Genomic DNA, 40,998 nt, shown 5'->3' on the forward strand with positions numbered 1-40,998 from the left:
GCTGCGCGGCCTCGCGATCGCTGTCGCGAGCGTCCACCCAACGATCGCCCTGGCCGGTCGCTTCGCGCTTCCAGAACGGCGCGCGGGTCTTCAGGTAGTCCATGATGAACTCGCTGGCGGCGAACGCCATGCCGCGGTGCGCGCCGGTCACGCCGACGAACACGATCTCGTCGCCGGGATACAGCGCGCCGACGCGGTGGATCACCGTCACGCGCTGCAGCGGCCAACGGCTGCGCGCCTCGGCCACGATCTCCGCCAGCGCCTTCTCGGTCATGCCGGGGTAGTGTTCCAGCGTCAGCGCGCTGACGTCGTCCCCGAGGTTATGGTTGCGCACCTTGCCGGTGAAGGTCACCACCGCGCCGTCGGCGTCGCACTGCGCCAGCCACTGATACTCGTCGCCGACGTTGAACGGCGCTTCGCCCACGCGAATGCGGGTGTTTTCCATGCTTACCCCCCGGTAACCGGCGGGAAGAAGGCCACTTCATCGCCGGCGCGCAGCGGGTGATCCGCCGCCACCAGCGACTGATTGACCGCCGCCAGCAGTTTGCCGGACTCCAGCGCCAGCGCCCAGCGATCGCCGCGCGCGCACAGCGCCTGACGCAGCGCCTCGACGGTCGGGTAATCCGCCGGCATCGACAGCGCGCCGGTGCCCACCAGTTCGCGCACCTGCGCGAAGAAAAGAATATCGATCATGCGTTCACCTTAAAATCACCGGATTTGCCGCCGCTTTTCGCCAGCAGGCGCACCGGGCCGATCACCATGTCTTTCTGTACCGCTTTGCACATGTCATAGATGGTCAATGCCGCCACCGAGGCGGCGGTCAGCGCTTCCATCTCGACGCCGGTTTTGCCGGTCAGCCGGCAGCAGGTTTCAATGCGCACCCGGCTGTGCTCCGTTTGCGCCTCCAGCTGCACTTCGACCTTGCTCAGCATCAGCGGGTGGCACAGCGGGATCAGCTCCCAGGTGCGTTTGGCCGCCTGAATGCCGGCGATACGCGCCGTGGCGAACACGTCGCCCTTGTGGTGGCTGCCATCGACGATCATCGCCAGCGTGGCGGGCAGCATCTCGACGAAGGCTTCGGCGCGCGCCTCGCGCGCCGTTTCGGCCTTGGCGGAAACGTCAACCATATGGGCTTCGCCGGCGGCGTTAATGTGGGTTAGCTGTGTCATGACTCAGGGCTTCTTCAAATGGGGCTGGAAGTTGCACGGGCGATGGCGCGCGTCCAACTGCTCTTCGATAATCCGCTCCCAGGCGGTGCGGCAGGCGCGGGTGGAGCCCGGCATGGCGAAAATCACCGTGCGGTTGGCCAGACCGGCCAGCGCGCGCGACTGGATCGTCGCGGTGCCGATCTCTTCGTACGACACCATGCGGAACAGTTCGCCGAACCCTTCCACCTCTCTGTCAAACAGCGGCAACAGCGCTTCCGGCGTGTTGTCGCGCGCGGTAAAACCGGTGCCGCCGGTGATCAGCACCGCCTGCACGTTGTCATCGGCGATCCACGCGGAAACCCGTGCGCGGATCTGGTAAATGTCATCTTTGACGATGGCGCGATCCACCACCTGATGGCCGGCTTCCTGCGCCGCTTCCTGCAGATATTGGCCGGAGGTGTCTTCCGCCGCGCCGCGGCTGTCGGACACGGTCAGGATGGCGATATGCGCCGGAATAAACTCGCTGCTCGCATGGCTCATGGTTCAATAAGCTCCTATTGGCTGTCAGCCGCCGATAAACGACAGGTTCTGGGTGATCCCGCTGTTGCCCTGATGCAGGAAATGGGTCTGCTTCTTGCTCAGCAGCCCGCTCTGAATGCGCGCCTTCAGCGCGTCGAGCTGGCCGTCATCCGCCAGCAGATCGCGCAGGGGCACCCCCTGCTCGCCGAACAGGCACAGATGCAGATTGCCGATGGAAGAAACGCGCAGCCGGTTGCAGCTGGCGCAGAAGTCTTTTTCATACGGCATGATAAGACCCACCTCACCCTGGTAGTCCGGGTGGCTGAACACCTGCGCCGGGCCGTCGCTGCGGCCACGCGCCTGGCGCTGCCAACCCTGCTGCTCCAGCTGCAGGCGAATCACTTCGCCGGAAACGTGGTGTTTGCGAAACAGTTCGCCCCCCTCGCCGGTTTCCATCAGTTCGATAAAGCGCAGCTGGATCGGCCGATCCTTGATCCAGGCGAGAAACGCGCCGAGTTGCTGGTGATTGACGTCGCGCATCAGCACGGCGTTGACCTTGACCTTGCTGAAACCGGCGCTGAAGGCGGCGTCTATGCCGTCCATCACCTGGCGGAACTTGTCCTGACCGGTAATGGCGTGAAACTGGCGGGGATCCAGACTGTCGATGCTGACGTTGATCGCCGTCAGACCGGCGTCACGCCAGGCGGCGACGTCGCGCGCCAGACGGTAGCCGTTGGTGGTGACCGCCAACGTGCGGATGGCCGGATTTTCCCGCACGGCGGCGATGATCTCGGTAAAGTCGCGGCGCAGCGAAGGCTCGCCGCCGGTCAGGCGCACCTTTTCGGTGCCCAGTTCGGCGAACGCGCGGCTGACGCGGCGGATTTCATCCAGCGACAGGAAGCTTTTCGGGCTGCCGCTCGGCTTGTAGCCGTCGGGCAGACAGTAGGTGCAACGAAAGTTGCACACGTCGGTGATCGACAAGCGCAGGTAATAGAACTTGCGCTCATAAGCATCAATGAGTTGCGGTACCATAACACCTTTCCAAAGTCGGGAGATGCGAGCGTTTCCCCTCTGCACCCTGGTGGCTGACTTCGCCACGGCCCAGGCGCCATATCGTTCCGGATGAACAACGTAGGCGCAGGGGCTAGGAGTTTGATTTCTCTTCCCGCTACCTTGAGTAGCCGGAATGAAACCGTGGTTTTCAGCAGAATTCTAGCGCTAATCGGCAACGATAGCCAACGCGTTAATTCGCTATATAACTGTATATACAGCGCTTTTAGACGCCGCGTAATCGGGTAAACCATGATAAACATCGCTTACGAGGGCGAATTGACCAGAATCACGCAAATGGCACTCTTTATCCCCTAAATAATGGGCGTCGCCTCCCGACGGCAAGCGCGTTCCCCCCAGAGGCAACGTCAAGGATAACGGGTATATCGCGTTTTTACGCCGGATCCGCTACCTTATGCGGGCAGTTCAGCCCCTTTGTAAGGAAATTTATGCGTAATCGTACCCTGGCCGATCTCGACCGCGTGGTGGCGTTGGGCGGCGGACACGGTCTGGGCCGTGTGATGTCGGCCCTGTCGTCCTTAGGCTCCCGCCTGACCGGCATCGTTACCACCACCGACAACGGCGGTTCCACCGGCCGCATCCGCCGTTCGGAAGGCGGCATTGCCTGGGGCGATACCCGCAACTGTCTCAACCAGCTGATCACCGAGCCGAGCGTCGCATCGGCGATGTTCGAATACCGCTTCAGCGGCAACGGCGAACTGGCCGGCCATAACCTCGGCAACCTGATGTTGAAAGCGCTGGATCACTTGAGCGTGCGCCCGCTGGAAGCGATCAACCTGGTGCGCAGCCTGTTGAAGGTGGACGCGGCGTTGATTCCGATGTCGGAACAGCCGGTGGATTTGATGGCGCACGATCACGAAGGCAACCATGTTTACGGTGAAGTGAATGTTGACCAACTGACTCATATGCCGCAGGAGCTGATGCTGTCTCCCCCGGTCAACGCCACGCGCGAAGCGCTGGACGCCATCGCGCAGGCCGACGTGATCCTGATTGGGCCGGGCAGTTTTCTCACCAGCCTGATGCCGCTGCTGCTGCTCGACGATCTCACCCAGGCGCTGCGCCGCAGCAGCGCCAGCATGATCTATATCGGCAACCTCGGCCGCGAGCTGAGCGTGGCCGCCGCGGCGCTGTCGTTAAAGGATAAGCTGACGCTGATGGAAGAGAAGATCGGCCGCCGGATGATCGATGCGCTGATCGTCGGCCCGGCGGTGGACGCCCGTGAAGTGCAGGATCGGGTGGTGATTCAACAGCCGCTGGAAGCGAGCGACATCCCCTACCGCCACGATCGCCAACTGCTGCGCCAGGCGCTGGATCACGCGCTGGTGGAGCTGGCCGCCCGCCGCTGACCGAATTTAACCGTCTCGCCCGCGCAGCCAGGGATTATCGCTGGCCGGGGCGGGATGGCTGACCATATCGATATACAGATCTTCCACCTCTTTGCGCGCCCAGGGCGTGCGACGCAAAAACTTCAGGCTGGACTTGATGCTCGGATCGCTGCGGAAGCAGTTGATGCGAATGCGCGCGCCCAGTTCGGACCAACCGTAGTGATCCACCAGTTTATTCAGCAGTTGCTCCAGCGTCACGCCGTGCAGCGGGTCTTTAGACTGGTGTTGGCTCATGTTCGGTACTCTTCGTGGTCAAATCGGGCCGCACACCATAACAGCTTTGGCGCGACCGACAAGGAATTTTGACGCCCACGGCGCGGGCGCCGTCCAACGGTCAGGAAATCGCGATGAACTGCTCGCGCAGCTGGTGGATCTCGTCGCGCAGCGCAGCCGCCTGCTCGAACTCCAGATTTTGCGCATGGGTATACATCTGCGCTTCCAGATCGCGGATTTTCTGATCCAGCGCTTTCGGCGTGAGGTTCTGCAGCTGAGCGCCGCTGTCTGCCGCCTTGCCCCTGCCTTTACCCTTGGCGCGGTTGACCGGCTGGCCAATCTGCAGAATGTCGCCGATCTTCTTGTTCAGCCCCTGCGGCACGATGCCGTTGGCTTCGTTGTAAGCCTGCTGCTTGGCGCGCCGCCGCTCGGTTTCACCGATCGCTTTGGCCATCGAATCGGTGATGCGATCGCCATACAGGATCGCCTTGCCGTTCAGGTTACGCGCCGCGCGGCCGATGGTCTGGATCAGCGAACGTTCGGAACGCAGGAAGCCTTCCTTGTCGGCGTCCAGAATCGCCACCAGCGACACCTCAGGCATGTCGAGCCCCTCACGCAGCAGGTTGATGCCCACCAGCACGTCAAACTCGCCCAGACGCAGGTCACGAATGATTTCGACGCGTTCCACGGTGTCGATATCCGAGTGCAGGTAGCGCACGCGCTCGCCATGCTCTTCCAGGTATTCGGTCAGGTCTTCCGCCATGCGTTTGGTCAGGGTGGTCACCAGCACGCGCTCGTTGATCGCCGCGCGCTTGCGGATCTCGGAGAGCAGATCGTCCACCTGAGTAGCGACTGGCCGCACTTCCACGATCGGATCCAGCAGCCCTGTCGGGCGCACCACCTGGTCGATCAGATCGCCGCCGGATTTCTCCAGCTCATATTTGCCCGGCGTGGCGGAAACATAGATGGTCTGCGGCGCCAGCGCCTCGAACTCCTCGAAGCGCAGCGGGCGGTTGTCCAGCGCCGACGGCAGGCGGAAACCGTACTCCACCAGCGTTTCCTTGCGCGCGCGGTCGCCCTTGAACATCGCGCCGATTTGCGGAATGGTGACGTGGGATTCGTCGACCACCAGCAGGCCGTCCGCCGGCAGGTAATCGAACAGCGTCGGCGGCGGCTCGCCCTCGGCGCGCCCGGAAAGGTAGCGCGAGTAGTTTTCGATGCCCGAGCAGTAACCCAGCTCGTTCATCATCTCCAGATCGAACTGGGTGCGCTGCGTCAGGCGCTGCTCTTCCAGCAGCTTGTTGTTGGCCAACAGCACCTTGCGACGGTCCGCCAGATCGACCTTGATCTCTTCCATCGCCTGCATGATCCGCTCGCGCGGCGTCACGTAGTGCGACTTCGGGTAGATGGTAAAACGCGGCACCACCTGCTCAATCTGCCCGGTCAGCGGATCGAACAGCGACAGCCGCTCCACTTCGTCGTCGAACAGCTCGACGCGCAGCGCCAGCTCGTCCGACTCTGCCGGAAAGATGTCGATCACCTCGCCGCGCACGCGGAAGGTGGCGCGCTGGAAAGCCTGATCGTTGCGGGAATACTGCAGCTCCGCCAGCCGGCGCAAAATGGAGCGCTGATCGATGATCATGCCCTTGGTCAGATGCAGCATCATCTTCAGGTAAAGATCCGGATCGCCCAGGCCGTAGATCGCCGACACCGACGCCACCACCACCACGTCGCGCCGCTCGAGCAGCGCCTTGGTGGCGGAAAGGCGCATCTGCTCGATGTGCTCATTCACCGAAGCGTCTTTTTCAATGAAGGTGTCGGAGCTGGGCACGTAGGCTTCCGGCTGGTAGTAGTCGTAGTAAGAGACGAAGTACTCCACCGCATTCTCCGGGAAAAACTCTTTCATCTCGCCATACAGCTGCGCCGCCAACGTCTTGTTCGGCGCCAGCACCATGGTCGGCCGATTCAGATCGGCTATCACGTTGGCGATGGTGAACGTTTTGCCCGAGCCGGTTACCCCCAGCAGCGTCTGGTGCGCCAGGCCGTCTTCCAACCCCTCTTCCAGTTTGCGGATGGCTTCCGGCTGATCGCCGGCCGGTTTGAAATCAGAATGCAGTTTGAAAAGTTTACTCATTGCTCGGCTACCCTGTGGAGATGCGCGCGCTCAGGCGGCCAGCCGGCTCTGCGCCGGACGTAGCCCCTAATTATGGAAAGTGTCGGCGATTTGCGCCAGTGCCCATGATACTGGATATAAAACCAGCTTCAAGCGGATTCGTCGCTGCGCCCGGCAGCGCGGCAACGCCGTTGCACCGTGAGGTTACAGCGGGGTGACATTTTTATTGTCAATAACAGATTTATCCCCAGAACTTGCCGAAAATTAACTTATTGATAGCACCGCGGCGAAAAATTACACATAGAAACCCGATCAATGCCCTGGCGTCTTGATTTTAGTTAATTTATTGATAATTAATAGTTTTAATAAAAAGACGAGATTGCGGACAAAGCGAACAGAACCCGCGTCGGCTCTCGCTTTACAGCGTTTTTCTAAATCTAATGCACAAGGTTATCCACAGGAATAGTGGATAACTCTCACCGCCCCGCCCGTGGCGGGAGTTACAGAAAGAAAGCTTTTCGCCCTTTACACTCGCCAAAATGGCTTTTTTAGTTATTTTTTCATAAAAATATCGCTTTGTTTATGCCGATTAATACTAAAAATCCCCATTGCCAAAATCGCATTGCCCCCTTTCACGCCGATCGCGCTTGACGGCGGCGCAACGCCTTGCACCACGCCCACGCCGGAGAGCACCACAAGAGTGCAAAAAACGTCCGGGTTAACTTCCCGGCGTATTTTCAGGCCGCCGCGGCAGAGCGCGTCGGGCCTGACAGGCGGTTAACAAAGCGATAACACTCCCCCTTTTCGGCCAGTGGCAAAACTGGCCTGGGAGTTGCTTTATCTTCCCGCGTGCGAACGAGGCGCGACAGCATAATGCGCTGCCGAATGCGGCGTGCAACCGCCGCCTGGCTATGCCTCGTAAAAGCGCGAGAACGACACCAAGTCGTCATAAACGTCGTTTTTCACGACATATTGACTGTCTTTCCGTCCACCGCAGACATTGCTCAGGTGAATCGGAGGGACGGCATTTTGTTCCGGACATTGCCACACTCGGGAAATCAACCGCCAATGCGGCCTTTGCAGCACCCCACCAACGAGTGGAACGGGCGCCTATGTCTATGAGGAGAATGCCACATGCTGAGTCTGAGATCGGTCAATCAATTTTACGGGCAAAATCATACCCTGTGGGACATCAACCTGGAGCTGCCGCGCGGCCAGTGCACCGTGCTGCTCGGGCGCAACGGCGTGGGCAAGACCACGCTGGTCAACTGCATCATGGGGCATTTGCCGGTGGTGAGCGGCAGCATGACCTGGCAGCCGGCGGATCAGCCGCCGCAAAACCTGCTGCTGCAACCGATGGAGCGCCGCGCCGCACTCGGCATCAGCCACGTCCCGCAAGGGCGGCAACTCTTCTCGCAGCTGAGCGTGGAAGAGAATCTGCAAGTGGCGCAGATGGCCGTGCGCGGCGCCCCTTACCGCATTCCGTTGCTGATCTACAGCCTGTTTCCCAATTTGCGCCAGATGCGCACCCGCCGCGCCGGCGATCTGTGCGAAGGCGCTCAGCGCCAGTTGGCGATTGGTCGTGCTCTGGCGCAGGAGCCGGCGCTGCTGATCCTCGACGAACCGACAACGGGCGTACCGCCCTCGATCGCCGCCGACATCGGCAACGTGATCCGTAGGCTCAACTATGAGTTGGGCATGACCATTTTGCTGGTAGAGCATCAGCTGCCGTTCGTGCGCCGGGTGGCGGATCGTTTTTGTCTGCTCGATAGCGGGCGCACCGTGGCGCACGGCGCGCTGGCGCAGCTGGATGAGGCGCTGATCGGCGCCGGGCTGGCGGGATCGGAAGGAGAATGAGGGAGAGGCCCCCCTCATGGGAATTTATAGCAGGCTGATATCCAGATACTGCCCCAGCGGCGCCCGTTCGGCCTGCGGCAGGTGCGGGATTTCGCCCAGCAGCGGCGCGGGCAGCATACGGCGCAGCGTAGCCAGGTATTCCTGATGCCGCCGCCCCGGCGGCACCACGTCGTTGGCGATCCAACCGGCCAGCGTCAGCCCGGCCTGTTGCACCGCCTGGGCCGTCAGCACCGCGTGGTTGATGCAGCCCAGCTTGATGCCCACCACCAGGATCACCGGCAGTTGCTCTTGCCGCACCCAGTCGGCGAAGGTGTACTCCGCCGACAACGGGGTAAACCACCCGCCGGCCCCCTCGACCAGCACCCAGTCGGCGCGCTGCTCCAGCCGGCGCAGGCCGTCGGACAGCCGCGCCGCGTCGATCGGCCGGCCTTCATCGGCGCTGACGATATGCGGCGAGGTCGGTTCGGCAAATACGTAAGGGTTCACTTCGTCGTAATCCAGCGCCACACCGCTGTTGGCCTGCAGCGCCAGCGCGTCGCCGTTGCGCAGCCCCTCGGCGGTCATCTCGCTGCCGGAGGCCACCGGCTTATAGCCGGCGCTGCGGTAGCCCGCCCGGTTGGCGGCCTGCAGCAAGGCGCTGCTGGCGACGGTTTTCCCCACTTCGGTGTCGGTGCCGGTCACGAACCAACGTTTACTCACGATAAATCACTCCATAAGCCAGATGATAGCTGAGCGGGAACTGCCCCTGCCGGCACGGGTAAGCCGCCTGCAGCGCGGCGAGGCGGCCGCGCGACATCAGGCCGCCCTCGCGCCCCTGATGCAAATGCGTCGCCCCGATGCCCTTGAGGGAACGCATCAGCGTCATCACGTCCGGGTAGTTCAGGATGCGCAACTCCGTCACCAGCTCGTGTCGATAGGCGGCGCAGGCGGTGCGGATCTGCGTCAACGGCAAAAAGGCGTTCACGTGACGTTCGCCGTCCACCTGTTGCCAGGCGTCCCCCAATTCCTGCAGCGAGCCCGCCGCCAGCGTGGAAAACAGGATCACGCCGCCGGGACGGGTCACGCGATACAGCTCCGCCAGCGCGGCAGGCAGATCGCTGCACCACTGCACCACCAGGCTGCTGAAACAGATGTCCATCGCCGCATCGGGCAGCGGCACCTGTTCGATATCGCCCAGCAGATAATGATGCGCCGCCTGCCGTTGGCGGGCGACGTCCAGCATGCCCGGCGCCAAATCGAGCGCGGTCACCCGTTTGCCGCGCTCACGCCACATACGGCTGAAATAGCCGGTGCCGCAGCCGGCGTCCAGCAGCTGTTCGCCCGGGTGGGAACTCCCCATCCCCAGTAAGCGCTCGCCAACGTCACGCTGCAGCTCGGCGGCGGCATCGTAGCTGCCGGCCGCGCGGCTGAAGGCCGAGGCGACCGCCTGTTTGTTCACTGTGTCATTGGCTGACGTCATTCAGCACCTCCAGCAGGCGATCGATATCCTGCGGCTGATGCGCCGCCGTCAGGGTAATGCGCAGCCGCGCGCCGCCCGAGGGCACCGTCGGCGGACGGATGGCGCTCACCCACAGGCCGCACTCGCGCAGGCGGGTCGCCAGATCGAGCGCGCGTTGATTGTCCCCCACCAGCAGCGGCTGGATGGCGGTGTCGGAATCCGTCAGGGTCAGCGCCAGCGGCGCCGCGCCCTGACGGAAACGCCGAATGTTGTCCTGCAGCCGGGTGCGCAGATCATCGCCCTCGCGAATGCAGACCAGCGCCGCCTGCAGCGCGCAGGCCTGCGCCGGCGGCATCGCGGTGCTGTAGATCAGATGGCGGGCGAACTGCAGCAGATACTCGGCGGTCGCCTCATCGCACAGCACCGCCGCGCCGCTGACGCCGAACGCCTTGCCGAAGGTCGCCACCAGCAGTTCAGGCCGCACGCCCTGCTGCCAGCAGCTGCCGCGGCCTTGCTCACCGCGCACGCCGATGCCGTGGGCGTCATCCACCATCAGCCAGGCGCCCGCCGCACGGGTTAAGCGATGCAGCTCCGCCAACGGCGCGCCGTCGCCATCCATGCTGAACACCCCTTCGGTCACCGCCAGCCGCTGCCCGTCGCAGGGTTTGGCCAGCAGATCCGCCAAGGCCTGCGGTTGATTGTGCTGGAACCGGCGCAGCTCGGCCGGCGACTGCGCCGCCGCCTCCAGCAGCGAGGCATGGCTGAGACGATCGGCCAAAATGCGATCGCCCTTTTGCATCAACGCCGCCAGCACCGCCTGGTTGGCGGCGTAGCCGGAGATGAACAGCAGCGCGCGCGGATAGCCGAGCCACGCCGCCAGTTGCTCTTCCAGCGCCTGATGCGCTGCGCTAAAACCGGTCACGTGGCCCGAACCGCCGCTGCCGACGCCGTAACGCTGCGCGCCCTGCTGCCAGGCGGCGATCACCCGCGTATCCTGGCTCAAGCCCAGGTAGTCGTTGCCCGAGAAGTTCAGATAGAGACGATCGCCGAGCCGGATCTGGCGGCCATTGCCGCCCTCGGTGGTCTGTCGCCGGCGGTAGGCGGCGTTCAGGCGCCGCTCAGCCAGCGCCTGCTCGATGCGTTGCTGCCAGCTCATCACGGCGCCGCGTTGTAAAACTCGGCGGTATCGGCGTTCAGCAGTTGCTTGGCCAGCACCTGCTGTTGCTGGTTGTCGCCGTGTTCGGTGGCGGTCTGCTGCGGGTTGAGCCCCAGCTTGCGGAACAGCTGCAGGTCTTTGTCTTCTTCCGGATTCGGCGTGGTCAGCAGCTTGCAACCGTAGAAGATCGAGTTGGCGCCGGCCATGAAGCACATCGCCTGCGTCTGTTCGTTCATCTGTTCGCGGCCTGCGGAGAGACGGACATAAGAAGATGGCATCATGATGCGCGCCACCGCGATGGTGCGGATGAAATCAAACGGATCGACGTCATCATTATCCGCCAGCGGCGTGCCTTTCACCTTCACCAACATGTTGATCGGCACGCTCTCCGGTGGTTTTGGCAGGTTGGCCAGCTGCACCAGCAACCCGGCGCGATCGCGCACCGTTTCACCCAGCCCGACGATGCCGCCGGAGCACACTTTGATGCCGGCGTCGCGCACCTTGTCGAGCGTATCCAGGCGCTCCTGGTAGCTGCGGGTGGTGATGATGTTGCCGTAGAACTCCGGCGAGGTGTCGAGGTTATGGTTGTAGTAATCCAGCCCGGCCTCCGCCAGCCGCTCGGCCTGGGTGCCATCCAATGTGCCCAGCGTCATGCAGGTTTCCATGCCCATCGCTTTCACGCCCTGCACCATTTGCTGCAGATAAGGCATATCGCGCTCGTGCGGGTTCTTCCACGCCGCGCCCATGCAAAAACGGGTCGAACCGTTCGCCTTGGCCTTGCGCGCCGATTCCAGCACCTGCTCGACCTGCATCAGCCGCTCCGACTCCAGGCCGGTCTTGTAGCGTGAGCTCTGCGGGCAGTATTTGCAGTCTTCCGGGCAAGCGCCTGTCTTGATCGACAGCAGCGTGCTGACCTGCACCTGACGCGGGTCGAAGTGTTGGCGGTGTACGGTTTGCGCTTCGAACAGCAGTTCCAGCAGCGGTTTATCAAACAGGGCCTGGGCTTGCCCTACTGTCCAGTGAATGCGGTCGGCCATCATGGCGTCTCCAAAACGAAAAAGTGTCGCCAGTTTAAATATTGTGGATATACTGTCAACCAATCTTAATCCAATTTGGTTTACAATAATGTCTGTCACCGCTTCCGACCTGGCGTTTGACCAACGCCATATCTGGCACCCCTACACCTCCATGAGCCGCCCGTTACCCTGTTACCCGATCGAATCGGCCAGCGGCGTCGAACTGCAGCTGGCGGACGGCCGGAGTCTGGTGGACGGCATGTCCTCCTGGTGGGCGGCGATCCACGGTTACAACCATCCGCGCCTGAATCAGGCCGCCAGCCAGCAGTTGGAGAAGATGTCGCACGTGATGTTCGGCGGCATTACCCATCCGGCCGCTATCTCGTTGTGCCGTCGGCTGGTGGAAATGACGCCGGAAGCGCTGCAGTGCGTGTTCCTGGCGGACTCTGGTTCGGTGGCGGTAGAAGTGTCGCTGAAAATGGCGCTGCAGTACTGGCAGGCGCGCGGCGAGCGCCGGCAGCGCATCCTGACGCTGCGCCACGGCTATCACGGCGATACCTTCGGCGCGATGTCGGTCTGCGATCCGGACAACTCGATGCACAGCCTTTATCAGGGGTATCTGGCGCCACACCTGTTCGCCACCGCGCCGCAGTGCCGCTTCGACGAGGAATGGCGCGAAGAGGATATCGCGCCGTTCGCCGCGCTGCTGGAGCAGCACGCCGGTGAAGTGGCGGCGGTGATCCTGGAACCGGTGGTGCAAGGCGCCGGCGGCATGCGCATCTACCATCCGACCTATCTCAAGCGGGTGCGCGAGCTGTGCGATCGCCATCAGGTGCTGCTGATCGCCGACGAGATCGCCACCGGTTTCGGCCGCACCGGCAAGCTGTTCGCCTGCGAGCACGCGCAGGTGGTGCCGGACATTCTCTGTCTGGGCAAGGCGCTGACCGGCGGCTATATGACCCTTTCCGCCACCTTGACTACCCGCCATGTGGCGGAGACCATCAGCAACGGCGCGGCCGGCTGCTTTATGCACGGGCCGACCTTTATGGGCAATCCGCTGGCCTGCGCCGTGGCGGACGCCAGTCTGGCGCTGCTGGCGGAAAATCGCTGGCAGGCGCAGGTGAGCGCCATCGAAACCCAGTTGAAGCGGGAACTGTTGCCGTTGGCGGCGCTGCCGAAGGTGGCCGACGTGCGGGTGCTGGGCGCGATTGGGGTGGTGGAGATGCGCGAACCGGTGGATGTCGCCGAGCTGCAGCGCGGGTTCGTCGAGCGCGGGGTATGGATCCGGCCGTTCGGCAAGCTGATTTACCTGATGCCGCCTTACATCATCGAAGCGGACCAGCTCAGCCGCCTGACCGCCGCCGTCGCCGCCGTCGCGCGTTAATGCCTTACCAATGCTGGTCCAGATAGCGGGCCAGCAATCCCAAACACAGCAGCCACAGTAAAATGATCATCGCCGCCGCCATGCGGCCGGTGGGATTATCGACGCGCTTTTGCGCCTTCTCGCGCAGCTCGGCCATCAGCGGTTTGGGGATCAGCCGCACCGCCAACATGATGCCCAACGGCACGATGATCACATCGTCCAGATAGCCCAGCACCGGAATAAAATCCGGGATCAGATCGATCGGTGAGATCGCATAGCCGGCGACCAGCAGCGCGATCAGCTTGGCGTACCACGGGGTGCGCTTATCACGGGCGGCCAGCCACAGCGCGTAGATATCGCGCTTGATGCCTTTGGCCCAACGGCGCAGCCAGCCGAACCACGGCGTGCGTTTTTTCAGTGAAATCATGATTACTTCATATAAGAACGTAAAACGGTCATCAATTGCTCGATGTCCTGCTCGCGCTGCTGCGGCGTAGCGTCCGCGGCAGCCAGATGTTCGCGCACATGCCCTTCCAGCACCTGCGCCATCAGACCGTTGACCGCGCCGCGCACCGCCGCGATCTGCTGCAGAACAGCCGAACATTCGCCGCCGCTCTCCAGCGCGCGTTCCAGCGCTTCGGCCTGCCCTTTAATGCGGCGCACCCGCGCCAACAGCTTCTTTTGATCTCTGTGGGTATGGCTCATCATTTCCGCCTGATTGTTATTTACTATACTGGGGTATAGTATATTTCAGCACACTATCTTTTGCTGAGGAACTTCACCATGACGTCTCACGCGCCCGTTTTGCACCGCGAGCACAGCCACGTTTTTGACGATGGTAACCCATTGGCCGAAAGAAACACCAGATGGGCGGTGATACTCACCGCCAGTATGATGGCTATCGAGATCGCCGGCGGCTGGCTGTTTAACTCGATGGCATTGCTGGCCGACGGCTGGCACATGAGTTCGCACGCGCTGGCCCTGGGCCTGTCGATGCTGGCTTACGGCGCCGCACGCCGGCTGGCCAAGGATCGCCGCTTTAGCCTCGGCACCTGGAAGATCGAAGTGCTGGCCGGTTACACCAGCGCGGTGTTGTTGGTGCTGGTGGCGGCGCTGATGCTGTTTCAGTCTGGGCAGCGGCTGCTGAATCCCAGCCCGATTCATTACAACGAAGCCATCGCCATCGGCGCGATCGGGCTGGCCGTCAACCTGCTCTGCGCCTGGCTGTTGCGCGGTGGCGGCCACCATCATCATCACGGGGATGACCACGACGACACTCATCATGACCTCAACCTGCGTTCCGCCTATGTTCACGTGCTCGCCGACGCCGCCACCTCGGTGCTGGCGCTCGTCGCGCTGTTCGGCGGCAAGCTTTGGGGCGCCGCCTGGCTCGATCCGCTGATGGGCATCGTCGGCGCGGCGATGGTGGCCGCCTGGGCCTATAGCCTGATGCGCGATAGCGGAAAGATTTTGCTGGATGCCGAAATGGACGCCCCGGTGGCGCAAGAGATCCGCCAGGCCCTGGCCGCTTCCGGCCACGCGCTCACGCTGACCGATTTGCATGTAGGCCGCATCGGCAAAGGAAAATATCATTGCGTCCTCGCCCTGAGCAGCGCCGATCGCACCCTCACCGCCGATCGGGTGCGCCAACTGTTGGCCGCGCATCCCGAACTGGTGCATGTCACCGTCGAGATCAACCGTCCGCCGCTGGCGCAAGGGGTTGTATTGTTCCACCGAAAAGATCTAGCTTAAGGGTCCGCGTTTATCGACAACTGGGAGTCATTATGGCTTTTCGTTTGTACAGCAACGATCTGCAGGACGGCGGCACAATGCCGCAGACTCAGGTCTTCAACGGCATGGGCTACCGCGGCGATAACCTGTCGCCGCACCTGGCCTGGGACGGCGTGCCCGCCGGCACCAAAAGCTTCGTCGTCACCCTGTACGATCCCGATGCCCCGACCGGCTCCGGCTGGTGGCACTGGGTGGTGGCCAATATTCCGGCCGACGTGCGCGAGCTGCCGCAGGGCGCAGGCTCCGGCAAAGCGCCGTTGCCGAGCGCCGCGCTGCAAACCCGTACCGACTTCGGCTCGGCCGGTTACGGCGGCGCCGCGCCGCCGAATGGCGAACGCCACCGCTATCAGTTCACCGTGCATGCGCTGGACGTGGAAAGCATTGAGGTGGATGAAGGCTCCAGCGGCGCGTTGGTGGGCTTTAACGTGCATTTCCACAGCCTCGGCAGCGCCACGCTGACGGTGATGTTCAACTGATTGATCTCCGCCCATAAAAAAGCGCGGCTCAACCGAACCGCGCTTTTCTGCTCTGCCCGCCGAATTACTTCGCCAGCACGCTTACCCACATCGGGCCTTTGCCCACCGGATAACGCGCCAACATAGTCAGCTGACCGCTGGCCTGATCAATTTCATGCACCGCGATGTGATCGGACTTCTGGCCGGACGAAATCACGAAGCGGCCGCTGTGATCGATATTGAAACCGCGCGGTTGCGCTTCGGTCGGATAATAGCCGACCACGCTCAACGTGCCGCCGTCTTCGGAGACGCTGAAGAGGGTCAGAATGCTGGCGGTGCGATCGCTGGTGTACAGGAAGCGGCCGTTCGGCGTGATATGAATGTCCGCCGCCCAGCGGGTGCCGTCGAAATCGTCCGGCATGATATCCAGCGTTTGCGTCACGGTGTATTTGCCGCCGTTTTCCGAAATGGCCAGCACGTCCACCGTGCCGTTCAGCTCGTTGACGCAATAAGCGAACTTGTCGTTGTGGTGGAACGCCATATGGCGCGGACCGGCGCCGGCGGCGATATCCACCGCGTCCTGCGCGTGCGGCGTCAGCTGGCCCGCCAGGCTCAGGTTGAACAGACGGATGCGGTCTTCTTTCAGACACGGTACCAGCACCAGCTGGTTGGTCGGATCGATGTTGGCGGAGTGCGGCGCGCTCAGGCCGTCGATCTGTTGGATCGGCGCCGTGACCACGCCGTCGTGGCCGATCGGGCTGATGCTGGCGCAGTTGCCGCTGTAGGAAGCGGAGAACAGGTAACGCCCCTGCAAATCGGTGGAGATATGGGTCGGGCTGCCCGGCAGCGGCGCCATGCCGGCCTGCTGCAGCGTGCCGTCCGCCTCGATGCGGTAACTGACGATGCCGAACGCCGGACGCACGCCGACGTACAGGTGAGTCTTGTCCGGATGAAGGGTCATCGGCTGCACCTGGCCCGGCACGTCAACGGTTTGCAGCAGCGCCAGCGCGCCGGCGTCGTCCAACTGCCAGACGTGGATCTGCTGGCTCTCCGGGCTGGCGACATAAACGATTTGCTTCATGTGTTCTCCTTGCAAAGGGTAAAAGAGGAACCGGTTTCAGGCCGTTCGATTGTCCCTAGCTTACCGCACATCCGTCGCATGGCAACCCTGCTTAGCACCGGAAGCTCACGCGGTTTTCTCCATTGGCTATCCGGTGTACCATCGGATTAATTTTATGGCTAACGATAACGAGAACCCTATGAGCTACCGCGTCATCGCCCTCGATCTTGACGGCACCCTGCTGGACAATCAAAAACGCATCTTACCGCAGTCGCTGGAAGCGCTGGCGCAGGCGCGCGCCGCCGGCGTCCAGGTGGTGGTGGTCACCGGCCGCCATCACGTCGCCATCCATCCGTTCTACCAGGCGCTACAGATTGACACGCCGGCCATCTGCTGCAACGGCACTTACCTGTATGATTTTCAGCAGAAAAAGGTGCTGGCCGCCGATCCCTTGGCGAAGGAGCAGGCCAAACAGGTGCTGCAGATGCTCAAACAGACCGACATTCACGGGCTGATGTACGTTGACGACGCCATGCTGTATCAGGAACCGAGCGGCCACGTGACTCGCTCGCTGGCCTGGGCCGAAACCCTGCCTGCGGCGCAGCGCCCGACGCTGCTGCAGGTCGGCAGCCTGGCGCAGGCGGCCGACGACGCGCAGGCGATCTGGAAATTCGCCACCTCGCACGCCGATATTCCGGCGCTGCGCAAGTTTGCCGACACGGTGGAAAAAGAGCTGGGGTTGGCGTGCGAATGGTCCTGGCACGATCAGGTGGATATCGCCAAAGGCGGCAACAGCAAAGGCAAACGCCTGCGCCAATGGGTGGAGTCGCAGGGGCTGAGCATGGATCAGGTGGTGGCGTTCGGCGACAACTACAACGACATCAGCATGCTGGAAGCGGTCGGTTTGGGCGTGGCGATGGGCAACGCCGATGACGCGATCAAGGAACGCGCCGATCTGGTGATCGCCGATAACCTGCAGCCGGGCATCGCCGAGGTGATCCGCACCCGCGTGCTGTAGTCTTTTCGCCCTCCCGCCGGGAGGGCCCGCCTTAACGGCTCTCGCGGCTGATCGACACGCTTTTCACCTGCGCGTACAGCCACTGCCCGGGGCGGATCGCCAGTTCGTCTCGCGCCCAGGGCGTGATGCGCGCCCACAGCACGTGTTCCCCGACCGCCAGCTTCACCTCCACCTGCCCGTCCACGTCCAGACACTCGCTGACCTTGGCCGGCAAGACGTTGCGAATGCTGCTGTTGACCGGCGGCTGCAGCACCAGCGAGACGTCGGCGGCATTGATGCGAATGCGCAGCTGAGTGCCCAACTCGGCGTCGATGCCGCTGACCCACAGCCGCTGATCGCCGAGCGCCAGCGCGGTCATGGCATAACGTTGATGATGCTCAATCACGCTGACGCGCAGCACGCTGCTCTGATCTTCACGTTGCAGCCACGGCCGCAGCGCGCTGCTGGCCCAGACGGCTTCCAGCCCGCCGAACGCGCGCACCTCGCCGCGATCCAGCACCAACACCTGCTCGGCCAGGCGCAGGATCTCGTCCAGGCTGTGGCTGACATAGAGGATGGGGATGTTCACGTCCTGCGCCAACCGCTCCAGATACGGCAGCAGCTCGCGTTTGCGCGGCAGATCGAGCGAGGCCAGCGGTTCGTCCATCAGCAGCAGTTCCGGCGCCGTCAGCAGCGCGCGGCCGATCGCCACCCGCTGTTTTTCACCGCCGGAGAGCGTCAGGGGCAGCCGATTAAGCAGCGGCCCGATGCCCAGCAGCTCGACGATGGTGTTGAACTGCGCACGCATGCCGGCCGCCATGCCGTACTGCAGGTTGCCGCGCACCCGATAGTGCGGGAACAGGCGCGCTTCCTGAAACACATAGCCGATACGGCGCTTTTCCGGCGGCAGGCAGAGGCCCGCGGCGGTATCCACCAGCGTGCGGCCATTGAGCGCGATGCGCCCCTGCTGCAAACGGGTCAGGCCGCCGATGGCGTTGATCAATGAAGTTTTGCCCGCGCCGGACAGGCCGAAAATCGCGGTGATGCCCTGCGCCGGCAAATCGGCGCGGACGTTGAGATTGAGGTCGCCCAGCTGCTGCGAGAAATCCAGCTCCAGCATTTACACCCCCATCCGTTTGCGGCCCCAGCGGGCCAGCCATTCGGACACCATCAGCGAAGCCAGCGACAGCACGATGGCGATCACGCACAGACGCGCGGCGGCGGCCTCCGCCCCCGGCGTTTCAATCAGCGTATACATCGCCAGCGGAATGGTGCGGGTTTCACCGGGAATGTTGGAGACGAAGGTGATGGTGGCGCCAAACTCCCCCAGCGAACGGGCGAAGGCCAGCACCACGCCGACAATGACGCCGGGCAGCGACAGCGGCAGCGTGATGGTGAAAAATACTCGCCACGGATTGGCGCCCAGCGTGCGCGCCGCCTGTTCCAGCCGGGTATCCACTGCCTCCAGCGCCAGCCGAATGGCGCGCACCATCAGCGGAAACGCCACCACCGCCGACGCCAGCGCGGCGCCGCGCCAGCTAAAGCTGAAGCTGAAGCCGAACCAATCGTACAGCCGCTCGCCGATGACGCCGCGCCGCCCCATGGCGATCAGCAGCAAATAACCGACCACCACCGGCGGCAGCACCAGCGGCAGGTGAATGACGCCATCGAGCAGCGCCTTGCCGGGAAAACGGCAGCGCACCAGCACCCAGGCCATCAGAATGCCGAACGGCAGGCTGCAGACTACCGCCAAACCGGAAACTTTCAGGCTAAGCTCAACCGCCTGCCACTCGTACTCGCTCAGAATCATTTACGCGGGGTGAATCCATAATGTTCGAAAATAGCGGCCGCTTCCGGGCTCTTCAAATAGGTATAGAAAGCGCTGACCGTCGGATTTTGACGATCTTTCACAATCGCCATCGGATATTCAACCGGTTTGTGGCTGTCTTCCGGGAACACGCCCACCACTTTCACCTTGTCGCTGGCGACCGCGTCGGAACCGTAGACGATGCCGAGCGGCGCTTCACCGCGCTCCACCAACGCCATCGCGCTGCGTACATTGTTGGCGCGCGCCAGTTTAGGCTCCAGCGCGCGCCAGGTGCCCAGATGCTCCAGCGCCTCTTTGGCGTAGATGCCGGCCGGCACGTGATCCGGATCGCCCACCGCCAGGCGGCCGCCGTTCAGCAGTTTGGCCCAATCGGTCTGCTTGTCGATGGCGATCTTGTGTTGTTTATCGTTCTTGGCGGCGATCAGCACCAGTTCGTTGCCCAGCAGCGTATAGCGGGTGTCTTTCACCATCTGCTGCTTGTCGATGGCGTAATCCATCCACTGTTGATCGGCGGAGATAAACAGATCGGCCGGGGCGCCCTGCTCAATTTGGCGCGCCAGCGTCGAGGACGACGCGAAGGAGGAAACCACCTGCACGTCCTTGCCTTTTTGATACTGGGTGGCGATGTCCTGCAGCGCGTTGGTCAGCGACGCGGCGGCGAACACGGTGATCTTTTCCGCTGCCGAGCCCTGAGCCACCAGGCTTGATGCCAACACGATCCCGCCAACCCATTTGGTCCATTGCTGTTTCATTGTTTTTCTCCGCAAGTTAACGTGCATTATCACTCTTCGTTATATAAAAAATAATATAACGTTGCGCGAAAGCTTGTCATGCGGTTTATCGGCAAAGCGTGAGATAACTTGAGGAATGCCCGCCGGGCGATGCCGACGGGTATCGGGATGGGGAACGGTCAGTGCTGGGTGCGGTTTTCTTTCGAACGGCCCACTTTGGAGAAGACGTTGAACACTTCGCCAAAACCGTAGATCAAGCCGAGAATGAGCGCCATGACCACCGGCACCATCACCACGGCGAATAACAGACTTTTCAATAATTCCAACATGATAGCCTCGCTTAACTGCCCATTGAGCGGCAAATGCCTTTCACCGCATATCAGGTTATTCTAACCCAAAAAATCGCTAAAACCGGAGTTATTTTAGCCAGCGAGGCGAAATTGTGATCGGCCAAACGTGCCCTTTGGCGCTTTGCCGCCAAATCGGCGACAATACGATTTTTGCCGCCGACAGGATGCGCTTATGCAGGCCGAAATTCTTCTGACTCTCAAACTCCAGCAAAAGCTGTTCGCCGATCCGCGCCGCATCGCGCTGCTGAAACAGGTGCAGCACACCGGCTCCATCAACCAGGGCGCCAAACTGGCGGGCATCAGCTACAAAAGCGCCTGGGACGCCATCAATGAGATGAACCAACTGGCGGAACAAACGGTGGTGGAACGCGCCACCGGCGGCAAAGGCGGCGGCGGCGCGCATTTGACGCACTACGGCCAACGGCTGATCCAGCTGTACGATCTGCTGGGCCAGGTGCAGCAAAAAGCCTTCGACGTGCTGCAGCAGGACGATCTGCCGCTCGACAGCCTGCTGGCGGCCATCTCGCGCTTCTCGCTGCAAACCAGCGCGCGCAATCAGTTTTTCGGCACCGTGATCGAACGCGACCACCAGCAGGTACAGCAGCATCTGGCGATCCTGCTGAACGACGGCAGCACTCGCCTGACGGCGGCCATTACCCAGCAAAGCGCCGATCGGCTGCAGCTGACGCCCGGCAAAGAGGTGCTGGCGCTGATCAAGGCGCCCTGGGTGCGTCTGAGCGTCGATGCGGCCGATAACGCCGACGCGGAGAATGCGCTGGCGGGCGTGGTGGCCGGCATTCAGCCGGGCGCCGAACACAGCGAGGTGCTGGTGACGCTGGCGGGCGGCGAAACCCTGTGCGCCACCCTGACGACGGCGGAGCTGCAGCGCCTGCAACTGAGCGTCGGCGACGCCGTACACGCCCTGTTCAACGCCGATCGGGTGATTGTCGCCACGTTGTGTTAAGCGCAACGTGATGTTGCGTTTTTGTTGATTGACATCACCCGGCAATGCGCCTATTTCTAAGGCAAATAATTGCAAAAAAAGGAACAGGTGATGTCGTCGTTGCACATTTCGCAAGGTTCATTCCGCTTGAGCGATACCCGCACCCTGACGCTGGAAGCGCTGGCGATCCAGGCCGGTGAAAGCTGGGCCTTCGTCGGCGCCAACGGCAGCGGCAAATCCGCCCTGGCGCGCGCGCTGGCCGACGAACTGGTTCTGCTGCGCGGCGAACGCCGCAGCGATTTTCAGCATGCGGTGCGCATCTCCTTCGAACAGTTGCAAAAGATGGTCAGCGACGAGTGGCAACGCAACAATACCGATCTGCTCAGCGCGGACGAAGACGACACCGGCCGTACCGCGGCGGAGATCATTCAGGAAGAGGTGAAAGACGCCGCGCGCTGTGAGCGACTGGCCGCGCAGTTCGGCATTACCGCCCTGCTGACGCGCCGCTTCAAATACCTCTCCACCGGCGAAACGCGCAAAACCCTGCTGTGCCGCGCGCTGATGCCGCAGCCCGACCTGCTGATCCTCGATGAACCTTTCGACGGGCTGGACGTCCACTCGCGCGCGCAGCTCGCCGCGCTGCTGAGCGAGCTTTCCGCCCAGGGGCAGACCGTGGTGCTGGTGCTCAACCGTTTCGACGAAATACCGGATTTTGTCCGGCAGGTGGGCGTGCTGGCGGACTGCACCCTGACCAACCGTGGGCCGCGCAGCCAGGTGATGGCGGACGCGCTGGTGGCGCAGCTGGCGCACAGCGAAAATCTCAGCGGGCTGGCGCTGCCGGAAACGGAGGACCCGACGCAAAAAGAGGCCCTGCCGGCGGATCGTCCGCTGATCGTCCTGCGTGACGGCGTGGTCAGCTATAACGATCGGCCGATCCTCAATCATCTCGACTGGCAGGTGAACCCTGGTGAACACTGGCAGATCGTCGGCCCGAACGGCGCCGGCAAATCCACCCTGCTCAGTTTAATCACCGGCGATCACCCGCAGGGCTACAGCAACGATCTGACGCTGTTCGGCCGCCGCCGCGGCAGCGGGGAAACCATCTGGGAAATCAAACGCCATATCGGCTACGTCAGCAGCAGCCTGCATCTGGATTATCGCGTCAACACCAGCGTGCGCAACGTGGTGCTGTCGGGGTTCTTCGATTCGATCGGCATTTATCAGGCGGTCTCGGATCGCCAGCGGCAGCTGACCGAGCAATGGCTGGCGCTGCTCGGGCTCGACGGCGCGCGCGGTGACGCCCCGTTCCACAGCCTTTCCTGGGGCCAACAGCGATTGGCGCTGATCGCCCGCGCGCTGGTGAAGCACCCGGCGCTGCTGATCCTCGACGAGCCGCTGCAAGGGTTGGATCCGCTCAATCGCCAGCTGGTGCGCCGCTTCATCGACGTGCTGATCGGCCAGGGCGCCACGCAGCTGCTGTTCGTTTCGCACCATGCCGAAGATGCGCCGCAGTGCATCACCCACCGCCTCAGCTTCGTGCCCGACGGCGAGGGCGGCTACGGCTATCAACACCAGCGGCTGGAGGCGGCCTCCGTCTGAAACGCAGCGTAAACATATCCGGCAACACTTCACCGCAGCACATCACATTTGGCCTTTTATCATAGAAAGAAAGAAGGCCATTTTCTGGAGACGCCATGTCCGCTGCGTTGATTATCATCGACCTGATCGAGGATCTTATCGGGCCCAAAGGCCGCGCCAACCACTGCCGTGAACAGGTGGCGGCGACCCACCTGCTCGCCAACGTCAATGCCGCCGCGGCCTATGCGCGGGTGCGAAAAATCCCGGTAATTTGGGTGCGGGTGGGATTCGCCGACGATTATCATGACATCCCGCCTCACTCGCCGCTGTTCAACCATCTCAAGCAGATCGGCGCACTGCGGCTAAACGGCCCGGGATGCCGCTGGGTGCCCGAACTGCACCGGGAAGAGACCGATCTGCAGTTTGAAAAAACGGCGGTTAGCGCCTTCTCCGGTAACAATTTGTTAGCCTGGCTGCGGCAACATCGGTGCCACCATTTGCTGCTGGCGGGCATCAGCACGCCGCTCGCCATCGAAAGCACCGCGCGTCAGGCGCACGACGCCGGCTTTCAGGTGACCGTATTGCACGATCTGTGCGCAGCCCCTACGCAGGAGATCCACCAGCAGAGTCTGGATACCCTGCAAAATCTGGCCGAAATCACCCGTTCGCAGGCCTGGATGAGAGGCTAACCCGCATCGCCGCCGGTTGTGTCAGCCGGCATAATGCACGAATGCATCACTGCCCCGACCTTTAGCGTCATTCTGGTGTGCTACTATCCGCTTTAGCGCTCAATTTCGCCATCATCGCACGCCGCAAAGGCGCTGAGCGCCGTGTACATATTTAAGGGATATATTATGTGGGGCGTACTGGCTGCTTCGTTATTTTTCTTGCCGTTTAACCGGCTGATAGCCTGGGTGATCCTGGCCGCCTCGGCGGGCATGGGGCTTTATCATGGGGTGCTGACGCCACTCAGCCTGGGTTGCCTGTTGGCCATCGTGGCGCTGGCGGGTCTACGTCATTATTTTCGCGCGCAACGTAATCTGGCGATCGCGCTCGAAGGGTTGGTGATCGCCGGCTGCGTGGCGCTGTTCTTGCATCTGGTGCCGGGCATCCACAACCAGCTGATGATCGACGGCGAAAAGGCCGGCCCGCTCAGCGCGCCGTTCACCATGTATTACAACTTCGACAAGGCGATGGTGCCGTTCCTGCTGTTCGCCTGCTTGCCCACATTGTTTTCCGCCGAACGCGGCGGCAACGGCGGCAAGGCGGGCTGGATTGCGCTGCTGCTGGCCGTGCCGGCGCTGTTGCTGCTGGCGGTAGCGCTGGGCGGCTTAAAAATCGAGCTGCATGCGCCTGCCTGGATCCTGCCCTTCGTCATGGCGAACCTGTTCTTCGTCTGCATGGCCGAAGAAGCGCTGTTTCGCGGCTACCTGCAGCAGCGCCTCAGCCAGTGGCTGGGGGCCTGGCCGGCGCTGATTGTCGCCTCCCTGGTGTTCGGCGCCGCGCATCTGGCGGGCGGTACGCTGATGGTGATCTTCGCGACCCTCGCCGGGGTGATCTACGGCCTGGCGTGGATGTGGAGCGGCCGTCTGTGGGTGCCGATTCTGTTCCATTTCGGACTGAACCTGACCCATCTGCTGTTCTTCACCTACCCGCTGTATCAGCATCCCTAACGTCTGACGCCGGCAGAGAGCGCTTCTCTGCCGGTGGCTGGATGAAAACGCTATCACAAGCGCCTCACCGCCCCGCCATCAACCGCTTTGCATGCTGCTTTACACCGCCTGTCTGGCGCTTTTCACCGAAGTGTAAACGATTCCATTTTTCGCGTTGGATCACCTTTTTATCGCTGTAGCCATGCTATCTTTTTGCGCATTGACCACTCCCTGTTCAGCAATGGGCGTATCAAGACGGTAATTGGAAGCGATTACACCCTCGTCGACGCCAAGAAAGGAACCGTATGACGGAATTTAACCCTATCGACCATCCGCACCGCCGCTTTAACCCGCTGAGCGGCCAGTGGGTGCTGGTCTCACCGCACCGCGCCAAGCGCCCCTGGCAGGGCCAACAGGAGAGCGTCCCCACGGCAACGCTGCCGGCGCACGATCCCGACTGTTTCCTGTGCCCGGGCAACGCGCGCGTCACCGGCGATCGCAATCCGGAATATCGCGGCACCTATGTCTTTACCAACGATTTCGCCGCGCTGATGAGCGATACGCCGCCGGCGCCCGACAGCCACGATCCGCTGATGCGCAGCCAGAGCGCGCGCGGCGTCAGCCGGGTTATCTGCTTCTCTCCCGATCACAGCAAGACCCTGCCCGAACTGACGCTGTCGGCGCTGGAGCAGGTGATCGCCGCCTGGCAGGCGCAAACCGAGGAGCTGGGCAAGCACTACCCCTGGGTGCAACTGTTCGAAAACAAAGGCGCGGCGATGGGCTGCTCCAACCCGCACCCGCACGGGCAGGTCTGGGCCAACAGTTTTCTGCCGAACGAGGCCGAACGCGAAGATCGCCTGCAACACGACTATTTCCGGGAACATGCCTCCCCGCTGCTGCAGGACTATGCGCAGCGCGAGCTGGCCGCAGGCGAACGCATCGTGGTGAACACCGAACACTGGCTGGCGGTGGTGCCCTACTGGGCCGCCTGGCCGTTTGAAACGCTGCTGCTGCCGAAAACGGCGGTGCAGCGCATCACCGATCTCAGCGCGGCGCAGAGCCGCGATCTGGCGCTGGCGCTGAAGAAGTTGACCAGCCGCTACGACAACCTGTTCCAGTGCTCGTTCCCCTATTCGATGGGATGGCACGGCGCGCCGTTCAACGGCGCCGACAACCGGCACTGGCAGCTGCACGCCCATTTCTATCCGCCGCTGCTGCGTTCAGCCAGCGTGCGCAAATTTATGGTCGGTTACGAGATGCTGGCGGAAACCCAGCGTGACCTGACCGCCGAACAGGCCGCAGAGCGTCTGCGCGCCGTCAGCGATATTCATTACCGTGAAGCCGGAGCCCAAGCATGAGCCTGAAACCGCTTACCCATTCCCTGTTTACCGAACACTTCGGCTATGCGCCGGCGTTGACCATCCAGGCGCCGGGGCGGGTGAACCTGATCGGCGAGCATACCGATTACAATGACGGCTTCGTGCTGCCCTGCGCCATTGATTACCAAACCGTTATCGCCTGCGCCAAGCGCGACGACCGTCAGATCCGCGTGCTGGCCGCCGATTATCAGAATCAGCAGGATCAATTCTCGCTCGACGATCCGATCGTCAGCCATCCCGACCAGCGCTGGTCCGACTATGTCCGCGGCGTGGTGAAGCACCTTCAGCGCCGTAACGCCGATTTCGGCGGCGCGGATCTGGTGATCGCCGGCAATGTGCCGCAGGGCGCGGGGCTCAGCTCCTCCGCCGCGCTGGAAGTGGCGGTGGGCCAGGCGCTGCAGGCGCTCTATCAGCTGCCGCTGGACGGCGTGGCGCTGGCGCTGAACGGCCAGGAGGCGGAGAACCAATTCGTCGGTTGCAACTGCGGCATCATGGACCAGTTGATCTCCGCACTCGGCCGGCGCGACAGCGCTCTGCTGATCGACTGCCGCTCGCTGGAGACCCGCGCGGTGCCGATGCCGGACAGCGTGGCGGTGGTGATCATCAACTCCAATGTGCAACGCGGGCTGGTGGACAGCGAATACAACACCCGCCGCAAACAGTGCGAAGAAGCGGCGCATTTCTTCGGCGTCAAGGCGCTGCGCGACGTCAGCCCCGAACAGTTTGCAGCGCGTCAACATGAGTTGGATCCGTTGGTGGCCAAACGCGCGCGCCATGTCATCAGCGAGAATGCCCGCACGCTGGCGGCGGCCGATGCGCTGGCGGCCGGCGAGCTGCAACGCATGGGCCGGCTGATGGCGGAGTCCCACGCCTCGATGCGTGACGACTTCGAAATCACCGTGCCGCCAATCGATCGGTTGGTCGAGATTGTCAAAGCGATCCTCGGCCCGCGCGGCGGCGTGCGCATGACCGGAGGCGGCTTTGGCGGCTGCATCGTCGCGCTGATGCCGCAGGACCTCGTGGAAACGGTGCGCGCCGCCGTGGCGCACGAGTATCCGCTGCAAACCGGCGGATTGCGGGAAACGTTTTACGTCTGCCAGGCTTCGCAGGGGGCCGGCACATGCTGACGGTGAGCACGGAAGCGGCGCCCGATGGGCAGCCTTACCAGCTGACGCGGCTGCAAAACGCCGGCGGCATGACCGTCACCCTGATGGACTGGGGCGCCACCTGGTTGTCCGCGGTACTGCCGCTCACATCCGGCGAAAAACGCGAGCTGCTGCTCGGCTGCCGCAGCGCCGCGGACTATCAACGTCAGGGCGCCTATCTGGGCGCCACCGTTGGCCGTTACGCCAACCGCATCGCCAATGCCAGCCTGCCCATCGACGGTAAATCCCATGCGCTGCTCGCCAATCAGGGCGCGCACCAGTTGCACGGCGGCCCCGACGGTTTTCATGCCCGCCGCTGGCGCCGGGTACAGCAGGATGCGCAACAGGTCTGCTATACGCTGCATTCAGCGGATGGCGATCAGGGCTTCCCCGGCAATCTCAACGTGCAGGTTTGCTACCGCCTGACCCCCGATAATCGTCTGGAAATCAGCTATCTGGCGCAGGTCGATCGCCCCTGCCCGGTCAACCTGACCAACCACGCCTATTTCAATCTGGACGGCCCCGGCACCGACGCCCGCGCCCAACGGCTGCAGCTGTTCGCCGATCGCTATCTGCCCGTCGACGCCGAGGGCATTCCCTGCGCCGAGCTGACGCCGGTGGACGGCAGCGGTATGGATTTTCGTCAACCGAAAACGCTGCTGCAGGATTTCCTGCGCGATCGCGACCAACAGCGGGTCAACGGCTACGATCACGCCTTTCTGTTGCACCGCATCTGCGGCGCGCTGGAAAGCCCGGCGGCCCATTTATGGTCCGCCGACGGGCAGGTGCAAATGAGCGTGTTCACCGACGCCCCTGCGCTGCAACTCTACAGCGGCAATTTTCTGGCCGGCACGCCGGCGCGCGACGGCGGCAGCTATGCCAACCATGCCGGCGTGGCGCTGGAAAGCGAGTTTTTGCCGGACAGCCCACACCATCCCGAATGGCCGCAGCCGGATTGCTGGCTGCAGCCGGGGAACCGCTACCGCAGCGCCACGCATTATCAGTTTTATCCTATCTAACCCGCCATGCCCCTCGCCGTGCGGCCGGGGGCGATTTGTTATAAATGCTTACCTTTTAGCGCTATCCCCCCGCCGGCGCCCACCTTTCCTTATTCCAAAGCGCGCACTACACTCAGGCTACCGTGATAAGCACAACGCCTTGTGCAACGTCACAATTTTCGGCCGATGGCGGCCAATCAATAGCTGAAGGAACACCTATGCGTCTGATTACTGCACTTCCATTGCTGGCGGGCTTAATGCTGAGCACCAATCTGATGGCGGCCGACGCGACGACGGCGACAAAAACGCCTTCGCCGGCGCAGGCGGCCCAACAGAAACGCATGACCGATTGCAACCAGCAGGCATCCACCAAGTCGCTGAAAGGCGCGGATCGCTCCACCTTTATGAGCACCTGTCTGAAATCCGAAGGCGCCGCTGCGACGGGCAAAACCCTGACGCCGCAGCAGCAGAAGATGAAAACCTGCAACGCCGACGCCAAGACCAAGAATCTGAAGGGCGACGCGCGTAAAACCTTCATGAGCAACTGCCTGAAAAAATCGGCCTGATTTTCCCTCTGCCACGGCGCGTCCGAAGCGATTCCGACGCGCCGTTTCTCACCCTTCCGCCTCAGGCTGAACGATTCAGCTTTTTCCTTTCTCCAGCCCTTACTTTGCGGCAAGAAATTGGCTATGGTTAGACACTATCGATTGCCGAGCCCCGGCCCGCGGCAATATAATGATTTTCGTTATCATTGAAATGTCAGATTATTAAGGAGTTAAGCTATGGCTGTAACTAAGCTGGTTCTGGTGCGTCACGGCGAAAGCCAGTGGAACCAAGAAAACCGCTTCACCGGTTGGTATGATGTTGATCTGTCCGACAAGGGCCGCACCGAAGCGAAAGCAGCAGGCAAGCTGTTGAAAGAAGAAGGTTTCACTTTCGACTTCGCTTACACCTCCGTACTGAAGCGCGCGATCCACACCCTGTGGAACATCCTCGACGAGCTGGATCAGGCCTGGTTGCCAACCGAAAAATCCTGGAAGCTGAACGAACGCCACTACGGCGCGCTGCAGGGTCTGAACAAAGCGGAAACCGCTGAAAAATACGGCGACGAGCAGGTAAAACAATGGCGTCGCGGCTTCGCGGTGACCCCGCCGGAGCTGACCAAAGAAGACGAACGTTACCCTGGCCACGATCCGCGCTACGCTTCACTGAGCGAGCAAGAGCTGCCGCTGACCGAAAGCCTGGCGCTGACCATCGATCGCGTTATCCCTTACTGGGACGAAGAGATCCTGCCACGCATCAAGAGCGGCGAGCGCGTGATCGTTGCGGCGCACGGCAACTCGCTGCGCGCGCTGGTGAAATACCTGGATAACCTGAGCGAAGACGAAATTCTCGAGCTGAACATCCCAACCGGCGTGCCGTTGGTGTATGAGTTCGACGAGAACTTCAAACCAACCAAACGTTACTACCTGGGTAACGCCGATGAGATCGCTGCAAAAGCGGCGGCCGTGGCGAACCAGGGTAAAGCGAAGTAATTTCGCCCGTTCACGAAAAAGCCCCCGGTTTTCACCGGGGGCTTTTTTATTTCTGCTGCACCATCGCCTCATTTACCGCATCCAGCCGTTCCTGCATCGCCGGATGAGTGCTGAGCCAGGCAGGCAGCGCCCAGTCATCGGTCTTCTCTCGTTCAGGCGCCTGTGCCAACGCGCGGTAGATCGCCGCCATTTCCGCCAGCGAACGCCCCTGGCGCTGCATTTCCGCTATCGCAAACGCATCCGCCTCACGCTCCATCCCGCGAGAAAACTGCATCTCATTTACGAAAGATGCGGACTGCAGCAACGTGTCGCCGATGCCGCTGACGTCACCCGTCATCCACATCAGCGTCAATGCCACCAGTGACGAGCGCACCAACATGCGCATCGGATGGCGATAAGCGTGATGCCCCATTTCGTGCAGCATCACCGCCGCCAAGCCATCGTCGTTTTTCGACAAGGTGACCAGGCTATCGCTGAGCACCAGCGTGCCGTCCGGCAACATAAAGGCGTTCGGCGCGCCGGGCGCCGCCATCAACTTCAGCGAGAGCGGCGTGCGCTCTTGGCGCATGTCGGCCGGCATCACCTGCCGGAACAGCTGCTGCAGCGCCCGTTGCCGCTCGGCCGGCAGTGCCGAGGGCGCGAAGCCGCTCTGCTCCAAGAACGTCTGCGTATGTTCGCCCAGCTTCTGTTCCACCGAGGTGGGGATGCGCATGGCGATCTCGCTGCTCGCCCACGGCAGCACCACGTAAACGTAAGCCACTACCGCCAGCAGCGTCATCAGCAGCGCCAGGGCGACGCCGCGTTTATGGCGTTCCAGGCGATGCACCCACCCCGGCGAACGGCGCTGATAGAACCAGCGGCGAAAGGCCGCGTCGTCGTCGGGCACAAAGCGCCCGCCCCCCTTGAAGGTGAGCGTCAGCGGAATATTGCCCAGCGCGGCAGAAACGGTGATGTCCGTCAGCGGGATGTAACGCTGTTCATCCTGCCGCTGCAGCGTCACGCCTTCGCCGCTTTCGTTCACCAGCAGACGAGCCGCCTCACGTGCGGCCCGCCCCGGCAACTGATAAGCGCCTTCAAGGATCATCGGCGCCTCAGAAGCTGCCGCCCAGATCCAGCGCCTGCACCGCTTCTTCGGCCACCGCGCTGTTGGCGGTTTCCTGATGCGCCGTAATTTCCAGCAGCGCCAGATCGCCTTCAACCGCCGTGCACGCCGCCAGATAACGGGCATGACGCACTTCCGCCACCGGCGCCGCCAAACCGAGCGAGAACAGGGTAATCAGGGTATTGGTGATCAACAATCCCATGTACGGCAGCGTTTTCATTGAGGAATGCAGCTTGATGTCGCCGTTCAGCCTTGCCTGGTTAAACAGGTAGTTGCGTTGGGCGACAACCTGGTAGCTGCTGGCCACCAGGGCACCGATCAGCAGCACCACCATCATCAGCAGAAGGCTGCTGATATTGTCCAGCACCAGCACATCGATGGCTTCGTTGGTCAACATGCCCATCAACACCATCTGATAGAGGGTAAAGAAGAACGAACCGATGCACACCAGCGCGACCAACATGAACGGCAGGAATATGAGCAGGCCGATCAAGGCAAATTTGATAAAGGCCGATTTCTTCAGTTCGGCAATAAACGGCGTGTTCCCGAAAAACAGGTTATTAACGTACAAATCATGCTGCAGTGCGCTAATAATGCCGTTTACCGCCGCAAATGCCGGCACAGCCAAAATCAGCGTCAGCACCAGCATAAATGCGATGGCGTTGACGCTGCCAAGACCGCTGCCAATGCCGAGCAAGACGATCAGACCGACATACAGTCCGATAATCAGCAATAACGGGCAGAACAGCAAAGCCCAATAGGCGCGCCCGGTGCGGCAGACATAATTAAAGCGCACGCCGCGATAGCTCGACATAATCGCATTGTAACGCCAGCTGCGGATAACAATCCACGGCAGCAGGGCAAGCAATACCAGCAGCGCCAACAGCCCCAGCAATGGCGTCACCGCCAGCAGGAAATAAAATACGATGATGCCGCCGATCACCAACAGCCGTCCTTTCAGAATTTGCAGCGGCTGCGCATGATAATCGAAACGATCGCCGTCCAATTCCGTGTTGCCGTAAAAATAGCGACGACGACGCACCGTCGCCCAGGCGGAATAGATGCCCAGGGTCAGAGCGGTCAATAACGCGTTGACTAACCAAATAGCGAAGTACTCACCACCTTTCCCATGGAATTTAATCCGATGCAGCCCCAGCGGCTGCGAGGTATTGTTTGTCATAATTCTTTCGTCCTGAAAGGAATAGGTCATACCACTCCCCACTTATTAGGCCTGCGGGGTTTATGGAATAAAAAAGCGTCTTATATAAGCACAATGCCGAGAGCGGTGACAATTATTCTTTTATTAAATAGGAATAATGCGAATACGGCCGCTTAAAGATTTAATAAGCCTATTGACTGTAGGCCTTAAATTGACAGGAGATATAAAATTTTAAGGTAAATAGAAAAAGGGCCCGCTGGCGAGCCCCTCTTTACGCGATTAACCGCGGCGCGCTTTCACCGCCGCCGCCAGATCGCGCAGCACGGTTTCGGTATCCTGCCAGCCGATGCAGCCGTCAGTGACGCTCTTGCCGTAAACCAGCGGCTCGCCGCTTTCGAGGCTCTGGTTGCCTTCCACCAGGTGGCTTTCGATCATTACACCGATAATCGCTTTTTCACCGCCGCCAATTTGCCCGCAAACATCGGCGCTCACGTCCATCTGTTTTTTGAACTGTTTGCTGCTGTTGGCATGGCTGAAGTCGATCATCACCTGCGCCGGCAACCCCGCTTTGCTCAAACCGGCTTTGACGTCCTTCACATGCGCCGCGCTGTAGTTTGGCTCCTTGCCGCCGCGCAGGATAATGTGGCAGTCACCGTTGCCGCTGGTGTTAACGATCGCCGAGTGGCCCCATTTGGTCACCGACAGGAAGCAGTGCGGCGCGCCGGCGGCGTTGATGGCGTCGATCGCCACCTTGATGGTGCCGTCGGTGCCGTTCTTGAAGCCGACCGGGCAAGAGAGACCGGAGGCCAGTTCACGGTGCACCTGCGATTCCGTGGTGCGCGCGCCGATGGCGCCCCAGCTCATCAGATCCGCCAGGTACTGCGGCGTGATCATGTCGAGGAATTCGCCGGCGGCCGGCAACCCGCTGTCGTTGATCTCCACCAGCAGCTTGCGCGCCAGGCGCAGGCCGTCGTTGATGTTGAAGCTGTTGTCCATTTGCGGATCGTTGATCAGGCCTTTCCAGCCCACGGTGGTGCGCGGTTTTTCGAAGTACACGCGCATCACCACTTCCAGCTCGCCGCTCAGTTCTTCACGCAGCGCCAGCAGGCGCCCCGCGTACTCTTTGGCGGCTTGGGTATCATGGATGGAGCAAGGGCCAATTACCACCAGCAGGCGATCGTCGCTGCCGCGGAGGATATTGTGAATTGCGCTGCGGGCCTGGGACACCGTCTTTGCCGCGCGTTCAGTGGCCGGGAATTTCTCCAGCAAAGCCACCGGCGGCAGGAGTTCCTTAATATCATTAATGCGTAAATCGTCGTTTTGGTAATTCATAGCTTTTCCATTCGGTATCGTGGGGTATTTCGCAGTGCGTAACGGTGTAGATCCCAACAATCTAGCCTGTGAGAATGGCGCTGTAAATCACCTTTGCCCCCCGCCGCTGGAACCGCCAAATTAACAGCAGATTGTGCTGTTTCATCTGGCGAGCGCAGAGCCTCCTTTTTCGCTATGCTAGCGATCAGAATATAAAGTGACCCGAGTTGAACATGCCCTCTCTGCTATTAGTTGATGACCACCCGGTGGTTCATGTCGCACTGGAAGCGGCGCTAATGAAATCATCCCGCCCCTACCGCCTGCAGGCGGCGCAGGATGACGTACAGGCGCTGGCCCTGCTGGCCGAGGCCGCTTTCGGCCTGGTGATCCTGGATATCGGCCTGCCGCAGGTCGACGGGCTGCAGCTGTTGAAAAAAATCCGCCGACGCTATCCGCAACAAAAGATCCTGATCTACACCGCGCAGGAAGCCGATGTCTATGCGCGCATGGCGCATGCCGCCGGCGCCGACGGTTTCGTCAATAAAGGCAGCTCGCTGGCGGAGTTGGTGCTGGCGATCGAGCAGGTGCTGGACGGTGAAGCCAGTTTCCCCGCCGCCGCGCTGGCCGAAGAAGCGCCGACCGCGGACGGCGGGCTGCTCACGCCCAAGGAGCTCGAGGTGCTGGGTTTGCTGAGCCAGGGGCTGTCCAACCTGCAGATCGCCGACCGGCTGCACATCAGCAACAAGACTGTCAGCACGCACAAAAAAAACATCCAGCGCAAAACCGGCGCCGGCAACCTGCTGGAACTGGTGGCGGTGTTTAAAGAGCTGGCGCCATGATGCGCCGCGCCCTGCTGCTGCTGATCCTGTGGTGCGGCCTGGCGCAGGCGGCGGAGCCGGTGCGCTATCAGCTGGTCAGCAACCTGAATACCCCCGAGAATATGCTGATCGTCGGCGAGAAAAATCCCTGGCGCGATCGCACGCTGCGCGTCGGCATCATCAGTGAGAACACCAGCCCGTACAACATCATCGTGGACGACGATCTGTATGGGCTGAACGCCGACTACCTCGGCTATATTCAGCAGGTGACCGGCATCCGCTTCGCCATTTACGGCTTCGCCGATCTGACCCAGCTGGAACAGGCGCTGCACGACGGCAAGGTCGATCTGCTGTACGGCATCCCGCAGAGCGAAGCGCTGCACGGGCTGGAGATCTCCCAGCCTTACTACATCAGCAACCTGCGCGTATTGCGCGATCGCAGCAACGATAGGCCGGTGATGCTCAATTCCGCCAACGCCCGCGTCGCGATCGGCGCGCTGACCGACATGCAGTCCGGCGGCGCCCTGCAGGCGGTGGCGTCGCAGATCCAGCGCTACGACAACAACCTGCAGGCGGTCTATTCGCTGCTCAACGGCAGCAGCGACTACTTTATCGCCGACGAGGCCAGCGCCAGCTTTATCATCGACCAGCTGCAGCTCGGCCAGCTCTATCAAATTGAAAGCAACGAGAACCTGGGCAATCTCTCCTTCGTGTTCGCCGCCGCCGACCCGCGCCTGATAGACACGCTGGACACCGCCATCGCCGACGCGCCGATGGAACTGATGAATGCCCTGCAGAGCCGCTGGAGCAAAAAGATCCCCAGCTACCTCGATACCGGCAATGCCGATCTGACGACGATGGAGAAGAATTGGGTGGCGAGCCACCGCGTGGTTTACTACGCCGCCATCGAGAACAACTTCCCGTTCGCCTACCGCGGTTCCGACGGCCAGCCGCGCGGCTACGCCATCGATATTCTCAACATCATCGCGCAAAACACCGGGCTGCGTTTCGCGCCGCTGTGGGCGCGCAACGCCGAGCAGGCCGATCAGCTGGTGCAATCCGGCCAGGCCAGCTTCCGCGCCGCCCTGCCGCTGGCGCGCGGCGTCAAGGCGCGCTATGGCGCCAGCATGCCGATCCACCGTTCGCTGTGGGGCGTTTACGTCGGCCAGTATGCCAACGGCGTCTCGACCTGGAGCGATCTGGCCGGCAAGCGCATCGGCGTGCTGCAGGGCGATTTGGCTCAGGGGCTGGTGCCGGATCAGGAACAGACCGTCAGCTTCGCCGACAGCAAGTCGATGTACGACGCGCTGGCCAACGGCCAGTTGGATGCGCTGGTGGATAACGTCATTTCCGCCAACTTTTTGGCGCTGTCGCGCTATTCCGGCGCGATCAAACTGGCCTTCGCCGCCAACAACATCCCCTATCCGGTAGCGTTCGGCGTACGCCGCGATCAGCCGCTGCTGCTGGCGATCCTCGATAAAAACCTGATGCAGATCCCGGCGGATACCCTGCAATCGCTGCGCGACGAGTGGATCGTCGACCGCAGCAACCTTATCGACGCGGTGAACGACAACCGCATGCCGCCGCAGACCACCTGGCTGCTGGCGCTGTTGGCCGCCGCCACCGTGTTGCTGTTGGCGCTGACGCTGCGCCGTTTCATGCTGCAGCGCCGTGAAAAACGCGAACGCGAGGAGCTCGAGCAGGCGCGCCGCCGCGCCGAAGCGGAAAACCGCATGAAGAGCAAATTCCTCGCCACCGTCAGCCATGAACTGCGCACGCCGATGCACGCCATCCTTGGCCTGCTGGAACTGGAACTCAAACGCCAACCTGCGCCGGAAGGCCTGCCGGTGATTTACAGTTCGGCCTCATCGCTGCTCAACCTGCTCAACGACCTGCAGGATCACGCCCGACTGGAAACCGGGTCGTTGACGTTGGCGCCAAAACCGGTGGCGCTGCGCCCCTGGGTCGCTCGCATTGACGCCCTTTACCGGCCGCTTATCGGCGAACGGCCGTTGACGTTGAAGGTGACGGCAGATCCGGCGCTGCCGGAGGCGGTGGTCATTGATGGTGAGCGTTTACTTCAGGTGGCTAACAACCTGATAAACAATGCGATAAAGTTCACGACGCGCGGAACCATTCAGGTCGAGGTCGGCTGGCGCGCGCAGGATGAACGACGGGGAGAGTTGCAGTTAACGGTGAACGACAGCGGCTGCGGCATCGCCGCCGATGAGGTAGGCAAGCTGTTTCAACCGTTTTACCGCGCGCGCGGCGCGCAACGCATCTCGGTGCAAGGCACCGGTTTGGGCCTGTCTATCTGCAAAGAAATCGTCGAACAGATGGGCGGCCGCATAGAGCTGCACTCGCAGCCGGGCGTCGGCACCCGCGTCGAGGTAGTGATACCGGTCGAGCTGAGCGGCGACGCGCCGGCTGGCGCTCAGGAGGAGCACACCTTTGCTCTGCCGTCTTCCGCCTTGCGTACCGCGCTGATCGACGATCATCCCACCAATTTGTTGCTGCTGGAACGCCAACTGCGCCACTTCGGGCAGCAACCCGCCCGCTTCGAACAAGGCTATGCGCTGCTGAAGGCCCAGCGCCGGCAGCCGTTTGACCTGCTGTTTATCGACTATAACATGCCGCGCCCGGACGGCCTGACGCTGGCCAGGCTGATCCGGCGCGACGAACAGCGGCTGCAGCGCCCACCTTGCCGCATCGTGCTCTGTTCGGCGGACGTGCAGGAGTTTACCCGCATCCCGCCGGGGCTGGTGGCGATCGATCACTTCCTGACCAAGCCGATTTCGCTGACGGCGATCGGCCAGGTATTGGCTCAGCAACCGCAGGCTCAGGAAGAAAAGTCAGTCCTTACTGACCTACGGCAAACGCTGGCCGACATGGCGGGCGGCGATCGCGCCATGCTGCAGCGGCTGGCGCAGACGCTCGGCGATACGCTGCGGCAAGACCGGCAGCGGCTCGCGGACGCCGTCGCCGCGAACGACTGGCCTCGCCTGGAGCAGGCGGCACACCGCATCAAGGGCAGCCTGCTGATGCTGCAGCTGCCGGAAGCCGCGCAGCTGTGCCAACAGCTGGTGGATACCGCACATCGGGGCGAGCTTGCCGCCGCCGCTTATACTAAATTAAAGGCGTTAGTGGCGCAGATAGAACCGGAGCTGGACGCTCTGCTCGCCGCCGCCCCCTCTTTCGCTATGCATAAGGATGAATAATGTCGGACACTCCACACGTACACCTGCCGAAAGACAGTAATAGTAAACGCCTACTGACCGCTTTTTTAGTCACCGCCGTCTTTATGGTGGCCGAGGTGGTCGGCGGCCTGTTGTCCGGCTCGCTGGCGCTGTTGGCCGACGCCGGCCATATGTTGACCGACGCCGCCGCGCTGCTGGTGGCGCTGATGGCGGTGCACTTCTCCCAGCGTAAACCCAACGCGCGCCACACCTTCGGCTACCTGCGCCTGACCACGCTGGCGGCCTTCCTCAACGCCGCGGCGCTGCTGGTGATCGTGGTATTCATCCTGTGGGAGGCGATACGGCGTTTCTTCGAACCGCAGCCGGTGATGGGTACCCCGATGCTGATCATCGCCATAGCGGGGCTGCTGGCGAACCTGTTCGCCTTCTGGCTGCTGCATCGCGGCAGCGAAGAGAAAAATATCAACGTGCGCGCCGCCGCGCTGCATGTGCTGGGCGACCTGCTCGGCTCGGTGGGCGCTATCGTCGCGGCCATCGTTATTCTCGCCACCGGCTGGACGCCGATTGACCCGATCCTGTCGGTGTTGGTCTCCTGTCTGGTGCTGCGCAGCGCCTGGCGGCTGCTGAAGGAGAGCTTCCACGAGCTGCTGGAAGGCACGCCGCAGGAGGTCGATATCGCCAAGCTGCAAAAAGACCTGTGCCTGAACATCCCGGAAGTGCGCAATATCCACCACGTACACGTCTGGCAGATCGGCGAACAGAAGCTGATGACGCTGCATGCGCAGGTCATCCCGCCACATGACCACGATGGGCTGTTGCAACGCATCCAGGCTTATCTGTTGGAACACTACAAGATCGGCCACGTGACCATTCAGATGGAGTACCGGCACTGCGAGACGCCGGACTGCGGTATCAATCGGGCGCCGGAGCCGAGTGAACACTCACATGCCGAAGCGCATTCACACCTGGGGCATCGCCACTAAGCCAAGAGGGCGCCATCACGGCGCCCTCTGCGTTGTTACGGAGCGGAAGATAACGGATTGGAATGGTTGCGCCCGGCGCTCTTGATCCACAGCCAGGAGCCGTTCAGCGCGATCAGCGTCAGAATGACGTACTCCAGCGCCATCGCGTAAACGCCCTGGTAAGCGAAGATCGCCACGCTGATGACATCGATCACCACCCACAGCAGCCAGTTTTCCACGTACTTGCGCGTCATCAGGATCATCGCCACGATGGACAGCACCATCATCGCCGAATCCCAGAACGGGAAGGCGTCCGGCTGCAGCGACGGCATCTGTACGTTCAGCCCCAGCCCTTGCATCACCGCCACCGCAATCTGCGTCAGCCAGGCGAACACGCGGTCGATGTTAAAGGTCATCAGGCCAATGCCGATGACGCACACCGCCGCCCAAGCCAGCGCTTTCGGCAGCGGCAGCCAGCGGATCTGCAGCTCAGCCTGATTATCCTGCGTCTGGCGGCTCCAGGCATACCAACCGTAAATATTGGCGCCGAAGAAAAACAGCTGCAGCAGCAGGCTGGCGTACAGCTGGATCTGGAAGAAAATCACCGCGAACAGCGTGACGTTGATCAGGCCGAACAGGTAGTTGACGATTTTTTCCTTGCTGGCGTACCAGATGCACAGCAATCCGAACAGCGTGCCGATGGCTTCGATCCACGACAGATCGTAACCGCCCGCGCCAAGCGGAATGTGCACCAGAATATTGCTGGTACTGAAGAAGCTCATGAGGTCATCCTTTTAAACGGTTAAGCGTTGCCTTTAACCTGCATCTTAAGCTGAGCGGCGAAATCCAGCATGCGGTTCAGCGGCACCAGCGCCTTTTCACGCAGCGCGGCGTCCACGTGGATCTCATGCTGTGCGCCCCCCTGCTCCAGACCTTCGGCAATCGCCTTCAGGCCATTCATCGCCATCCACGGGCAATGCGCGCAGCTGCGGCAGGTCGCGCCTTCTCCGGCGGTCGGCGCTTCGAACAGCTCCTTGTCCGGACAGGCCTGCTGCATCTTGTAAAAGATACCGCGATCGGTAGCGACGATCAGCTGTTGATGCGGCAATGTTTTCGCCGCCTGAATCAACTGGCTGGTAGACCCCACCGCATCCGCCAGCTCGACCACCGCCTGAGGCGATTCGGGATGCACCAGGATAGCCGCCTGCGGATAGAGCGCCTTCATGCGCCGCAGCGCCTGGGTCTTGAACTCGTCATGGACAATGCAGGCGCCTTGCCAGCACAGCACGTCAGCGCCGGTCTGCTTCTGCACGTAGCTGCCGAGATGGCGATCCGGCGCCCAGATAATTTTCTCGCCCAGACTATCCAGATGCTCGATCAGTTCGACGGCGATGCTGGAGGTCACCACCCAGTCGGCGCGCGCTTTGACCGCCGCCGAGGTGTTCGCATAGACCACCACGGTGCGATCGGGATGGCTATCGCAAAACGCATGGAACTCCTCTTCCGGGCAACCCAGGTCAAGCGAACATTCGGCAAACAGGGTCGGCATCAGCACCTGTTTTTCCGGGCTGAGGATCTTGGCGGTCTCCCCCATGAAGCGCACGCCGGCCACCAACAACGTGGAAGCCGGATGGGCGCTGCCGAAGCGCGCCATTTCCAGCGAATCCGCCACGCAGCCACCGGTTTCTTCCGCCAGCGCCTGGATTTCCGGATCGGTATAGTAGTGGGCGACCATCACCGCATTGCGCTGCTTGAGCAAGGTTTTGATCTTTTCGCGATAAAAGGCTTTTTCCGCTACGTCCAGCGGTACCGGTTTGGGCGGGAAAGGATACACCGCCGCGTTGACATCAAACATTTCACTCATCGCTGCAATCTCATGCTAGGCTGGGCGCCTGCCATTTGAATATCGCCTGCCGCAACGCCCTTCGTTTTATATACTAAACAAAATACCTAAAATTGCGCGAAAAGTCCGCTGATATTTTCAAATTTGCGCACTTAGTGTTTAATGGATTAAAAACACTGGAATGAGCTGCGCAGAACACAGCGGATAATGGCCTGGCGAAGACGCATAACGCCCAGGGAAGATCCGGATGCCGATTGGCGCAGAGTTGAAACGAGAAAGCAGGGATTCAGGTTGGGGTACTGCAGAGGCGAAAAAAGCGCCAAAGGCGCTTTTTTCTGAATGGGTGGGTCGTGCAGGATTGATTCGGCTTGTGGCCTCACCCTACCGGCAACGCTGCGCGTTGTCGTATCACTGCGCGATGCTCGAACCTCTACGGTTCTCATCCTGCACAACTCGGTAAACTCTGTTGGCAAGAGGATAAGTCAGGTTTGGGTGTTACAGAAACGAAAAAAGCGCCAAAAGGCGCTTTTTTCTGAATTGGTGGGTCGTGCAGGATTGATTCGGCCTGTGGCCTCACCCTACGGGCAACGCTGCGCGTTGTCATATCGCTGCGCGATGCTCGAACCTGAACGCAGGATCTCACCCGCACGACTCAGTGGGCTATGTCAGCAAGAAGATAAAGGCAGAGCCAGGTAGGCGCAGATGCGAAAAAAGCGCCAAAAGGCGCTTTTTTCTGAATTGGTGGGTCGTGCAGGATTCGAACCTGCGACCAATTGATTAAAAGTCAACTGCTCTACCAACTGAGCTAACGACCCGCAGAGTGGTGGGTGATGACGGGCTCGAACCGCCGACCCCCTCCGTGTAAAGGAGATGCTCTACCAACAG

At 61.7% G+C, this 40,998-nt stretch carries 42 protein-coding genes, 1 tRNA gene, 2 other RNA genes and 1 riboswitch; of the genes, 18 read left to right on the plus strand and 27 right to left on the minus strand.

Annotated elements, in window-relative coordinates; translation table 11 throughout:
• The 5 genes from moaE to moaA form a co-directional block, all read right to left on the minus strand.
• On the minus strand, positions 1-445 hold a 445-nt coding region (moaE, locus tag H7A77_RS22535; RefSeq protein ID WP_182074682.1), incomplete at its 3' end, for a molybdopterin synthase catalytic subunit MoaE.
• A gap of 2 nt (positions 446-447) precedes the next feature.
• Positions 448-693 (minus strand): molybdopterin synthase sulfur carrier subunit, encoded by a 246-nt coding sequence (moaD, locus tag H7A77_RS22540; RefSeq protein WP_004939768.1) that lies wholly within the window; start codon positions 691-693, stop codon positions 448-450.
• A complete protein-coding gene (moaC, locus tag H7A77_RS22545; protein WP_164107172.1) occupies positions 690-1,169 on the minus strand; it encodes a cyclic pyranopterin monophosphate synthase MoaC in 480 nt (159 codons plus the stop codon). The genes moaD and moaC overlap by 4 nt, the downstream gene beginning before the upstream one ends.
• A gap of 3 nt (positions 1,170-1,172) precedes the next feature.
• Complete coding sequence (gene moaB / locus H7A77_RS22550; protein WP_033642238.1) at positions 1,173-1,688, minus strand: molybdenum cofactor biosynthesis protein B; 516 nt, start codon at positions 1,686-1,688, stop codon at positions 1,173-1,175.
• Positions 1,689-1,712: 24 nt separating this feature from the next.
• A complete protein-coding gene (gene moaA / locus H7A77_RS22555; protein ID WP_016928681.1) occupies positions 1,713-2,699 on the minus strand; it encodes a GTP 3',8-cyclase MoaA in 987 nt (328 codons plus the stop codon).
• Positions 2,686-2,830, minus strand: a riboswitch (molybdenum cofactor riboswitch). Its footprint overlaps the gene before it by 14 nt.
• Before the next feature lie 336 nt (positions 2,831-3,166).
• On the opposite strand from moaA, the gene yvcK reads away from it, so the two are divergent.
• Complete coding sequence (gene yvcK, locus H7A77_RS22560) at positions 3,167-4,084, plus strand: uridine diphosphate-N-acetylglucosamine-binding protein YvcK (RefSeq protein WP_182074683.1); 918 nt, start codon at positions 3,167-3,169, stop codon at positions 4,082-4,084.
• A 6-nt stretch (positions 4,085-4,090) separates the two neighbouring features.
• On the opposite strand, the gene H7A77_RS22565 is transcribed toward yvcK, so the two are convergent.
• The 3 genes from H7A77_RS22565 to H7A77_RS25670 form a co-directional block, all read right to left on the minus strand.
• Positions 4,091-4,357: a VF530 family DNA-binding protein gene (locus H7A77_RS22565; RefSeq protein WP_004939783.1), complete on the minus strand. Its 267-nt coding sequence runs from the start codon at positions 4,355-4,357 to the stop codon at positions 4,091-4,093.
• 100 nt (positions 4,358-4,457) lie between these two features.
• Entirely contained in the window at positions 4,458-6,470 is a 2,013-nt protein-coding gene (gene uvrB, locus H7A77_RS22570) for an excinuclease ABC subunit UvrB (protein WP_108680295.1), read from the minus strand.
• 531 nt (positions 6,471-7,001) lie between these two features.
• Positions 7,002-7,130 carry a hypothetical protein gene (locus H7A77_RS25670; protein WP_255326645.1) on the minus strand — a complete coding sequence of 43 codons (129 nt, stop codon included), beginning with the start codon at positions 7,128-7,130 and terminating at the stop codon, positions 7,002-7,004.
• A gap of 453 nt (positions 7,131-7,583) precedes the next feature.
• Between H7A77_RS25670 and H7A77_RS22575 the strand changes: the two genes are divergently transcribed.
• Positions 7,584-8,306 carry an ATP-binding cassette domain-containing protein gene (locus H7A77_RS22575; RefSeq protein WP_182074684.1) on the plus strand — a complete coding sequence of 241 codons (723 nt, stop codon included), beginning with the start codon at positions 7,584-7,586 and terminating at the stop codon, positions 8,304-8,306.
• A 24-nt stretch (positions 8,307-8,330) separates the two neighbouring features.
• Here H7A77_RS22575 and bioD read toward each other — a convergent pair whose 3' ends face one another.
• From bioD to bioB, 4 genes are read right to left on the minus strand one after another with little or no spacing between them, the layout of a single operon-like run.
• Complete coding sequence (gene bioD / locus H7A77_RS22580) at positions 8,331-9,005, minus strand: dethiobiotin synthase (protein ID WP_108680294.1); 675 nt, start codon at positions 9,003-9,005, stop codon at positions 8,331-8,333.
• Complete coding sequence (gene bioC, locus H7A77_RS22585) at positions 8,998-9,765, minus strand: malonyl-ACP O-methyltransferase BioC (protein ID WP_033652357.1); 768 nt, start codon at positions 9,763-9,765, stop codon at positions 8,998-9,000. Before bioC ends, bioD begins: the two co-directional genes overlap by 8 nt.
• Positions 9,749-10,900, minus strand: coding sequence for an 8-amino-7-oxononanoate synthase (gene bioF / locus H7A77_RS22590; protein WP_182074685.1), 1,152 nt, complete (start codon positions 10,898-10,900; stop codon positions 9,749-9,751). The genes bioC and bioF overlap by 17 nt, the downstream gene beginning before the upstream one ends.
• Complete coding sequence (gene bioB, locus H7A77_RS22595; RefSeq protein ID WP_033652413.1) at positions 10,900-11,937, minus strand: biotin synthase BioB; 1,038 nt, start codon at positions 11,935-11,937, stop codon at positions 10,900-10,902. Before bioB ends, bioF begins: the two co-directional genes overlap by 1 nt.
• An 88-nt stretch (positions 11,938-12,025) precedes the next feature.
• On the opposite strand from bioB, the gene bioA reads away from it, so the two are divergent.
• On the plus strand, positions 12,026-13,300 hold the full coding sequence (gene bioA, locus H7A77_RS22600) for an adenosylmethionine--8-amino-7-oxononanoate transaminase (protein WP_033652355.1): 1,275 nt from the start codon (positions 12,026-12,028) through the stop codon (positions 13,298-13,300).
• Between the two features lie 4 nt (positions 13,301-13,304).
• On the opposite strand, the gene H7A77_RS22605 is transcribed toward bioA, so the two are convergent.
• The gene (locus H7A77_RS22605; protein WP_025301916.1) at positions 13,305-13,706 is read right to left on the minus strand and encodes a YkvA family protein; all 402 of its coding nucleotides are present in this window, start codon (positions 13,704-13,706) and stop codon (positions 13,305-13,307) included.
• A 2-nt stretch (positions 13,707-13,708) separates the two neighbouring features.
• The gene (locus tag H7A77_RS22610; RefSeq protein WP_025301915.1) at positions 13,709-13,984 is read right to left on the minus strand and encodes a metal/formaldehyde-sensitive transcriptional repressor; all 276 of its coding nucleotides are present in this window, start codon (positions 13,982-13,984) and stop codon (positions 13,709-13,711) included.
• A 78-nt stretch (positions 13,985-14,062) separates the two neighbouring features.
• Here H7A77_RS22610 and dmeF point away from each other — a divergent pair, with 78 nt between their 5' ends.
• The gene (gene dmeF, locus H7A77_RS22615) at positions 14,063-15,031 is read left to right on the plus strand and encodes a CDF family Co(II)/Ni(II) efflux transporter DmeF (RefSeq protein WP_182074686.1); all 969 of its coding nucleotides are present in this window, start codon (positions 14,063-14,065) and stop codon (positions 15,029-15,031) included.
• 32 nt (positions 15,032-15,063) lie between these two features.
• A complete protein-coding gene (locus tag H7A77_RS22620) occupies positions 15,064-15,546 on the plus strand; it encodes a kinase inhibitor (protein WP_042783877.1) in 483 nt (160 codons plus the stop codon).
• A 64-nt stretch (positions 15,547-15,610) separates the two neighbouring features.
• Here H7A77_RS22620 and pgl read toward each other — a convergent pair whose 3' ends face one another.
• Positions 15,611-16,606, minus strand: a complete 996-nt coding sequence (gene pgl, locus H7A77_RS22625; RefSeq protein ID WP_046896812.1) for a 6-phosphogluconolactonase — start codon at positions 16,604-16,606, stop codon at positions 15,611-15,613.
• Positions 16,607-16,784: 178 nt separating this feature from the next.
• Between pgl and H7A77_RS22630 the strand changes: the two genes are divergently transcribed.
• Positions 16,785-17,603: a pyridoxal phosphatase gene (locus H7A77_RS22630; RefSeq protein WP_164107187.1), complete on the plus strand. Its 819-nt coding sequence runs from the start codon at positions 16,785-16,787 to the stop codon at positions 17,601-17,603.
• A gap of 31 nt (positions 17,604-17,634) precedes the next feature.
• Here the strand turns inward: H7A77_RS22630 and modC are convergent, their stop codons facing one another.
• The 4 genes from modC to H7A77_RS22650 form a co-directional block, all read right to left on the minus strand.
• A complete protein-coding gene (modC, locus tag H7A77_RS22635; protein WP_164107178.1) occupies positions 17,635-18,702 on the minus strand; it encodes a molybdenum ABC transporter ATP-binding protein ModC in 1,068 nt (355 codons plus the stop codon).
• Complete coding sequence (modB, locus tag H7A77_RS22640; protein ID WP_033642225.1) at positions 18,703-19,392, minus strand: molybdate ABC transporter permease subunit; 690 nt, start codon at positions 19,390-19,392, stop codon at positions 18,703-18,705.
• The gene (modA, locus tag H7A77_RS22645; protein ID WP_182074687.1) at positions 19,389-20,162 is read right to left on the minus strand and encodes a molybdate ABC transporter substrate-binding protein; all 774 of its coding nucleotides are present in this window, start codon (positions 20,160-20,162) and stop codon (positions 19,389-19,391) included. Before modA ends, modB begins: the two co-directional genes overlap by 4 nt.
• 158 nt (positions 20,163-20,320) lie before the next feature.
• Complete coding sequence (locus H7A77_RS22650) at positions 20,321-20,470, minus strand: AcrZ family multidrug efflux pump-associated protein (RefSeq protein WP_004939813.1); 150 nt, start codon at positions 20,468-20,470, stop codon at positions 20,321-20,323.
• Between the two features lie 193 nt (positions 20,471-20,663).
• Between H7A77_RS22650 and modE the strand changes: the two genes are divergently transcribed.
• From modE to gpmA, 9 genes are all read left to right on the plus strand, one after another.
• Positions 20,664-21,455 (plus strand): molybdenum-dependent transcriptional regulator, encoded by a 792-nt coding sequence (modE, locus tag H7A77_RS22655; protein ID WP_182074688.1) that lies wholly within the window; start codon positions 20,664-20,666, stop codon positions 21,453-21,455.
• A 90-nt stretch (positions 21,456-21,545) separates the two neighbouring features.
• On the plus strand, positions 21,546-23,033 hold the full coding sequence (modF, locus tag H7A77_RS22660; protein WP_096242819.1) for a molybdate ABC transporter ATP-binding protein ModF: 1,488 nt from the start codon (positions 21,546-21,548) through the stop codon (positions 23,031-23,033).
• A gap of 95 nt (positions 23,034-23,128) precedes the next feature.
• The gene (locus tag H7A77_RS22665) at positions 23,129-23,701 is read left to right on the plus strand and encodes a cysteine hydrolase family protein (protein ID WP_033642216.1); all 573 of its coding nucleotides are present in this window, start codon (positions 23,129-23,131) and stop codon (positions 23,699-23,701) included.
• Between the two features lie 165 nt (positions 23,702-23,866).
• On the plus strand, positions 23,867-24,685 hold the full coding sequence (locus H7A77_RS22670) for a CPBP family intramembrane glutamic endopeptidase (protein ID WP_033652347.1): 819 nt from the start codon (positions 23,867-23,869) through the stop codon (positions 24,683-24,685).
• 284 nt (positions 24,686-24,969) lie between these two features.
• Positions 24,970-26,022 (plus strand): galactose-1-phosphate uridylyltransferase, encoded by a 1,053-nt coding sequence (gene galT / locus H7A77_RS22675; RefSeq protein ID WP_182074689.1) that lies wholly within the window; start codon positions 24,970-24,972, stop codon positions 26,020-26,022.
• Positions 26,019-27,170, plus strand: a complete 1,152-nt coding sequence (gene galK / locus H7A77_RS22680; protein WP_182074690.1) for a galactokinase — start codon at positions 26,019-26,021, stop codon at positions 27,168-27,170. The genes galT and galK overlap by 4 nt, the downstream gene beginning before the upstream one ends.
• On the plus strand, positions 27,164-28,207 hold the full coding sequence (galM, locus tag H7A77_RS22685; RefSeq protein WP_182074691.1) for a galactose-1-epimerase: 1,044 nt from the start codon (positions 27,164-27,166) through the stop codon (positions 28,205-28,207). Before galK ends, galM begins: the two co-directional genes overlap by 7 nt.
• Before the next feature lie 197 nt (positions 28,208-28,404).
• A complete protein-coding gene (locus H7A77_RS22690) occupies positions 28,405-28,752 on the plus strand; it encodes a PsiF family protein (protein WP_046896799.1) in 348 nt (115 codons plus the stop codon).
• 216 nt (positions 28,753-28,968) lie between these two features.
• A complete protein-coding gene (gpmA, locus tag H7A77_RS22695; RefSeq protein ID WP_016928714.1) occupies positions 28,969-29,721 on the plus strand; it encodes a 2,3-diphosphoglycerate-dependent phosphoglycerate mutase in 753 nt (250 codons plus the stop codon).
• A 46-nt stretch (positions 29,722-29,767) separates the two neighbouring features.
• Here gpmA and H7A77_RS22700 read toward each other — a convergent pair whose 3' ends face one another.
• The 3 genes from H7A77_RS22700 to aroG form a co-directional block, all read right to left on the minus strand.
• The gene (locus H7A77_RS22700) at positions 29,768-30,805 is read right to left on the minus strand and encodes a M48 family metallopeptidase (RefSeq protein WP_042783869.1); all 1,038 of its coding nucleotides are present in this window, start codon (positions 30,803-30,805) and stop codon (positions 29,768-29,770) included.
• Positions 30,806-30,812: 7 nt separating this feature from the next.
• The gene (locus H7A77_RS22705) at positions 30,813-32,003 is read right to left on the minus strand and encodes a YjgN family protein (RefSeq protein ID WP_089191309.1); all 1,191 of its coding nucleotides are present in this window, start codon (positions 32,001-32,003) and stop codon (positions 30,813-30,815) included.
• Between the two features lie 258 nt (positions 32,004-32,261).
• A complete protein-coding gene (gene aroG / locus H7A77_RS22710; protein ID WP_025301893.1) occupies positions 32,262-33,314 on the minus strand; it encodes a 3-deoxy-7-phosphoheptulonate synthase AroG in 1,053 nt (350 codons plus the stop codon).
• 212 nt (positions 33,315-33,526) lie between these two features.
• On the opposite strand from aroG, the gene H7A77_RS22715 reads away from it, so the two are divergent.
• Genes H7A77_RS22715 through zitB form a run of 3 tightly spaced genes read left to right on the plus strand, consistent with a single transcriptional unit; the run spans position 33,527 to position 38,291 of the window.
• The gene (locus H7A77_RS22715) at positions 33,527-34,132 is read left to right on the plus strand and encodes a response regulator transcription factor (RefSeq protein WP_028127666.1); all 606 of its coding nucleotides are present in this window, start codon (positions 33,527-33,529) and stop codon (positions 34,130-34,132) included.
• The gene (locus H7A77_RS22720; protein ID WP_147880399.1) at positions 34,129-37,329 is read left to right on the plus strand and encodes a transporter substrate-binding domain-containing protein; all 3,201 of its coding nucleotides are present in this window, start codon (positions 34,129-34,131) and stop codon (positions 37,327-37,329) included. The genes H7A77_RS22715 and H7A77_RS22720 overlap by 4 nt, the downstream gene beginning before the upstream one ends.
• Positions 37,329-38,291 (plus strand): CDF family zinc transporter ZitB, encoded by a 963-nt coding sequence (zitB, locus tag H7A77_RS22725; RefSeq protein WP_033642204.1) that lies wholly within the window; start codon positions 37,329-37,331, stop codon positions 38,289-38,291. The genes H7A77_RS22720 and zitB overlap by 1 nt, the downstream gene beginning before the upstream one ends.
• Positions 38,292-38,326: 35 nt before the next feature.
• On the opposite strand, the gene pnuC is transcribed toward zitB, so the two are convergent.
• The 5 genes from pnuC to H7A77_RS22750 all read right to left on the minus strand — a co-directional run bounded on the left by pnuC (position 38,327) and on the right by H7A77_RS22750 (position 40,928).
• Positions 38,327-39,052, minus strand: coding sequence for a nicotinamide riboside transporter PnuC (pnuC, locus tag H7A77_RS22730; protein WP_072628166.1), 726 nt, complete (start codon positions 39,050-39,052; stop codon positions 38,327-38,329).
• A gap of 20 nt (positions 39,053-39,072) precedes the next feature.
• A complete protein-coding gene (gene nadA, locus H7A77_RS22735) occupies positions 39,073-40,134 on the minus strand; it encodes a quinolinate synthase NadA (protein ID WP_015376982.1) in 1,062 nt (353 codons plus the stop codon).
• Between the two features lie 320 nt (positions 40,135-40,454).
• Positions 40,455-40,577, minus strand: a non-coding RNA gene (locus H7A77_RS22740) — RtT sRNA.
• A gap of 74 nt (positions 40,578-40,651) precedes the next feature.
• Positions 40,652-40,776, minus strand: a non-coding RNA gene (locus H7A77_RS22745) — RtT sRNA.
• A 76-nt stretch (positions 40,777-40,852) separates the two neighbouring features.
• Positions 40,853-40,928 (minus strand) — tRNA-Lys (locus H7A77_RS22750).
• Positions 40,929-40,998: the final 70 nt, after the last annotated feature.

It is taken from the genome of Serratia sp. ME47, from assembly GCF_903970925.1.
GTDB lineage: Bacteria > Pseudomonadota > Gammaproteobacteria > Enterobacterales > Enterobacteriaceae > Serratia > Serratia ureilytica.

Coding starts and splice junctions, on each gene's coding strand:
- bioC (WP_033652357.1), bottom strand. CDS start 9,765: ATGACGTCAGCCAATGACACAGTGAACAAACAGGCGGTCGCCTCGGCC.
- H7A77_RS22700 (WP_042783869.1), bottom strand. CDS start 30,805: ATGATCCTTGAAGGCGCTTATCAGTTGCCGGGGCGGGCCGCACGTGAG.
- galK (WP_182074690.1), top strand. CDS start 26,019: ATGAGCCTGAAACCGCTTACCCATTCCCTGTTTACCGAACACTTCGGC.
- H7A77_RS22650 (WP_004939813.1), bottom strand. CDS start 20,470: ATGTTGGAATTATTGAAAAGTCTGTTATTCGCCGTGGTGATGGTGCCG.
- H7A77_RS22670 (WP_033652347.1), top strand. CDS start 23,867: ATGTGGGGCGTACTGGCTGCTTCGTTATTTTTCTTGCCGTTTAACCGG.
- modA (WP_182074687.1), bottom strand. CDS start 20,162: ATGAAACAGCAATGGACCAAATGGGTTGGCGGGATCGTGTTGGCATCA.
- bioA (WP_033652355.1), top strand. CDS start 12,026: ATGTCTGTCACCGCTTCCGACCTGGCGTTTGACCAACGCCATATCTGG.
- nadA (WP_015376982.1), bottom strand. CDS start 40,134: ATGAGTGAAATGTTTGATGTCAACGCGGCGGTGTATCCTTTCCCGCCC.
- H7A77_RS22665 (WP_033642216.1), top strand. CDS start 23,129: ATGTCCGCTGCGTTGATTATCATCGACCTGATCGAGGATCTTATCGGG.
- aroG (WP_025301893.1), bottom strand. CDS start 33,314: ATGAATTACCAAAACGACGATTTACGCATTAATGATATTAAGGAACTC.
- zitB (WP_033642204.1), top strand. CDS start 37,329: ATGTCGGACACTCCACACGTACACCTGCCGAAAGACAGTAATAGTAAA.
- modE (WP_182074688.1), top strand. CDS start 20,664: ATGCAGGCCGAAATTCTTCTGACTCTCAAACTCCAGCAAAAGCTGTTC.
- yvcK (WP_182074683.1), top strand. CDS start 3,167: ATGCGTAATCGTACCCTGGCCGATCTCGACCGCGTGGTGGCGTTGGGC.
- galT (WP_182074689.1), top strand. CDS start 24,970: ATGACGGAATTTAACCCTATCGACCATCCGCACCGCCGCTTTAACCCG.
- dmeF (WP_182074686.1), top strand. CDS start 14,063: ATGACGTCTCACGCGCCCGTTTTGCACCGCGAGCACAGCCACGTTTTT.
- moaA (WP_016928681.1), bottom strand. CDS start 2,699: ATGGTACCGCAACTCATTGATGCTTATGAGCGCAAGTTCTATTACCTG.
- H7A77_RS22565 (WP_004939783.1), bottom strand. CDS start 4,357: ATGAGCCAACACCAGTCTAAAGACCCGCTGCACGGCGTGACGCTGGAG.
- H7A77_RS22630 (WP_164107187.1), top strand. CDS start 16,785: ATGAGCTACCGCGTCATCGCCCTCGATCTTGACGGCACCCTGCTGGAC.
- moaC (WP_164107172.1), bottom strand. CDS start 1,169: ATGACACAGCTAACCCACATTAACGCCGCCGGCGAAGCCCATATGGTT.
- moaD (WP_004939768.1), bottom strand. CDS start 693: ATGATCGATATTCTTTTCTTCGCGCAGGTGCGCGAACTGGTGGGCACC.
- H7A77_RS22610 (WP_025301915.1), bottom strand. CDS start 13,984: ATGAGCCATACCCACAGAGATCAAAAGAAGCTGTTGGCGCGGGTGCGC.
- pgl (WP_046896812.1), bottom strand. CDS start 16,606: ATGAAGCAAATCGTTTATGTCGCCAGCCCGGAGAGCCAGCAGATCCAC.
- bioF (WP_182074685.1), bottom strand. CDS start 10,900: ATGAGCTGGCAGCAACGCATCGAGCAGGCGCTGGCTGAGCGGCGCCTG.
- gpmA (WP_016928714.1), top strand. CDS start 28,969: ATGGCTGTAACTAAGCTGGTTCTGGTGCGTCACGGCGAAAGCCAGTGG.
- modF (WP_096242819.1), top strand. CDS start 21,546: ATGTCGTCGTTGCACATTTCGCAAGGTTCATTCCGCTTGAGCGATACC.
- H7A77_RS22575 (WP_182074684.1), top strand. CDS start 7,584: ATGCTGAGTCTGAGATCGGTCAATCAATTTTACGGGCAAAATCATACC.
- modC (WP_164107178.1), bottom strand. CDS start 18,702: ATGCTGGAGCTGGATTTCTCGCAGCAGCTGGGCGACCTCAATCTCAAC.
- galM (WP_182074691.1), top strand. CDS start 27,164: ATGCTGACGGTGAGCACGGAAGCGGCGCCCGATGGGCAGCCTTACCAG.
- H7A77_RS22690 (WP_046896799.1), top strand. CDS start 28,405: ATGCGTCTGATTACTGCACTTCCATTGCTGGCGGGCTTAATGCTGAGC.
- uvrB (WP_108680295.1), bottom strand. CDS start 6,470: ATGAGTAAACTTTTCAAACTGCATTCTGATTTCAAACCGGCCGGCGAT.
- H7A77_RS22720 (WP_147880399.1), top strand. CDS start 34,129: ATGATGCGCCGCGCCCTGCTGCTGCTGATCCTGTGGTGCGGCCTGGCG.
- moaB (WP_033642238.1), bottom strand. CDS start 1,688: ATGAGCCATGCGAGCAGCGAGTTTATTCCGGCGCATATCGCCATCCTG.
- H7A77_RS22705 (WP_089191309.1), bottom strand. CDS start 32,003: ATGACAAACAATACCTCGCAGCCGCTGGGGCTGCATCGGATTAAATTC.
- pnuC (WP_072628166.1), bottom strand. CDS start 39,052: ATGAGCTTCTTCAGTACCAGCAATATTCTGGTGCACATTCCGCTTGGC.
- modB (WP_033642225.1), bottom strand. CDS start 19,392: ATGATTCTGAGCGAGTACGAGTGGCAGGCGGTTGAGCTTAGCCTGAAA.
- bioB (WP_033652413.1), bottom strand. CDS start 11,937: ATGGCCGACCGCATTCACTGGACAGTAGGGCAAGCCCAGGCCCTGTTT.
- H7A77_RS22620 (WP_042783877.1), top strand. CDS start 15,064: ATGGCTTTTCGTTTGTACAGCAACGATCTGCAGGACGGCGGCACAATG.
- H7A77_RS22605 (WP_025301916.1), bottom strand. CDS start 13,706: ATGATTTCACTGAAAAAACGCACGCCGTGGTTCGGCTGGCTGCGCCGT.
- H7A77_RS22715 (WP_028127666.1), top strand. CDS start 33,527: ATGCCCTCTCTGCTATTAGTTGATGACCACCCGGTGGTTCATGTCGCA.